The organism is Clostridium sp. Marseille-P3244, assembly GCF_900120155.1.
GTDB lineage: Bacteria > Bacillota > Clostridia > Lachnospirales > Lachnospiraceae > Mediterraneibacter.
Window position 1 is genome coordinate 286,559 of the sequence record NZ_LT635549.1, and the last position, 57,671, is coordinate 344,229.

The 57,671-nt window shown below is 48.5% G+C and carries 52 protein-coding genes, 1 pseudogene and 1 other annotated feature (1 of these 54 cut by a window edge); of the genes and pseudogenes, 9 read left to right on the plus strand and 44 right to left on the minus strand.

The genetic code is table 11. The annotated features are described in order from the left end of the window. The 4 genes from rpoC to rplJ all read right to left on the minus strand — a co-directional run. On the minus strand, positions 1-1,813 hold the start of the coding sequence (gene rpoC / locus BQ7367_RS03155; RefSeq protein WP_072524186.1) for a DNA-directed RNA polymerase subunit beta'. 1,892 nt of this gene lie to the left of the window's left edge; only the first 1,813 of its 3,705 coding nucleotides appear in the window; its start codon is at positions 1,811-1,813; its stop codon lies beyond the left edge, outside the window. Positions 1,814-1,831: 18 nt separating this feature from the next. Next, positions 1,832-5,695 carry a DNA-directed RNA polymerase subunit beta gene (gene rpoB, locus BQ7367_RS03160; RefSeq protein WP_072524187.1) on the minus strand — a complete coding sequence of 1,288 codons (3,864 nt, stop codon included), beginning with the start codon at positions 5,693-5,695 and terminating at the stop codon, positions 1,832-1,834. Positions 5,696-5,958: 263 nt separating this feature from the next. Further along, positions 5,959-6,324 (minus strand): 50S ribosomal protein L7/L12, encoded by a 366-nt coding sequence (gene rplL, locus BQ7367_RS03165; protein WP_200786753.1) that lies wholly within the window; start codon positions 6,322-6,324, stop codon positions 5,959-5,961. 85 nt (positions 6,325-6,409) lie between these two features. Then, the gene (gene rplJ / locus BQ7367_RS03170; protein WP_072524189.1) at positions 6,410-7,036 is read right to left on the minus strand and encodes a 50S ribosomal protein L10; all 627 of its coding nucleotides are present in this window, start codon (positions 7,034-7,036) and stop codon (positions 6,410-6,412) included. Between the two features lie 53 nt (positions 7,037-7,089). Further along, positions 7,090-7,234: a sequence feature (ribosomal protein L10 leader region), on the minus strand. Positions 7,235-7,465: 231 nt separating this feature from the next. Here rplJ and BQ7367_RS03175 point away from each other — a divergent pair. After that, positions 7,466-8,647: a response regulator transcription factor gene (locus BQ7367_RS03175; protein WP_072524190.1), complete on the plus strand. Its 1,182-nt coding sequence runs from the start codon at positions 7,466-7,468 to the stop codon at positions 8,645-8,647. Here the strand turns inward: BQ7367_RS03175 and BQ7367_RS03180 are convergent. The 12 genes from BQ7367_RS03180 to BQ7367_RS03235 form a co-directional block, all read right to left on the minus strand. Further along, the gene (locus BQ7367_RS03180; protein WP_072524191.1) at positions 8,644-10,059 is read right to left on the minus strand and encodes a sensor histidine kinase; all 1,416 of its coding nucleotides are present in this window, start codon (positions 10,057-10,059) and stop codon (positions 8,644-8,646) included. The genes BQ7367_RS03175 and BQ7367_RS03180 overlap by 4 nt on opposite strands. A gap of 17 nt (positions 10,060-10,076) precedes the next feature. Next, on the minus strand, positions 10,077-11,588 hold the full coding sequence (locus tag BQ7367_RS03185; RefSeq protein WP_072524192.1) for a sugar ABC transporter ATP-binding protein: 1,512 nt from the start codon (positions 11,586-11,588) through the stop codon (positions 10,077-10,079). A 13-nt stretch (positions 11,589-11,601) separates the two neighbouring features. Further along, positions 11,602-12,549 (minus strand): ABC transporter permease, encoded by a 948-nt coding sequence (locus BQ7367_RS03190; protein WP_072524193.1) that lies wholly within the window; start codon positions 12,547-12,549, stop codon positions 11,602-11,604. 117 nt (positions 12,550-12,666) lie between these two features. Beyond that, on the minus strand, positions 12,667-13,653 hold the full coding sequence (locus BQ7367_RS03195; RefSeq protein ID WP_072524194.1) for a sugar-binding protein: 987 nt from the start codon (positions 13,651-13,653) through the stop codon (positions 12,667-12,669). Positions 13,654-13,728: 75 nt separating this feature from the next. Next, the gene (locus tag BQ7367_RS03200; RefSeq protein WP_072524195.1) at positions 13,729-15,060 is read right to left on the minus strand and encodes an FAD-dependent oxidoreductase; all 1,332 of its coding nucleotides are present in this window, start codon (positions 15,058-15,060) and stop codon (positions 13,729-13,731) included. Positions 15,061-15,321: 261 nt separating this feature from the next. Then, the gene (gene rplA, locus BQ7367_RS03205; protein WP_072524196.1) at positions 15,322-16,014 is read right to left on the minus strand and encodes a 50S ribosomal protein L1; all 693 of its coding nucleotides are present in this window, start codon (positions 16,012-16,014) and stop codon (positions 15,322-15,324) included. 187 nt (positions 16,015-16,201) lie between these two features. Next, on the minus strand, positions 16,202-16,627 hold the full coding sequence (rplK, locus tag BQ7367_RS03210; RefSeq protein ID WP_072524197.1) for a 50S ribosomal protein L11: 426 nt from the start codon (positions 16,625-16,627) through the stop codon (positions 16,202-16,204). 53 nt (positions 16,628-16,680) lie between these two features. Continuing rightward, a complete protein-coding gene (gene nusG / locus BQ7367_RS03215; protein WP_072524198.1) occupies positions 16,681-17,199 on the minus strand; it encodes a transcription termination/antitermination protein NusG in 519 nt (172 codons plus the stop codon). 22 nt (positions 17,200-17,221) lie between these two features. Further along, the gene (secE, locus tag BQ7367_RS03220) at positions 17,222-17,419 is read right to left on the minus strand and encodes a preprotein translocase subunit SecE (RefSeq protein ID WP_072524199.1); all 198 of its coding nucleotides are present in this window, start codon (positions 17,417-17,419) and stop codon (positions 17,222-17,224) included. 22 nt (positions 17,420-17,441) lie between these two features. Beyond that, the gene (gene rpmG / locus BQ7367_RS03225; RefSeq protein ID WP_072524200.1) at positions 17,442-17,591 is read right to left on the minus strand and encodes a 50S ribosomal protein L33; all 150 of its coding nucleotides are present in this window, start codon (positions 17,589-17,591) and stop codon (positions 17,442-17,444) included. Positions 17,592-17,737: 146 nt separating this feature from the next. Beyond that, entirely contained in the window at positions 17,738-18,190 is a 453-nt protein-coding gene (locus BQ7367_RS03230) for an Hsp20/alpha crystallin family protein (RefSeq protein WP_072524201.1), read from the minus strand. Positions 18,191-18,288: 98 nt separating this feature from the next. Continuing rightward, a complete protein-coding gene (locus BQ7367_RS03235; RefSeq protein ID WP_072524202.1) occupies positions 18,289-18,741 on the minus strand; it encodes an Hsp20/alpha crystallin family protein in 453 nt (150 codons plus the stop codon). A 337-nt stretch (positions 18,742-19,078) separates the two neighbouring features. Between BQ7367_RS03235 and BQ7367_RS03240 the strand changes: the two genes are divergently transcribed. The 4 genes from BQ7367_RS03240 to lon all read left to right on the plus strand — a co-directional run bounded on the left by BQ7367_RS03240 (position 19,079) and on the right by lon (position 23,765). Next, the gene (locus tag BQ7367_RS03240) at positions 19,079-19,786 is read left to right on the plus strand and encodes a response regulator transcription factor (RefSeq protein WP_072524203.1); all 708 of its coding nucleotides are present in this window, start codon (positions 19,079-19,081) and stop codon (positions 19,784-19,786) included. Continuing rightward, positions 19,776-20,837, plus strand: a complete 1,062-nt coding sequence (locus BQ7367_RS03245; protein WP_072524204.1) for a sensor histidine kinase — start codon at positions 19,776-19,778, stop codon at positions 20,835-20,837. Before BQ7367_RS03240 ends, BQ7367_RS03245 begins: the two co-directional genes overlap by 11 nt. 126 nt (positions 20,838-20,963) lie before the next feature. Then, positions 20,964-21,296: a hypothetical protein gene (locus BQ7367_RS03250; RefSeq protein ID WP_072524205.1), complete on the plus strand. Its 333-nt coding sequence runs from the start codon at positions 20,964-20,966 to the stop codon at positions 21,294-21,296. Between the two features lie 174 nt (positions 21,297-21,470). Continuing rightward, entirely contained in the window at positions 21,471-23,765 is a 2,295-nt protein-coding gene (gene lon, locus BQ7367_RS03255; RefSeq protein ID WP_442855340.1) for an endopeptidase La, read from the plus strand. Positions 23,766-23,828: 63 nt separating this feature from the next. Here the strand turns inward: lon and BQ7367_RS03260 are convergent, their stop codons facing one another. The 3 genes from BQ7367_RS03260 to BQ7367_RS14915 all read right to left on the minus strand — a co-directional run bounded on the left by BQ7367_RS03260 (position 23,829) and on the right by BQ7367_RS14915 (position 28,559). Beyond that, on the minus strand, positions 23,829-27,974 hold the full coding sequence (locus BQ7367_RS03260; RefSeq protein ID WP_072524206.1) for a glycoside hydrolase family 97 N-terminal domain-containing protein: 4,146 nt from the start codon (positions 27,972-27,974) through the stop codon (positions 23,829-23,831). Between the two features lie 311 nt (positions 27,975-28,285). After that, positions 28,286-28,420: a hypothetical protein gene (locus BQ7367_RS14910; protein WP_328586514.1), complete on the minus strand. Its 135-nt coding sequence runs from the start codon at positions 28,418-28,420 to the stop codon at positions 28,286-28,288. Further along, positions 28,407-28,559 carry a MerR family DNA-binding transcriptional regulator gene (locus tag BQ7367_RS14915; RefSeq protein ID WP_328586515.1) on the minus strand — a complete coding sequence of 51 codons (153 nt, stop codon included), beginning with the start codon at positions 28,557-28,559 and terminating at the stop codon, positions 28,407-28,409. The genes BQ7367_RS14910 and BQ7367_RS14915 overlap by 14 nt, the downstream gene beginning before the upstream one ends. 223 nt (positions 28,560-28,782) lie before the next feature. On the opposite strand from BQ7367_RS14915, the pseudogene BQ7367_RS03270 reads away from it, so the two are divergent. Then, positions 28,783-29,375: pseudogene (locus BQ7367_RS03270) on the plus strand (alpha/beta hydrolase). A gap of 41 nt (positions 29,376-29,416) precedes the next feature. On the opposite strand, the gene BQ7367_RS03275 reads toward BQ7367_RS03270, so the two are convergent. From BQ7367_RS03275 to BQ7367_RS03300, 8 genes are all read right to left on the minus strand, one after another. After that, a complete protein-coding gene (locus tag BQ7367_RS03275; RefSeq protein WP_072524207.1) occupies positions 29,417-29,950 on the minus strand; it encodes a methylated-DNA--[protein]-cysteine S-methyltransferase in 534 nt (177 codons plus the stop codon). 392 nt (positions 29,951-30,342) lie between these two features. Beyond that, a complete protein-coding gene (locus BQ7367_RS03280) occupies positions 30,343-30,966 on the minus strand; it encodes a CatA-like O-acetyltransferase, family 2 (RefSeq protein WP_072526044.1) in 624 nt (207 codons plus the stop codon). Between the two features lie 284 nt (positions 30,967-31,250). Continuing rightward, positions 31,251-31,862, minus strand: a complete 612-nt coding sequence (locus tag BQ7367_RS03285; RefSeq protein ID WP_200786695.1) for a hypothetical protein — start codon at positions 31,860-31,862, stop codon at positions 31,251-31,253. Beyond that, the gene (locus BQ7367_RS14920; protein ID WP_328586516.1) at positions 31,855-32,157 is read right to left on the minus strand and encodes a P-loop NTPase family protein; all 303 of its coding nucleotides are present in this window, start codon (positions 32,155-32,157) and stop codon (positions 31,855-31,857) included. The genes BQ7367_RS03285 and BQ7367_RS14920 overlap by 8 nt, the downstream gene beginning before the upstream one ends. Further along, entirely contained in the window at positions 32,154-32,324 is a 171-nt protein-coding gene (locus tag BQ7367_RS14925) for an ATP-binding cassette domain-containing protein (RefSeq protein ID WP_328586533.1), read from the minus strand. Before BQ7367_RS14925 ends, BQ7367_RS14920 begins: the two co-directional genes overlap by 4 nt. Further along, the gene (locus BQ7367_RS14930; protein ID WP_328586517.1) at positions 32,255-32,410 is read right to left on the minus strand and encodes a hypothetical protein; all 156 of its coding nucleotides are present in this window, start codon (positions 32,408-32,410) and stop codon (positions 32,255-32,257) included. Before BQ7367_RS14930 ends, BQ7367_RS14925 begins: the two co-directional genes overlap by 70 nt. Before the next feature lie 25 nt (positions 32,411-32,435). Next, positions 32,436-33,530: an HAAS signaling domain-containing protein gene (locus tag BQ7367_RS03295; protein WP_072524208.1), complete on the minus strand. Its 1,095-nt coding sequence runs from the start codon at positions 33,528-33,530 to the stop codon at positions 32,436-32,438. Continuing rightward, complete coding sequence (locus BQ7367_RS03300; protein ID WP_072524209.1) at positions 33,527-33,871, minus strand: PadR family transcriptional regulator; 345 nt, start codon at positions 33,869-33,871, stop codon at positions 33,527-33,529. Before BQ7367_RS03300 ends, BQ7367_RS03295 begins: the two co-directional genes overlap by 4 nt. 506 nt (positions 33,872-34,377) lie before the next feature. On the opposite strand from BQ7367_RS03300, the gene BQ7367_RS14980 reads away from it, so the two are divergent. Further along, on the plus strand, positions 34,378-34,461 hold the full coding sequence (locus tag BQ7367_RS14980) for a helix-turn-helix domain-containing protein (protein WP_072524210.1): 84 nt from the start codon (positions 34,378-34,380) through the stop codon (positions 34,459-34,461). An 826-nt stretch (positions 34,462-35,287) separates the two neighbouring features. Here BQ7367_RS14980 and lysS read toward each other — a convergent pair. The 7 genes from lysS to cls all read right to left on the minus strand — a co-directional run bounded on the left by lysS (position 35,288) and on the right by cls (position 42,368). Then, entirely contained in the window at positions 35,288-37,207 is a 1,920-nt protein-coding gene (lysS, locus tag BQ7367_RS03320) for a lysine--tRNA ligase (RefSeq protein ID WP_072524212.1), read from the minus strand. A 94-nt stretch (positions 37,208-37,301) separates the two neighbouring features. Beyond that, on the minus strand, positions 37,302-37,787 hold the full coding sequence (gene greA, locus BQ7367_RS03325) for a transcription elongation factor GreA (protein ID WP_072524213.1): 486 nt from the start codon (positions 37,785-37,787) through the stop codon (positions 37,302-37,304). 111 nt (positions 37,788-37,898) lie between these two features. Continuing rightward, positions 37,899-38,858 carry a tRNA dihydrouridine synthase DusB gene (dusB, locus tag BQ7367_RS03330; RefSeq protein ID WP_072526045.1) on the minus strand — a complete coding sequence of 320 codons (960 nt, stop codon included), beginning with the start codon at positions 38,856-38,858 and terminating at the stop codon, positions 37,899-37,901. Between the two features lie 20 nt (positions 38,859-38,878). Beyond that, complete coding sequence (locus BQ7367_RS03335; RefSeq protein WP_072524214.1) at positions 38,879-39,748, minus strand: aldose 1-epimerase family protein; 870 nt, start codon at positions 39,746-39,748, stop codon at positions 38,879-38,881. 10 nt (positions 39,749-39,758) lie between these two features. Then, positions 39,759-39,920 carry a hypothetical protein gene (locus tag BQ7367_RS14720; protein ID WP_235837528.1) on the minus strand — a complete coding sequence of 54 codons (162 nt, stop codon included), beginning with the start codon at positions 39,918-39,920 and terminating at the stop codon, positions 39,759-39,761. Then, positions 39,913-40,839 (minus strand): FKBP-type peptidyl-prolyl cis-trans isomerase, encoded by a 927-nt coding sequence (locus BQ7367_RS03340; RefSeq protein ID WP_235837529.1) that lies wholly within the window; start codon positions 40,837-40,839, stop codon positions 39,913-39,915. The genes BQ7367_RS14720 and BQ7367_RS03340 overlap by 8 nt, the downstream gene beginning before the upstream one ends. Before the next feature lie 53 nt (positions 40,840-40,892). Further along, the gene (gene cls / locus BQ7367_RS03345) at positions 40,893-42,368 is read right to left on the minus strand and encodes a cardiolipin synthase (RefSeq protein WP_072524215.1); all 1,476 of its coding nucleotides are present in this window, start codon (positions 42,366-42,368) and stop codon (positions 40,893-40,895) included. Between the two features lie 235 nt (positions 42,369-42,603). Here cls and BQ7367_RS03350 point away from each other — a divergent pair, with 235 nt between their 5' ends. Beyond that, on the plus strand, positions 42,604-43,038 hold the full coding sequence (locus BQ7367_RS03350; protein ID WP_072524216.1) for a hypothetical protein: 435 nt from the start codon (positions 42,604-42,606) through the stop codon (positions 43,036-43,038). A gap of 24 nt (positions 43,039-43,062) precedes the next feature. On the opposite strand, the gene BQ7367_RS03355 is transcribed toward BQ7367_RS03350, so the two are convergent. The 9 genes from BQ7367_RS03355 to BQ7367_RS03395 form a co-directional block, all read right to left on the minus strand. Continuing rightward, on the minus strand, positions 43,063-43,539 hold the full coding sequence (locus tag BQ7367_RS03355; RefSeq protein WP_072524217.1) for a YwiB family protein: 477 nt from the start codon (positions 43,537-43,539) through the stop codon (positions 43,063-43,065). 65 nt (positions 43,540-43,604) lie between these two features. Continuing rightward, positions 43,605-44,432 carry a glutamate racemase gene (gene murI / locus BQ7367_RS03360; RefSeq protein ID WP_072524218.1) on the minus strand — a complete coding sequence of 276 codons (828 nt, stop codon included), beginning with the start codon at positions 44,430-44,432 and terminating at the stop codon, positions 43,605-43,607. 42 nt (positions 44,433-44,474) lie between these two features. Then, positions 44,475-45,503, minus strand: a complete 1,029-nt coding sequence (gene pfkA / locus BQ7367_RS03365) for a 6-phosphofructokinase (RefSeq protein ID WP_072524219.1) — start codon at positions 45,501-45,503, stop codon at positions 44,475-44,477. A 106-nt stretch (positions 45,504-45,609) separates the two neighbouring features. Further along, a complete protein-coding gene (locus BQ7367_RS03370) occupies positions 45,610-49,083 on the minus strand; it encodes a DNA polymerase III subunit alpha (RefSeq protein WP_072524220.1) in 3,474 nt (1,157 codons plus the stop codon). 143 nt (positions 49,084-49,226) lie between these two features. Continuing rightward, the gene (locus tag BQ7367_RS03375; protein ID WP_072524221.1) at positions 49,227-49,466 is read right to left on the minus strand and encodes a polya polymerase; all 240 of its coding nucleotides are present in this window, start codon (positions 49,464-49,466) and stop codon (positions 49,227-49,229) included. Positions 49,467-49,504: 38 nt separating this feature from the next. Continuing rightward, a complete protein-coding gene (locus BQ7367_RS03380) occupies positions 49,505-50,344 on the minus strand; it encodes a CvfB family protein (RefSeq protein ID WP_072524222.1) in 840 nt (279 codons plus the stop codon). A gap of 134 nt (positions 50,345-50,478) precedes the next feature. Then, positions 50,479-53,745, minus strand: a complete 3,267-nt coding sequence (locus BQ7367_RS03385; protein ID WP_328586518.1) for a UvrD-helicase domain-containing protein — start codon at positions 53,743-53,745, stop codon at positions 50,479-50,481. Positions 53,746-53,749: 4 nt separating this feature from the next. Further along, positions 53,750-55,144 (minus strand): MATE family efflux transporter, encoded by a 1,395-nt coding sequence (locus BQ7367_RS03390; protein ID WP_083588859.1) that lies wholly within the window; start codon positions 55,142-55,144, stop codon positions 53,750-53,752. Between the two features lie 33 nt (positions 55,145-55,177). Next, positions 55,178-55,507, minus strand: coding sequence for an aldo/keto reductase (locus BQ7367_RS03395; RefSeq protein ID WP_083588860.1), 330 nt, complete (start codon positions 55,505-55,507; stop codon positions 55,178-55,180). Positions 55,508-55,540: 33 nt separating this feature from the next. On the opposite strand from BQ7367_RS03395, the gene BQ7367_RS03400 reads away from it, so the two are divergent. Further along, positions 55,541-55,915 (plus strand): TnpV protein, encoded by a 375-nt coding sequence (locus BQ7367_RS03400; RefSeq protein WP_001129922.1) that lies wholly within the window; start codon positions 55,541-55,543, stop codon positions 55,913-55,915. A 212-nt stretch (positions 55,916-56,127) separates the two neighbouring features. Here the strand turns inward: BQ7367_RS03400 and BQ7367_RS03405 are convergent, their stop codons facing one another. After that, entirely contained in the window at positions 56,128-57,273 is a 1,146-nt protein-coding gene (locus BQ7367_RS03405) for a transposase (RefSeq protein ID WP_235837530.1), read from the minus strand. Positions 57,274-57,671: the final 398 nt, after the last annotated feature.

Sequence of the window (57,671 nt, forward strand, 5' to 3'; positions counted from 1 at the left end):
ACTGCTTCTTACCCACATGGAAATCGATCTCCAGCAGAAGTTCGTTTCCTTCCACTTCTCTGTCCACAAATCCCAGATCCTGAGGAATGATCTCGTTAAACAGCAGACGTCCCAGTGTGGCGTCAATCACACCGGTCTTCACAGTACCATCCGGCATTTTCTTTGAAACCCGCACCTTGATCTGTGAATGCAGCGTAATATAGCCGTTTTCATAAGCAAGGATCGCTTCGCTGGTGCTTCTGAAGAACATTCCCTCTCCCTTTGCGCCCGGTCTTACCTGGGTCAGATAATAGATACCCAGGACCATATCCTGCGAAGGTACGGCTACCGGACCTCCGTCAGACGGCTTCAGCAGGTTATTCGGGGAGAGCAGAAGGAACCGGCACTCAGCCTGAGCTTCCTGTGACAGCGGCACATGCACCGCCATCTGGTCTCCGTCGAAGTCCGCGTTGTACGCCGTACACACAAGGGGATGCAGCTTGATCGCCTTACCTTCCACAAGGATCGGCTCAAAAGCCTGGATACCCAGTCTGTGGAGCGTGGGGGCACGGTTCAGCATAACCGGATGCTCTTTGATGACCTCCTCCAGCACATCCCATACCTCCGGCTGGAGTCTCTCCACCATTTTCTTCGCGTTCTTTATATTATGAGCGGTACCATTGGCCACAAGTTCTTTCATAACGAAAGGCTTGAACAGCTCGATGGCCATCTCTTTCGGAAGACCGCACTGATAGATCTTCAGCTCCGGTCCTACCACGATAACGGAACGTCCGGAATAGTCCACACGTTTTCCAAGAAGATTCTGACGGAAACGTCCGGATTTTCCCTTCAGCATGTCAGACAGGGACTTCAGGGCACGGTTACCCGGGCCTGTCACCGGACGGCCACGGCGGCCGTTGTCGATCAGAGCATCCACTGCCTCCTGGAGCATCCGCTTCTCGTTGCGCACGATGATATCCGGAGCACCCAGCTCCAGCAGTCTCTTCAGACGGTTGTTCCTGTTGATGATACGCCGATACAGATCGTTCAGATCAGATGTAGCGAAACGTCCGCCGTCCAGCTGCACCATAGGACGCAGATCCGGCGGGATCACCGGTATTGCAGTCAGGATCATCCATTCCGGACGGTTTCCGGACTCTCGGAACGCCTCCACGACTTCCAGACGCTTCACGATCCTGGCGCGTTTCTGCCCTGTGGCATTTTCCAGCGCACCCTGCAGTTCATTATATTCCTTCTCAAGGTCAATGGCCTCAAGAAGCTCTTTGATGGCCTCGGCTCCCATTCCTACACGGAAGGCGCCGCTGCCCCATTTCTCTTTCTGCTCCTGGTATTCGGCCTCGGACAGGATCTGCTTATTCTGCAGGTCTGTCTCACCTTTGTCCAGAACGATATAGGAGGCAAAATACAGCACTCTCTCCAGTGTTCTCGGAGAAATATCCAGGATCAGTCCCATCCGGCTGGGAATTCCCTTAAAATACCAGATATGGGATACCGGAGCCGCCAGGGCGATATGTCCCATACGCTCGCGGCGCACACTGGCTTTCGTGACCTCAACGCCACACCGGTCACACACTACACCTTTATAACGGATTTTTTTGTACTTCCCGCAGTGGCACTCCCAGTCCTTGCTGGGCCCGAAGATCCTCTCGCAGAACAGACCATCCTTCTCCGGCTTTAATGTCCTGTAATTGATCGTCTCCGGCTTTGTGACCTCGCCTCTGGACCACTCCAGAATCTTTTCCGGTGAAGCCAGACCGATTCGGATCGCATCAAATGTTAACGGTTGATATTGTTTTTCGTTGTTATTTGGCATATATATGGCTCCTCCCAATTATTCTTCATCATAGCCGGAATACTCGTCGAATTCAAGGGCGTCCAGATCACTGTCGTCCGGTTCCTCCTCAGGCTCCACATCTTCAAGCTCCTCGCCCACGAACTCCTGCTCGGTGAATCCGTGGTCACCAAAGGATTCGTTCTCGTCGCGGTACTTTCTGTCGCCCTCGATGATATGGCGCAGGTCTGTCTCGCCGTAATCCACGTTCTCCATGATCTCCACCTCTGTGTTGTCGTCGCGCAGCACGCGGACATCCAGAGCCAGGGACTGGAGCTCTTTTAAGAGCACCTTGAAGGACTCGGGAACTCCCGGTTCCGGGATATTTTCTCCCTTGATGATCGCTTCGTAAGTCTTCACACGGCCTACCACATCGTCCGATTTCACAGTCAGGATCTCCTGCAGTGTATAAGACGCGCCGTAAGCCTCCAGAGCCCACACCTCCATCTCTCCGAAGCGCTGTCCGCCGAACTGTGCCTTACCGCCCAGCGGCTGCTGTGTGACGAGAGAGTATGGTCCGGTGGAACGGGCATGGATCTTGTCATCTACCAGATGGTGGAGCTTCAGGTAGTGCATGTGTCCGATGGTGACCGGACTGTCGAAGAACTCTCCGGTCCGTCCGTCACGCAGACGCACTTTACCGTCTCTTGAGATCGGCACACCCTTCCAGAGTTTTCTGTGTTCTCTGTTGTCAGAGAGGTACTGGAGCACTTCCGGAAGCAGTTCCTGTCCGTGCTTCTTCTCAAATTCCTCCCACTCAAGATTCACATAGTCATTGGCCAGATCAAGAGTGTCCATGATATCATTTTCATCCGCTCCGTCAAATACCGGAGTGGAAATATTAAATCCAAGTGCTTTTGCCGCAAGACTTAAATGGATCTCCAGCACCTGTCCGATGTTCATACGGGAGGGCACACCCAGCGGGTTCAACACGATATCCAGCGGACGTCCGTTGGGCAAAAACGGCATATCCTCCACCGGCAGCACGCGGGAAACAACACCCTTGTTTCCGTGACGTCCGGCCATCTTGTCACCCACGGAGATCTTTCTCTTCTGGGCGATATAGATACGGACTGCCTGGTTCACTCCCGGAGACAGTTCGTCGCCGTTCTCTCTGGTAAATACCTTCGCGTCCACGACGATCCCGTACTCTCCATGAGGCACCTTCAGGGAAGTGTCTCTTACTTCCCGGGCCTTCTCGCCGAAGATGGCTCGCAGCAGTCTCTCCTCCGCGGTCAGCTCCGTCTCACCCTTCGGTGTAACCTTGCCGACAAGGATATCGCCTGCGCGTACCTCCGCGCCGATACGGATAATACCTCTCTCATCCAGGTCCTTCAGGGCGTCATCGCCGACACCCGGGATATCTCTGGTGATCTCCTCAGGTCCCAGCTTTGTATCTCTGGCTTCCGCCTCATATTCCTCGATATGAACGGAAGTATAAACGTCATCCTGTACCAGTCTCTCACTTAAGAGGACCGCGTCCTCGTAGTTATATCCCTCCCAGGTCATGAATCCGATGAGCGGGTTCTTTCCGAGAGCCATCTCTCCGCCGGATGTAGACGGTCCGTCCGCGATGACCTGACCTTCTTCTACCACGTCCCCTTTATTTACGATCGGGCGCTGATTGTAGCAGTTGCTCTGATTGCTCCGCTGGAACTTGGTCAGCTTGTATGTCTTCTTTGTTCCGTCCTCATGACGGATCACGATCTCCGTGGAGGTGGAACTCTCAACGGTTCCTCCCTGCTCCGCAATAACACACACACCGGAGTCAACCGCTGCCTTCACTTCCATTCCCGTTCCCACTACCGGAGTCTCCGTCGTAAGAAGCGGCACGGCCTGACGCTGCATGTTGGATCCCATAAGTGCGCGGTTGGCATCGTCGTTCTCAAGGAACGGGATCAGTGCCGTCGCGACCGAGAACACCATCTTCGGAGAAACGTCCATGTAGTCGAACTTGCTTCTCTCGTACTCCTGGGTCTCCTCCCGGTAACGTCCGGACACATTCTTATGGATAAAGTGGCCTTCCTCATCCAGCGGGGTATTCGCCTGAGCCACATGGTAATTATCTTCCTCATCCGCGGTCATGTAGATGACCTCATCTGTGACCACCGGATTCTCCGGATCTGTTTTGTCGATCTTGCGGTACGGCGCCTCAATAAAACCGTACTGATTGATCCTGGCATAACATGCCAGAGAGTTGATCAGACCGATGTTGGGACCTTCAGGGGTCTCGATGGGACACATTCTTCCGTAGTGGGAATAATGCACGTCGCGGACCTCGAATCCGGCCCGGTCTCTCGACAGACCTCCGGGACCCAGAGCAGACAGACGTCTCTTGTGGGTCAACTCTCCCAGCGGGTTGTTCTGATCCATGAACTGAGACAGCTGAGAGGAGCCGAAGAACTCTTTCACTGCCGCTGTCACGGGCTTGATATTGATCAGTGACTGAGGAGAGATCCCCTCCTGATCCTGTGTGGTCATACGCTCACGGACAACTCTCTCCAGTCTGGACAGACCGATCCGGTACTGATTCTGGAGCAGCTCGCCCACCGCACGGATCCGGCGGTTGCCCAGATGGTCGATATCGTCGTCATTTCCAAGTCCATACTCAAGATGGATATTATAGTTAATGGACGCAAGAATGTCATCCCTCGTGATATGTTTCGGGATCAGATCATGGATATCTCTCCGGATCATCCGCTTCATCTCGTCGATATCCCCTGCGGACTCCTCAATGATCCCTGCCAGGACCGGATAGTACACCTGCTCGGTCACACCCACTTCCTTCGGATCGATGTCCACGATCGCCTGAAGATCTACCATCATATTGGAAAGGACTTTGATATTCCTGGTCTCGTCCTCCCCCTCTACCCAAAGAAACGCCGCCGCGGAATTCTGGATCGCGTCCGCGATCTCCCGGGTAAGCTTTGTCCCTTTTTCAGCCACAACTTCTCCGGTCAGCGGACTCACTACATCCTCTGCCAGGATCTGTCCGTTCACCCGGTTCCTGAGCATCAGCTTCTTATTGAATTTATAACGACCCACTTTGGCCAGGTCATACCTTCTCGGATCAAAGAACATACTGTTGATCAGGCTTTCCGCGCTGTCCACCGCCAGCGGCTCTCCGGGACGGATCTTTTTGTACAGCTCTAACAGACCCTCCTGATAATTCTCAGCAGTGTCCTTACCAAAACTTGCGAGGATCTTGGGCTCCTCGCCGAACATCTCTATGATCTCCGCGTTCGTACCCACTCCAAGAGCGCGGATCAGTACTGTGATCGGTACTTTCCTCGTACGGTCAACGCGCACATAAAAAACGTCGTTGGAGTCTGTCTCATACTCAAGCCATGCGCCTCTGTTGGGGATGACCGTCGCAGAATAGAGTTTCTTTCCAAGTTTGTCATGGGCGATGCCATAATAAATCCCTGGGGAACGAACAAGCTGACTGACAATGACACGCTCCGCGCCATTGATAACAAACGTTCCTGTCTTTGTCATCAGAGGAAGATCTCCCATGAAAATCTCATGTTCATTGATCTCATCAGTCTCTTTGTTGTGGAGCCTCACCCTCACCTTCAGGGGTGCCGCATATGTCGCGTCGCGCTCTTTGCACTCATCGATCGTGTACTTCACATCGTCTTCACAGAGCGTGAAATCTACAAACTCCAGACTCAGATGTCCGCTGTAGTCAGCGATCGGGGAAATATCGTCGAATACTTCTTTCAGGCCTTCATCCAGAAACCACTGGTAGGAATCCTTCTGAACCTCAATAAGATTCGGCATCTCCAATACTTCCTTCTGCCTGGAATAGCTCATGCGGAAGCCTTTTCCGGTTTTGATGGGACGGATCCTGTTTTTCTCCATTGACGTTTTCACTCCTCCTGGTATTCTCTATTTATAACGAAAAAGAGCCATGTGACAGTAATTTCTGCCGCTAATATGGCATACCTTTCCATAATAGTGCATTTTTTACTATAACACAAAGCTCTTTTTATTGTCAACAACTATTTTATAGGTTTTTCTTGACATTTTCCCCCATATATGATATCATTACGCCTTCATTCGACAACGCACTGTACAAAAAGCCGCAGAAAAATTTTTCTGCGGCTTTCCTTTTCCCAAGGGGATTATTTCATGTTAACTTCTGCGCCTTCAGCCTCAAGTTTAGCCTTGATCTCCTCAGCCTCAGCCTTGGAAACGCCTTCTTTGACTACCTTCGGAGCGTTGTCAACAAGTTCTTTCGCCTCTTTCAGTCCAAGACCTGTGATCTCACGTACAGCCTTGATAACTTTAACCTTGGAAGCGCCTGCGGAAACAAGCTCTACATCAAACTCATCCTTCTCCTCAGCAGCTGCTGCCTCTCCGCCTGCTGCCGCAACTACAACGCCTGCTGCTGCAGATACGCCGAACTCTTCTTCACAAGCTTTTACAAGCTCATTCAGCTCTAATACTGATAACTCTTTGATCGCTTCGATCATTTCAGCTGTTGTCAATTTAGCCATTTTCATATCCTCCATTTTCTTTATTGATTATTTTCTTACATTTCATCCCCGTCCGGGGTTCCGTATCTTCCGGATCTTATGCGTCTGCTTCCGGAGTCTCAGCCGCTGCTTCCTCTGCCGGAGCTTCTGCCGGCTCAGCTGCTGCCTCTTCTGCCGGGGCCTCAGCAGGCTCAGCCGCCGCTTCTTCCGCCGGAGCTTCTGTCGGCTCTACTGCTGCCGCGCCGCCTTTTTCCGCGAGCTGATTAAGCACACGAGCAAAGTTGGCGATGGGTGACTGCAAGCTTCCAAGCAGTTTGGAGAGAAGTTCTTCTCTTGACGGGATCTTGGAAAGTTCTGTAAGTCCCGCAACATCATAGACCGTTCCCTCTACAACTCCGCCCTTTAACTCCAGTGCCGGAGCGTCCTTCGCAAATTTGCAGATGATTCTTGCCGGTGCTGTCGCGTCATCCTTTGAGACCGCAATCGCGCTGGGTCCTTCCAGGCAGCTTTCAAGACCTTCAAACTCAGTTCCTTCAAAAGCTCTCTTCATCATCGTGTTTTTGTAAACTTTGTAGATGATGCCTGCTTCTCTGAGCTGCTTACGGAGCTCTGTGTCCTGGGCAACTGTAAGTCCACGATAATCAACAAGAACAACCGCCTGAGCATCTTTGATCTCTTCTGCGATCGCCTGCACGATCGGCTGTTTTAATTCAACCTTTGCCACTTTCTGGTACACCTCCTTATTTTATTCGCGTGTACTGCCAAAGTTAAATTGAGGCCGTATAATAAAAACCTCCGCGTCCAAAGACACGAAGGTTTGTAAATTCATACTTATCGTAATAAATCTAACTCTCCTCGGTAGGCGGAACATACTCTTACGCTTTACAGCACCTACTGTCTTCGGCAGTTGCTAATATACATTAGCATATCTGTCTCCCGCTGTCAAGCGTTTTCAAAAGTTATGTTTTCAAAAGTTATTGACAGATGTTTCTTCCGTATCATTTCCCTTTATTTCAAAAAGTCCTCCGTGTTTCTTCTCTAATCTAATTCCTTCTTGCGTGTAAATCACAGTTTTTATATAATCAGATTGAAAATCTATCTGTATCAGGTCCAGAACAGTTCTTATAACATACATAGACAGGAGTGACAGATAATGTATAAAATACTGATTGCCGATGATGAAGAACTGGAAAGAAAATCTCTGCATATATTCTTTTCACGTAATTTTTCAGATGTTATGCTTCTTCCGGATGCCGTTAACGGAGCCGAGGTTGTCGAAACTGCTCTCCATCAGAAACCGGATATCCTTATACTTGATATAGAAATGCCCGGACTTAATGGTCTGGAGGCGCTTAAAATCATCCGCCAGACCAACCATTTCATCCATGTCATAATCAAGACAGCATACAGCAAGTTTGATTATGCTCAGGAGGCATTAAATCTGCACGCAGATTTTTTTCTTCTTAAACCCGTAAAAAAAGACGAGCTGAAATCGTGTATTAAACAGATCATTGCCCAGATCAAGCAGGAGGCCGGAAAGGTAGAATCGACTTTTTCACAGAACAGCTCTATTTCCAAAATTGCCCTTCTATCTTCGATCCTGCACAGTTGGACAAACGACGCAGATATTTGCAGATACGCCGAAAATTTAAATATAAATTTTCAATCCGGATTCATGTTGTTGATGGCTTTCCCTAATCCGGATTCTCTCAGGAAGTCCTCCGTGATTAAGTTTCTGGAACAGAAAATGCCGGTAGTAACTGATTTTGTCCTGGGTGCTTTTGAAAATGAGATCCTTCCCGTCATGTGTTATTCCGATATTCCCTCAGCTTCTAAGGAAAAAGACAAAAGTGAACTTGGCCGGATTCTCTCTTCATGGATTACTGGTGAGTTTCATGTCACACCTGTTATTTATTCTGGAAAAACGGTGTCAAATATCATAGAGCTTCGCGCTTCCTGGCTGGATGCGCTGAAACAACTCGGAAAACAGCCAAGTTTCCACACGCCGGAGCTTCCGGAAAATGACACATTAAAAAAAGTGCTGGACTACATTCACCAGCACTATTACGAAGATATTTCTTTAGAACGGCTCGCAGAGTATGTGAAAATAAACCCTAGTTATCTAAGCCACTTGTTCCGGGCAAAACTGAACAGAAATTATACTGATTATCTTAATGAATATCGTATTGGCCAGGCTGTCCGCCTCATGCAGGAAGGCATAACCGGAACCCAAGAACTTGCTTTACGGGTCGGCTATACATATCCTTCCTATTTCTGCAGGCTTTTCAAAAAATACACAGGCTATACGATCGGAGATTTCAAGAAAGAACTTTAACGGCAGGGGACTGTGATCAAGATCCAGGTCCCCTGCCCTGTCTGAGATTCTACATGAAACAAAAATTCTGTTCCAAAATAGCCTTCCAGTCTCCCAAATACATTACTCAGTCCAATCCCGTTCGAAACCACTCCGGCCATACCTTCTTTTCCCGTATTTCTGATCTGCTCCAGTTTTTCTCTGGCCATTCCTCTTCCGTCATCTCTGACAGAAATCTCCAGTCTGTCCTCATCTTTTTTGATCCTCAGCCAAATATTCCCTCCCTCTGTTCTGCTCCCCATCCCATGAATGACAGAATTTTCTACCAACGGCTGACACACAAGCGCCGGGATATGACACCCGGATACAGAAATATCATAGTCCAGATGAATCCGTATTCTGTCTCCAAAACGCATCTTGATAATCTTGATATAATCCCGGATATTTTTCACTTCATCGCCCACTGTTACAAGATGGCTGCAGTCTTTCAGATTATACCGGAAATAATCGGAAACTGCTGTGAGCATATTTTCTGTCTGTTCTGCATTTTCCAGATATGCCATCTGGGCGCAGCTGTTCAGCGTGTTAAACATAAAGTGCGGATTGATCCGTGCCTGCATAGCCTTGATCTCACTTTCTTTCAACAGTTTCTCCAGTCTGTTTTTCTCTTCAAGCTGTGCCATCTGCATTTCGATACGGGACACCATATGATCAAAGGATTTGAAAAGTCTTTCGACTTCATCCTCTTCTTCCCGTATATTGCTGTTTTCTTCTTCCGCCCGGAAAACAGCCGCCCTGTACGCGATAGCCGAAATCGGTCTCAAAACTCTCCAGTGAAACCAGTAGATCATCAGTATAATGATGCCTGCTGCCAGCAGACACACGACCAGAATCCTCGTGTATGCAATCGCTTCCTGATTCTGTATCTCCGCCTGCTTCGCTTCATTGTATTCCTGCATGGCATAATGAATCTGCTCATAATATCCATCGATCAGATCACTGGTGTAGAGAATATCTGCATAATATTGGTAATCCTCTTCCCCACTCTCCAGAAGGGACATCCCTGTCTCGACCTTTTCTTCCAGCGTATCCAGCATATTAAAGTAATCTTCTGCCTGTCTGATATAATAGCTGTCCAGAACTGCCGTCCTGAGTCCTTCCTTTTCCTGGCGGAAATGTTCCAGACACTTTTCTATACTGTCTCTGTTTTCTTCTGAGGCTGAAAGATAATAATTATAGTAGGCTGTAACTACGTCCTTTGCCATGCTGTTCACATCATAAACGCTTCTGTTAACATTCAGCAGGGCATTCAGCTCATTTTTCTGCCATGTCAGTGTCCAGAAAAGAGTGATACTGATAAAAAGAAAACACAGCCCGATCAAAAAAATACAGATATGAAATCTGCTCTTTACTGTTATTTTCTTTGTTTTCATCAGATATCACCCCGTTGTTATGATTTTGTAGCAAGCTGCATAATATATTCCTGGGTCGCGTCTGCTTTCTCCACTTCTCCGGCCACATGCCCCTGTGCCAGTACCAGGATACGGTCTGACATCGCGAGCAGTTCCGGAAGCTCTGAGGATATCATAATGATGGCCATACCCCGGGCGGCAAGCTGTACCATGATCTTGTAGATCTCATATTTGGTTCCCACATCGATCCCCCTTGTAGGCTCATCCAGAATAAGAATGTCCGGCTCTTTCATAAGCCATTTGCTCAGCACAACTTTCTGCTGATTCCCGCCGGAAAGAGTATTGAGTTTTACATGTATATTATTCGCCTTAATCTTCAGTTCATCAAAAAATCTGGAGCTTTTTTCTTCCTCGATCTTTCTGCTCAGTATACCATGGCGCCCGATCTCTTTCAACGAGGCCAGCGTCATATTTTCAGCAATCCCCATTTCAGAAATATAGCCGTTTTGTTTTCTTTCCTCTGTGACAAGCGCTATTTTGCTGCGGATAGCGTCCGCAGGATTTTTGATTTTCAGCACCTTTCCGTTCATCTCAATTGTCCCGGATATCCTTGGAAGATTCCCAAAGACCGCGTTTACCAGTTCACTTCGCCCTGCGCCAACCAGCCCGCCGATCCCCAGGATCTCACCTTTCCGGACTTCAAAAGACACATGTTCTACAATATTGAGCTTTCTGTTCTGAGGATGAGGAACTGTTATATCACTGACCCGAAGAACAGCTTCGCCGATACTCCCGGTCTTTGCCGGATACAGAGTACCGATCTTTCTGCCTACCATCTCCGCGATAATCTCCTCCTGACTGAACATTCCTCTCTCATGCGCATTGATTACTTTCCCGTCTCTCATAACTACGATCCGGTCTGAATGTTCAAACACTTCATCCAGCTTATGAGAAATCAGGATACAGGTATATCCCTCTTCTTTAAGGCGGTTCATCAGACGGAACAACGTCTCGGATTCCGCGTCAGTCAAAGATGCTGTAGGCTCATCCAGAACAAGGATTCTTGGATGCCTTGCCAGTGCTCTGGCTATAGAGATAAGCTGCTGCCTGCTGGTAGTAACATTGCGCAGGATTTCCTGGGGCCTGACGTCCGCTCCCACCATTTCTATATACCGTTCCGCCTCCTTCTCCATTTTCCTCCAGTCCAGGATTTTTCCGAACTTTTTCCAGTTCCCCAGAAAAAGGTTCTCCGCAACAGAAAAATCCAGATGCATGTTCAGCTCCTGATAGATCATGGCGATCCCTGCCTTCTCCGACTGTCCGGTATTGACAAATTTCATTCTCTCGCCGTCGATCAGGATCTCCCCGGAATAACTGTCATAGCTGTATGATCCGCTTAAGACCTTCATCAACGTACTTTTCCCGGCTCCGTTTTCTCCGCATATTGACAGGATCTCGCCTCTGCGCGCCGTAAGCGTCACATCATCCAGTGCTTTTACCCCGGGAAATTCCTTCGTTATATGGTTCATCTGTAGAATAACATCGTTCATGCCTTTCCTCCCGTCATTTTCCGGACAGTTTTCTCAAACGAATAGTGTCCATCGCCACAGCAGCAATCATGATGGCTCCAATAGCAATCTTCTGCCAGTACACGGAAACATGAAGCAAAACCATCGCATTAGACAGCACCTCCATCAGAGCGCACCCCAGTACTGTCCCCCATACAGATCCGTACCCGCCGTACATGCTTGTCCCGCCAATAATGACAGCAGCAACCGCCGTCATTTCCCAGCCGTCTCCGGTATTCGGCTGTGCCGAATTCAACCGGGCCGCCATCAGAATCCCTACAAATCCTGCCAGCATCGATACAAAAATATGAGCAGAAAACATCACTTTATTTACCGGAATCCCGGACAGGCGGGACGTTTCTCTGTTGCCGCCCACAGCCATCAGGCTTCTCCCATATGCGGTCTTTTTTATGACAAACTGAGCAATCAATACTATAACAACAGCTATGTATACAGAATAGGGAATCCCCAGCAGAGTCCCCTGTCCTATTTTATTAAACGCATCCGGAAGTGGATAGTACGGTTCGCCTTTTGTCATAACATTTACAATTCCCCGGGCAATATACATCGTTCCCAAGGTCGCGATCAGCGCCGGGATCCTGACATTCACAATCAAGACTGCGTTTACCAGTCCTATCAGGGCCGCTCCCGCCAGCCCTGTAAGGATGGCAATAACAACGGGAATTCCGTTCACCATGGCTGCTCCCGCCAGCGCTCCTCCGAAGGCCATAACAGAACCGATAGACATATCCAGGCTGGCCCCGAACAGTACATATGTTACTCCCACGCTTACGATCAGAAGAAACGAAATCGACCGTGCCAGGTCAATCATATTGGATACTGAAAAAAATACCGGATTCAGTATCCCGGTTATAATGCAGAGAAGAACAAATGGGAGCACTTTGGCTATATCCTGCTTATTTATCCTGAGTTTTGTATTCATTGTTCACACTCTCTCCTTAATTTCTATTCAGATGCCCTGCCGGAAACGACAGGGCATCTGTTCATCCTGTCCGCTAAACTGTGTCCTTATCCACAGAATGGATTCTTCCCGTTCCCCTCACTGAGTAACATAGGTATCTACATTGTCTGCTGTCACGAGAGTTACACCGGAATCGATCAATGTTTCTTCCAGTTCTTCCCCATCGTTGAGCTGATTCAGCATGTCTACCGCCATCTTGCCCATATAATTGGGTTTCTGAGCTATCGTTCCATATACGACACCCTGTCGGATATAGTCCAGACATTCGTCCGTATCATCAAATCCAATCACTGTGATCTCGCCTTCTCTGCCCTGTTCAACCAAAATCTTTCCTGCTGCTACAGCTCCCGTTCCCTCACTTCCAAAGATCGCCGTAATCTCAGGATATGCCCTGAGCATATCCTGGACTTTCTGGGTGGCTGTGAGCATGTCAGAATCACACGCCTGGATGTCAATAATCTCCATATCCGCTTCCTCGGCGATCGCGTCTTCAAATCCCTGAATCCTGTCAGTGTCTGTCTCCTGAGATTCTGAGCCACGGATTATACCGATCTTTGCGTTTCCGCCGGTAGCCTCGATCATCGCTTCTCCCGCTTCCTTCCCTGCATCATAGTTTGACGTTCCCACATAAGCTTCTCTTTTACTGTCGGGTGCGTCAGTATCAATAAGTATGACAGGAATTCCAGCATCTTCCGCCCGGTCAATGGCCGGCCCGAGAGCAGATGGTGAAAGCGCCATTGTAATGATTCCATCCACCTTGGATGCTATGGCTGAATCAATATATTTTGTCATTGCGTCCACGTCTACTTTTGTCTCGCCAATCGTGTTCACACTTACTCCTGTAGCTTCGGCTTCCGCCTGGATGCCTTCATCAACAGTCATCCAATACTCATGATTGATAAGCGGAGACACAAATGTATAATTATACTTTGCCTTACTGCTATCTTCTGTCCCTGCCTGCTCTGTGTCAGTCCCGTTACTTTCCGTAGCTGTTTTCTGGCATCCCGCCAGCATACCGGCAGTAATAAGTCCTGCCAGCAGCACGGACATAATTCTTTTTTTCATAAATCATCCTCCGTCTGTTCTGTACTTTCTGGTTAATATTATTATCTTCTACACTCTTTCTTTCCTGCACTCTCTTTAAATCGTCGAAATATGTATATATCGTGGTTCCGGTACAGCCGGCTCTTCGTCTCCCAGATATGCTCCCTGTTCCAGAAGCCTCTTCTGTAGCTTATTAATGTCAACTTTCCGCAGGGCGACATCGTCCCGGACACTAAGCGCAGCCGCTGCTCCCGCCGCCTCTCCCGTGGCAAAGCATGTTGCCTGTACAGATATGCCTTCATGGGCAATGCTTCGGCCTGCAGCTATAATATTTTCCACCTGAAGCGGTAGCAGACTGCGATATGGAATACTGTACGCATGCCCCGGAATCAACCAGTAAAGTTCACATCCTGCCCCATCCGGATTATGGATATCCACACCATAGGCATTCATAGCAATCCTATCCTCAAACAAGCGGTAATGAAGGATATCATCCACAGTTACTTTATATTCTGCCTTGATCCTTCTTGATACCATCATTCCCATCATCCCCGCAATCTTTGTAAGTCTCGCATGTTCTGCTCCTTTATAATTCTTATGAAGCCAGTCGAGGACTTCTACAATCTGCTTTCTGCACGCGATCTCTCCCCGGGTAATATCCTCAGCGGAACATGGATCGATACCTGTCACTCTTGTCATTTCTGCACGGAATTCATCATCCCTCAGCAAAGGGAAAAGATTGACAGCTCCATAAGCCAGCTTTTTATCGACTGTCCAGGTGACCACATTGGGATCCAGGCCATCCATACAAAACATCGTGGATACCGGACTATTCACCTTCTCAAACGGAGCTCCTGCAAACGCCATAATATCCGCGTCTCCTGTACAGTCAACGATCCGTTTCGCATATACTGCCTGACGCCCGGACTTATTCTCGATGATAACTCCTTTCGCTGTGCTGCCTTCCATGATCACATCAGCTATAAATGTATGATACAGCACTTTGACACCGTACTTTTCCATCATTTCATCTGCCGCCAGTTTGTAGATCTCGGGATCAAAAGGGCAGATATCCGTATCCGGTTCATGTCTGTTCGCTGAGAAATAGGGTTTTTCTTCCTTCAGGTGCAAAGGCTTGATACATCCATGCTTTTCCTCCAGCAGGTTTGTGAATTCTTCCCATACTCCTTTAATTACTTGGCGTTTCCCTGTATACGCAGACATTGACATAAAGGATGTTACCAATCCATTGGTCCCCTGCCCCCCTAAACAGTTAAACCTCTCCAGTATAAGTACATCCATTCCTCCTTTGGCTGCGCTGACCGCAGCCGCGATCCCGGCCGGTCCGCCGCCGCACACAAGAATATCCGTCTCAAAGGCCACGGGAATATCCTTCTGTGGTTCTGTAAAAAACTTTTTCTCTACCATTATTATTGCTCCTTATTAATTTAAGAACAGCGCCGATCTTTATACATTTATTGTAACGAGCGTCATTTTTCAGGGCAATAGCAGCATTTTTTGTTTTAATGTGATTCTTTTGATTGAGGGATATAAGTTTTTTAGATTGTTATATAATTTTTAGATTAGATAAAGATTTTTGTTACAGATTGCAAAAATTAAAAAATAGTAATAAAAATCCCTGACAGGAATCGCATACCTGACAGGGATTTCATTTCTTTTCTATTAATTTTACGCGAGTTTCATCGGGTTGACCTTTACGCTCGGGCCCATTGTAGATGTAAGAGTCACGCTCTTCAGGTACTGGCCTTTCACCGCTGCCGGTCTCGCCTTGTTGATCGCATCGATCAGCGTCTGGAAGTTGTCCGCTAACTGCTCCTCGGTAAAGGAAGCCTTACCGATCGGCACGTGGATAATGTTTGTCTTGTCGAGTCTGTACTCGATCTTACCGGCTTTGATATCGTTGATCGCCTTTGTTACATCCATTGTAACTGTTCCCGCCTTCGGGTTCGGCATAAGACCTTTCGGTCCCAGTACACGTCCGAGACGTCCGACAACGCCCATCATATCCGGTGTCGCTACAACAACATCAAAGTCCAGCCATCCTTCATTCTGAATCTTCGGGATCAGCTCATCTCCGCCTACATAATCCGCGCCTGCTGCCTGCGCTTCCTCAGCCTTCGCGTCCTTCGCGAACACAAGGATACGGACTTTCTTTCCGGTTCCGTGCGGAAGCACCACCGCGCCACGGATCTGCTGGTCTGCATGACGTCCGTCGCAGCCTGTTCTGATATGCGCCTCGATGGTCTCATCAAACTTTGCTGTTGCTACTTTCTTTACTAAAGCGACCGCCTCTTCCTTATCGTAGAGATTGCCTTTCTCGATCAGTTTTGCGGCCTCGATATATTTCTTTCCTCGTTTCATTTTACAATAACCTCCTTGTGGTATTGGCGGGATCTGTCCCTCCCACTTGTTTCCTTGCTTCTAAGGTAGTTGTTCAGTTCGTTCACACCAGGCTCGAATGAGGATACTCCTCACCCTGTTCGGAGTATCTGCCTTCACACTAAGCTCGAAAACGCCTCGCTAAGTGTTCAGCGCATCGCCAGGTGCTCTATTCCTCTACAACGACTCCCATGGAACGGCATGTTCCTGCCACCATGCTCATTGCCGCTTCAACAGTTGCAGCGTTCAGGTCCGGCATCTTCATCTCAGCGATCTCCTGAAGCTGAGCCTTTGTGATCGTCGCCACCTTATTCTTGTTCGGCACACCGGAACCGGACTGGATCTTGCATGCTTTCTTGATCAGGACTGCTGCCGGCGGTGTCTTTGTGATAAAGCTGAAGCTTCTGTCATTGTACACCGTGATGACAACCGGGATGATCAGGTCTCCCTGGTCTGCTGTCCTCGCATTGAACTGCTTTGTAAATTCAACGATGTTTACACCGTGCTGTCCAAGCGCGGGTCCCACCGGCGGTGCCGGAGTTGCCTTTCCTGCAGGAATCTGTAATTTGATATAACCTTCTACTTTTTTTGCCATTTTCAATTACCTCCTTGTGGTACCTGCGGGGCCCAGGCCCCTCCCACTCATCTTTAATCCATTTTCTTCACTTCTGCGAAGCCAAGTTCAACCGGTGTCTCCCGGCCAAACAGCTCGACATTGATCGACAGGCTCTTCTTCTGTTCGTTCATGCTGTGCACGACTCCCACTGTGCCTTCCCAGGCCCCGCTCGTCACAACCACCGTGTCGCCGACACCAAAGTTGACAACGATATTGTCGCGCCTGATGCCAAAGTGATCCATCTCGCTTTCTTCCAGCGGGACCGGTTTGGAACCTGGCCCGACGAATCCGGTAACCCCACGGGTATTTCTCACCACATACCATGTATCATCATTCATGATCATATGGATCATGACATAGCCCGGGAACAGCTTTCGCTGCACGACCTTCTGGACGCCTCCCCTCAGTTCCGTTACTTCCTCCATGGGAACACGGACCTCAAGGATCTGGTCTTCCAGATGACGGTTCTCGATCGTCTTGTCAATGTTCGCTTTCACTTTGTTTTCATATCCGGAATAAGTATGAACTACATACCATTTTGCCTCTGACATAAAATCACCTTTCTGCGGTCAATTACTTCACCAAAAAGTCAATCCCGTATCTCAGGATCGCATCGATCACAGCGATCACAGCTCCAAGAACAACGGAAACGGAAACAACTGCCGTGGTCTGCCTTATCAGTGTTTTCCTGTCTGGCCAGATGACTTTCTTGAACTCTGCCTGAAGCCCTTTGAACCAGCTTGTTTTCTGAGTTTTGGCTTTCTCACTCATATCATCCACTTCCTTCCCACGACTACTTTGTCTCTTTGTGCAGCGTGTGTGACCTGCAGAATCTGCAGTACTTCTTGGTCTCCATACGGTCCGGATGAGCCTTCTTGTCTTTCGTCATGTTGTAGTTACGGTTCTTGCACTCCGTACACTCCAGCGTAATTCTTGTGCGCACAACTTCCACCTCGCTTTTTACTTATTCACCTGCGTGTTGCTGATGGCTGCGGGCCATCGATTTTTAGGCATAAAAAAAAGACCTAACTTCCATTCGCCGTAGTATTGTACCACGGCGAGCGGAAGTAAGTCAAGTAGTTTTGCCTATTATCCTTCGATAGCAATGGTCTTTTTTGTCTCCACCGCTTTCGCATCCTTCTTCGGGATGGAAAGCTTAAGGATTCCGTGTTCATATTTCGCTTTGATATCTTCCTGAGTCAGCGCGTCGCCGACATAAAAGCTTCTCTGCACTGCTCCCGCATAACGCTCCCTGCGGATATATCTGCCCTTCTTTTTCTCTTCATCCTTATCCATACCTTTCGCCGCCGAGATCGTCAGATACCCGTCTTCCAGATCCACATTGATCTCATCTTTTTTAAAGCCCGGCAGATCGATATCTACTTCATAGCCTCCATCATGCTCCCGGATATCTGTCTTCATCAAGTTTTTCGCGCGTTTTCCGTACAAAGGATTTTTCTTTCCCCAGAAATCTCTGTCAAATGGAAAATCCATCCAGTCATCATCAAATAAACTCTCTCCAAAAATGCTGGGCATCAACATATGTCATATCTCCTTTCAATAAACAGGTCCGGCGCCTTTCTGGTGCCGGACCCTTTCACTGTCTGCCCCGCGGCAGAACCAGAATGTTCCTCTTGCTGTCATCCTTCGATCGCGATGGTCTTTTTTGTCTCCACTGCCTTTGCGTCCTTCTTCGGGATGCTGATACTCAGGATTCCATTCTCATACCTTGCCCTGATATCCTCCTGGGTAAGGGCGTCTCCTACATAGAAGCTTCTCTGCATCGCTCCCGCGAACCGCTCCTGGCGGATATATTTTCCTTTCTTGTCCTGTTCATCCTTGTCCAGGCCTTTCGCCGCGGAAACGGTCAGGTATCCGTTCTCAAGATCTACATTGATCTCATCTTTCTTGAATCCCGGCAGATCAATGTCAACTTCATATCCATTGTCATGTTCACGGATATCTGTCTTCATCATATTCTTCGCGTTCTTGCCATACAGCGGATTCTTCTTTCCCCAGAAATCTCTGTCAAACGGAAAATCCATCCAGTCATCATCAAATAAACTCTCTCCAAAAATACTGGGCATCAACATATGTCATATCTCCTTTCAATAAACAACCTTATTGTTATCTTATCTATAGTATGAAGCACTTCCGGGAAACTATCCGGAGTGTTGAGTTTTGGAACTCCGGAGGGAACTTCTTTTAATGGATCCCATCTCCTTTGTTCTAGTTGTACTATAGCACCAGTTATTAGCACTGTCAAGAGGTGAGTGCTAATTTTTTTAAATTTTTGGATTTTCTAATATTTTTATCTTTTCATCAGGACTTGTCTGCATATAATATTAAGGAAATTTCCGCATATTCTGTTACTCCTGTTCTATATTCATGTTATACTTGATAAAACACTTCAGATAAAGGAGCAGGTCTATGACAGACGGAAAAAGTAAAATCTTGATCGCGGACGATGAAAAAGAGATCCGGGATATTCTCACTCTTATCCTCACTGCCGAGGGGTATGATGTCGTCTCCGCTGATAACGGGCAGAAAGCACTGGCTCTTGCGTCTGAGGATATCGATCTGTATATCCTCGATGTAAACATGCCTGTCATGTCCGGTTTTGCCGCAAGCGCGGAGATCCGAAAACATTATTTTGCCCCCATCATCTTTCTGACCGCATACTCCGGCGAATCGGACAAGCTGATGGGTTTTTCTGCCGGAGCCGATGACTATCTTGTCAAACCCTTTTCCAACACAGAGCTTCTCCTCCGGGTCAGGGCACATCTGCGAAGAGCCCAGGTATATGCTCCCGCCGGCCAAAAGCAGGAGCCCCCCTCTTCCGACAGACGGACGGCATACAAGGATCTTCTCCTGGATCCTGACAGCCAGTCGGTAGAAAAAGATGGGCAGGTCATTGTCCTGACCTATACCGAATACCGGATCCTGGAACTGTTTGTTACGCACCGGAAAAAGATCTATTCTCTCGACAATATTTATCAAAGCGTCTGGGAAGAGGATGCCGTGGGTGACAGCACCATTATGGTACATATTAAAAACCTCCGCAAAAAGCTGGGGGATAATTCCAGAAATCCAAAGTACATAAAAACTGCATGGGGGAAAGGATACTATGTGGACTAAAAGAAAAAACGCCGGTTCCCCGGATCGCTCAAGAAAGCTTTCAGCCGTAATACTTGGATACCTGCTCCTGTCCGCTCTGGTGTCTGTATTTGTTTTTATTTTTCTTTATACGATGCTCCACTCTATCGCCGACACCTATTTCTCCCGCCGGGGGATCATACTGACGGAAATGCAGGAGATTACTTTCCAGATATGGTCAAGAAGCCTCTGTGCCATTGCGGTCATCGTAATATTCATCGCTCTTTTCCTTCTAATGCTGGGGCAGAGACTTTCTTATCTCCTCACCATTATCCGCGGGATTGAAAAGCTGCGGCAGGATGACTCTGATTTCGACATCCCTCTGGAGGGGAATGATGAGCTGACCCGGCTTGCGGGAAGCATCAATTTCCTCAGTGCTTATTACCGGGAACTAAACCACAGAGAGCAGGCTCTCCGGGAAGACCGGGAAACATGGGTGCGTTCTCTGGCCCATGATATCCGCACACCTCTGACTTCCATGCTTTCCTATTCTGAATTTATGTTGGGCAAGGAAACGCTGTCCGAGGACGAAATAAAAACCTATATCCAGCTTGTACATGCCAAATCTGAACAGATCCGCCAGCTGTCTTCCCACCTTATGGAGAAGGAAACGAGAAATCTTGAAAATATAGATGATATCCATCTTCTGTTTGAGCAGCTGACAGAGGAATGGTTGACCGTCCTTGAAGAACGTTTTACCTGCATAACCGATCTGTCCGGCTGCAGATCCATTCCGGGGAAATTAGATGTCCGGGCCCTACGCAGGATCATGGATAATCTTGCTTCCAATATCGAAAAGTACGCCGACCCTTCCGATCCGGTATACCTTACTGTCAAAACCACCGGGTATCAGATTTTCCTGCTGCAGAGAAACAGGATACACAGGGATACTGTCCCTGTCTCTGAGAGCAGTCTGATCGGGCTTAAAAACATCCGGCAGATCGCCGCCATGTACAGTGGAACGGTGGAGGCCATAGAAAATGAGGGAATCTTCCAGATCAACATCAGCCTGAGCAGCGGCACTGATCTTTGAATATCTGACTTTTATGTTCTTGATCCCTGATTCTCATCTTTAGAATTCTTCAGAATCATGTATGAAATTTCTTTATAACATCCTGCTAGACTGGCAGCATAAAAGAAATCACAGGAGGAGAGAAAAATGGCATTAGGTATTTTATCAATTTTATTTGTAGGTATGAGTGTAATAAGTATTATCGGGCTGCTTGCGATGTATCTGCTGAAGGGTGAGAGAGCAAAGGCCGTCGCGTTTTACATTATGTCGGTCTGGGGAATGGCCGTATCTGCTCTGGCTGCAGTAAGCCTTCCCACTAACTATACCGGACAGAGGCTGTTCGTGTGGGGACTCGGTTTCCTGAGCGTGATCGCTCTGATCCTTCATATACGCACCAGATCAAAATCTGTAAGGCTTATCTCTTACATTCTGGTAACCTTTTCCATTATCGCCGGAATATTAAAACTATTCCTGATCTGAATTCATTATTACCGTATTACCGTCGGTCTGTATGACCGGCGGTAATTCTTTTTCAAAGTAAAAAGGCATTGTTGCTTCTTCTATTGACATTCTATCTTTTTTATGCTAATTTTCTATCATAGCAATTAGCACTCATCATATTCGAGTGCTAATAATAAAAGGAGGAGTTTCATTATGACTATGTTTATCCAACCCGTTTATAATATATTACTTTTACCTGATGTCACCTATTATTTTAAGAAGGATTTCTTTGCCGGAAAAATCGACCGTTTAAAAGAAGGTGAAGATATCCTCTTTATGATGCTGAGAAATGAGACCGACGGAAACCATTTTCAGGCAAGTGACTTTTATCCGATCGGGCTGTCCGCTCGGATTGAAAATATCAGTGAGGAGGATGTGGTACAGATCCGCACTATTGACCGGGTGGAGATCATAGATCCGGTCATCTTTGGCGGTGAAATCCAAGCTTCCTTTACCGTGCGCCCTTCTATCGAGGACTTGCCGGAAAAAGCACAGCAGGAAGAGTTCACACGGCTCCGTTCTTCTCTTTTGAAGTTTGTTCAGGGATACCAGTGGGGGCTGTGGGCAAGAGGTTACATCCTCCAGCGGAAGAATATTTATGATCTTGCCTCTGCATTGTCGGAATATCTGAATCTGACAGCCGAAGAAAAATACGAGATCCTGGCCGCGGATTCTGTTCAGGCAAAATATGAACTGATCATAAAAGCAGTCAATGAATTTATGGAGGTGGCCAAAGTCTCCGCCGAGGCTCAGGAGGCTCAGAAAGACGGACAGGAGCAGCTGTACCGGGAAGCCGCTCTGAAGAAGCAGATCGATTATCTGCAGAAAGAGCTGGATGACATGCATCCGGAAAACGTTTCAGATGTCAGAAAATTTGAAAAGAAGATCCGGCAGTCCGGTATGAACAAAGAGGCCAGGAAAGAGGCGGAAAAAATCCTCAACCGCATGCGTCAGGAAGGAAAAGAAAGTCATGAATACGGACTTCTTTATGACTATCTTGACTTTGTCACCAGCCTGTCCTGGAAGCCTCCGAAATTTACGCCTATTGATTTAAACCGGGCCGAGCAGATCCTGAACGAAGACCATTATGGGCTTAAGAAGGTAAAAGAACGTATCATACAGCAGCTTGCCGTCATGGCGCTGAACCGGAAACAGTACGGTTCCATCCTTCTCTTTGTCGGCGCCCCCGGCACCGGCAAAACCAGCATCGGGCAGAGTATCGCCCGCGCGCTGGACCGGGAGTATGTCCGCATCAGTCTGGGAGGCATCCGCGATGAGGCGGAGATCCGGGGTCACAGAAGAACCTATATCGGCGCCATGCCGGGCAGGATCATGGAGGGGATGAAACGCAGCGGCGTGTCCAATCCGGTCATGGTCCTGGATGAAGTAGACAAACTTGCAAAAGACTACGGCGGAGATCCGGCAAGCGCTCTGCTGGAAGTGCTGGATCCGGAACAAAACAGCACCTTTACCGACCACTATATGAACGTGCCTTATGATCTGTCTAATGTATTGTTCGTATGTACGGCCAACACGGTGGATACGATCCCTGAACCGCTCTTAAACCGTATGGAAGTTATCACCTTCCCCGGATATACTGCGGTGGAAAAATATCAAATTGCCAAAAAGCATCTGATCCCCAAAGCTCTTGATACCATGGGCATCCGCAAAGGGCTTCTCAGGATCACTGACGGAGCGCTGCGCCAGATCATTGATGAATATACAATGGAAGCCGGTGTGCGTGATCTGAAGAAAAATATTGAAACACTGTGCCGTACGGCAGCGGTCGAACTGGTGAAAGCCGGATCCGCGGACAAATCCAAAGCCAGCGGCAGCCCCATCTCCGTGAGCAAAAGTAATCTGGCCCACTATCTGGGGAGGAAGCAGCTTCACAGTGAACAGAAACTGACATCTTGCGTCCCCGGAGTTGTAACCGGTCTTGCCTGGACCCGGGCAGGTGGAGCGATCCTCTTTATGGAGTCAAAACTGACCGGGGGAACCGGAAGACTTCTTATTACAGGACAGCTGGGAGACGTAATGAAGGAATCGGTCCAGATCGCTTTGAGTCTTGTAAAATCACTCTATCCCAAAGAGAGCAAGATCCTGGAAGATCATGATCTACACATCCATGTCCCCGCCGGAGCGGTACCCAAAGACGGTCCCTCTGCCGGCATCACGCTGACTACAGCTCTCGCCTCTCTGATCACGGGCAAGGCGGTGGACACAGATGTAGCCATGACCGGTGAGGTCTCCTTGAGAGGCACTGTAATGCCTATTGGGGGCCTTCCGGAAAAACTGATGGCCGCTCAGCGGGCCGGAATAAAGAAAGTGTTTATTCCGGCAGATAATGTGGAAGATCTGGAGGATGTGGCGGCCGAAGTGAAAGAAAAACTGGAGATCATTCCCGTCAGAAAAGTCACAGATGTACTGAAAAAGCTTTTAAAATAAATAAACGGAGACCGGAAATTCCGGTCTCCGTTTATTTATTCTGTTCACCAAAACATTTCGTTCTTATACATGTTTTCTCCGTCTTATGATCACGGTGATCATGCAGGCCAGCGCTGCCGCCAGGATTCCCGCCGGAATCCAGATGTTGGTCTCATCCCCCGTATCGACAGCCGTTTCCTTACTGTCGGAAGGATTTTGTCCTGCCGGGTCTTTGTCCCCGGAATCTCCCGGATCTTTATTCCCGTCAGGATCCTCCGGATCAACGGGCGTTGTGGGAACTTTCTCCAGATCGCTGATCGCCTGCTCGATAGCGGCTGCTGCATCCGCCACAGCTGTCTCATCTGCTTCCGGATCAGCCAGAACCTCTTTGCCCTTCTGGACCTGGATCATCAGCTTCTGCCAGCTGTCTGCCGTATAGTCTGATTGATCCAGCCCTTCTGCCTTTGCGATCGCCTGTTCCAATGATGTCTTATCAACTTCCGGCTCTGTCGGGATTTTATTTTCAACCGCTATCGGTATGTTCACCCCATTATACGTAAAGTCACTGATCCGGATATCGATCGGTGTATTTCCTCCGCCGGAACCCGCGTAGAATCCCACACAGAGATTTTCACTGGCTGCCAGCTGATCATTTGTAACTGTCTGAGCTGTTCCCTTATTGGTGATCTCAGTCCATGTCTCTTTGTCATAACTGTAGGAGCAGAGGAACGTATTTCCTGTTTTTTCAACCTTTACCCAAACATCACTGTTGAAATCTGCATCTTCACAGTAGAACTCGGATGTGCTTCCGTTCTGTGTGGACATGACGCCAAAGGACTGCGGATGGCTGCCCATCAGATATCCGTGATGCCGGCGTCCCACTGCAAGTGACGGGCTGTCCGGATCCTCCTTATCGAATACCGTAATAAAACCGCCCTGATAGTCCGCGTTAAGACCTCCGGAGATCTTTGCCGTAATAGTAAAATCTTCATCTCCGTCCGGCACATCCATTGAGAACATATTCTCCCAGTTCCTGCTGCCGAGCACCCCATTCTCTGTTGTGATCGTCACTGTATTTTCATCTTCGATGATCACATTGTCTGTAGGATTAAGGATGGTCCACACATCTTCATTGAGTACATATTTCGGCGGCTGCACGGTCACTTTGACCTCAGCCTTTACATTTTCATCAAACGCGGAAGCTACCGTTACGGTCGTCTCTCCCGCCGCAACGCCCCGGATCACTCCGTTCTGATCTACCGTGGCAATTGTCTCATCCGCTGAACTCCATACAATATCTTTAAATTCTACATCTTCCGGACTTAAAGTCGCTTTTATCGGATCCGCATAGCGCCCGGCCTCTACAGTAACTGTCTTCGGTTCTACGGTAATGGATCGAATACTGTCCACTTCATCTTCCGGAATTGCCCGAAGGGCATAGCCCCCTCCCTGGAGCACATCCACACTCAATACATCCTGCGACGTAATATTCGTCAGAATCTCCATCACCACGTCTTCTCTTCCGTTTTCTTTATAGAGAAGCACTGTGTATTCTGTATCCGGATCCAGGTAACCCAGTGAAACATCCATCGTTCTCGGATCCTGGCTGACACCGGAAACATACCAGTTTGTCCCGGCTCTTCTCGCGATACTTACATATTTCGCGATCTCACCGCCGGCAAACTCTGTCTGATCCCATCCGTCCGGATAATCGGTATAATAGGACAGTCCCTCCGGATTGCTTCTGTAAACTTCCGGCGCGGAGCCAAGACTGTGGATCCCATCTTCCACCAGTGCTGTCAGAGCGAACTGGAATCCCATCGTCGTCTTGCTGTAATCTTTGGAGCGGATCTCCTCTGTCACTTCAGCGGGTCCCACTGCCGCGCGGGCAAACGGGATAATGGTGTACTGCCATGCGTCGATCCCGCCTTCTTCCTGCCCGGATATTGCCTCACGCCCGTATACATTCGGCCATGTACGGATCTCACCGGTGGGTTTGTTTGCTCCGTGGCAGTTTACCATCAAATGATATCTTGCCGCGTCTCTGTACAGGTCATCATAGAGCTGCATATGCGCCTGATCCTCTCCGTCAAAGAAATCCGGCTTGATCCCCACGATGCCTTCGTCTGACCATTCTTTGAAATGCCTGTCCCTCTCTTCCTGGGTATCAATGTCGGACACATGGACCCATACCCAGAGTTTCACGCCCTTTTCTTCTGCATAGTCGCGTACTTCCGGCCACCAGTCATACATGCCGCTGACATTTCCACGGCCGCCTACGTTCCAGCCCTCATCGAGGATATAGTATTTCCATCCCATTTCAGCTGCAAGATCGATCCAGTTCAGATGGGTTTCCTTCTTGGACTGGTCGCTGGCGCCGCCGCCCCAGTTTGCCACCCATGACCAGGAGGACATCCCGGGCTCTACCCACGACTCAAAATCATAGGTATCATAGTCCGCAGGCGTGCTCAGATTTTCCATCATCGTATTCTTTACGATGTCTTCCGGGCTTCCTGTGACTGCCGCTCTCCACGGAGATTTAAAAGGAGTGGTCGTAACGACAGGTGTTGATCCCTGTGTCTTACAGAACGAAACGTCCAGCAGTCCGTTCTCTTTTACGGTCAGCATGGATCCGGTATACGTCCCGTTTAAATCCGCCTCTGAGAAAAGAGTCCACACTCCGTCTTTCCCATACAGGAACGGCAGACAGGGGGTCGAGCCCGCTGCCAGACTTTCTGTTGTGGCCGCCATATAATCGCTCTGATAGCTGAAATTGGCCGACTCATAATTCATCCAGTATATCTCTGCGTTCCCCGGGAGCTGTAACCCGGAAGTCTCATCTGTGATCTGTATTTCCTGACCTTCCTGCTGTGTACGGATGGCATACCGGTAAGCCGTACCGTCATCATAAGCTCTCATGACCAGGTCAAACTCCACTGTATCGTCATTTTTCAATGTAAATGTAAGCGTCTGTTCATTACAGTGATCCGTATACTCATCGCTCTTTCCGGAGAGCACCTGGTATGTCTCATTGATCTCTTTCACATCAGAAGCGCTCTTAAAGACAAGCCCCTTTGAGAAATCGCCTGCACTGGTCACCATCCCGAGAGGCGATGTGCCGATGTTGGTGACACCGTCCTGTTTTGCGGTATACTGCAGGGTGCCTCCGGTCATCAGATCTACTGTCATCTCTGTGTTTCCGTCAGGAGATTTCAGCGTCCAGGATTCCTCCGCCACGATGTCTCCCACCTGGATCTGCACAGAAGCCGTCTTTGTGACACCGCCAAGGGTGGCTTCCGCAGTGATCGTCACTGTCCCGTTTGCCAGACCGCTGACAACACCGCTTTCATCCACAGTTGCCACTTCTTCATCGCTGCTTGTATATGTAACAGAATCAAACTTCGTAATCTCGCCGCCATTGTAGTCAAGGCCTTTTAACGTAAGCTGCTGAGTTTCGCCCACTTCCATTTCCGCGTTGCCGGAAAGTGAAACTGAGCTCAGAGATACCGGATTCGTGGCGAACGCCACCGGCTGCCCATTCACTCTCAGATCAGAAAACGTAATGTCTGTTGCCTCTTCCGTACCGCCGCTGGACGCCGCGACCGCTACATAAAGATTCGCCGGATCGATCAGGGCATTGCCCTTGTCCACCTCGCCGATATTATTTTTCGTCGTATCTACAATCTGATTCCATGCCGCCGGGTCATCGCTGTACTCTTTCGCATAGAATCCCGTGATTCTTCCGTTCTGCTTCTGAATCTTTAAATAGAATTCACCGCCGTTCTCGTCGATGCCCTCAGCCGCCTCATAGTATTCATTGGGATTCCCTCCCCGTACCATCACACCCATCAGGCTGCTGGATCCGTAATTCCCCGCGAGATACCCATGGTGCCGGAACATGACACCTACCGCGTTCTCAAGGTTCTTCCCGCTGGCGATGATCAGCTGTCCCGCCTGATAGTTCTGATCCATGATCCCACTCACCTTTACCGTGAGATACATATCATTCGTATTGGGGACCTGATAGTAGAGCACGTTATTCATCGAGTTGGTCACATCACCGCCCTCTGTCGTGATGGTAACACTTCCATCCTGGTTAACCACAAGGTTGCCGTCTGTGGGATTCTCTACCTCCCACGCGCTGGCCAGCACCATGCCGGTATCTCCGCCTGCCGCCGGAGCATTATCCGGTTCTTCCGCCAGAGCGGATACCTGACTTCCCAGTATCATCTGTCCGGCCAGTACAAGGGCGAGAGCGGCCCTGCAGCCTTTGATCAGCCAATGATTTTTTGGTTTTTACCAGTTTTCTCTCTCATTTTGACTTTTTCTCCCTTCTGATATTTGGTATAACAGCTCATTATATTACCATATTTTTCCAAATATATATACATTTTGCACATATTTTTTTTATATTTTTATATATATATTTCCCCCTATATACTCCTTTATCCAATCCATAATTTTTTGTGTGTTTTATATATTCCCATCGCTTTTACTTTTACAAAAATTCATAAAAAGATTTCCCGATTAAATCCGGTCTTCTAAATCTCCTCAATGTGAATTTTCATAGGCCGCCTGATCTCTTCCGGCATCTCTTCCGGTTCCATGGAAGCGATACGTTCCTCACTTCCATCCCGGATCGCCTGTTCATAATACCAGCATTTATATCTGATCATGTCCAGGACACGGTTCATCCGCGCGATCTCCGCTTCCACCTGTTCCTTCTGTCTCAGAAACCAGTCCTTCCCTGTCGTAATAGCGAAAAGTTGAGATCGGTATGCCAAACATTTCAGATACCTGTCCGATCGTATACATAACTTTACCTTTCGTGAAAAATTAAAACTATCTTGACCTGAAGTCAGGTTTAGGCTTTGCAATTACTCTGGCAGAGACAGAAATCAAAGTCAACAACCTAAGCTGCTCTCTGACAAAATCTGTTTTTAAAAAATAGGAGGATCGAAATATGGAAGAAAAATTGCAGTTGACCGAAGAATAGGATAAGACGTTTCCCAGAAGTAATAAAGTACATCACAGAAAGATTACATTTTACAACAGATACGGCATCACCCTGGCCGCTGATCTATGCTAGCCGGAAAATACAGCTCCCGGCACAAAACTCCCTGTCATCGCGGTCTGCGGCCCGTTCAGCGCAGTTAAAGAGCAGTCTTCCGGTCTGTACGCCCAGACCATGGCGGAAAGAGGGTTTTTGACGATTGCCTTTGACCCTTCTTTCACGGGGGAAAGCGATGGGAATCCGCGGTATGTTGCCTCTCCGGATATCAATACAGAAGATTTCCAGGTAGCGGTAGATTTTCTGTCCGTCCAAGAGTTTGTAGATTCTGAACGGATCGGGGATATCACAGACGGTCTGTGAATTCAAACGACGGCTGGAACGTAACTTCCACTCTGTCTTTTCTGAATATGCCTCTGTTACAGTACAGCAGCGAGATCCGCAGCGCAGTGCTGTTAATCCACGGAGAAAAGGCACACTCCTGTTACTTCAGCAGGGACACTTTTACTAAACTGACCGGAGATAATAAAGAACTGATGATCATTCCCGGCGCTGTCCATACCGATCTGTATGACAGAACAGATATCATTCCTTTTGATAAGATCGCTGACTTTTTTTAAAAGAATCTCTCATAAAGGACATCATGGCAGAAAAGGACCGCTCATAAGGCGGTCCCTTTCTTAGGTATAAACAATTTTTCCATATCCACTTTTTCGAGAGTGAGAAGCTCTGTCTTCCGTTCCAGTCCTCCGGCATATCCGGTCAGGCTTCCATCTGATCCCACGACACGGTGGCAGGGGATGAGGATGCTGATCCGGTTCTGTCCCACCGCGCTTCCCACAGCCTGGGCAGACATATGGGACCTTCCTTCCCGCTCCGCGATCTTCTTCGCGATATCTCCGTAAGTGACCGTCTTTCCATAAGGGATCTCCCGCAGCACCATCCATACCCGCACCTGAAAATCCGTTCCTGTCATATGGATCGACGGCATAAAATCCGGTTCTTTTCCCGAGAAATAAAGATCCAGCCAGTTCTTCGCCTGATCAAACACCGGCAGCGGCATTTCTCTGGATTCCGGAGCCAGACCCCGGGCAAAATATTTCTGTCCTTCAAACCATAGTCCGGTCAGCCCGTCCTCATCAGCCGCCAGAAGGATCCTGCCAAGCGGAGACTCATAGTAATCAGTATACGGCATAATATCTCTCCAATCCTTCAATTTTTTATTTTATTATATCATGATCCATATCAGAAGCAAAAAATTCCGGACAAGACGTACTGTCTAGCCGCGGATATACTCCAGATAGTCTTCTTCGCTTGCGAATAACATATATCTCCCATCTACATATCCCATATAGCCATCACTCACCAGATAACCTTTCATAATGTAAGCCCTCCTTATGATACAATGTTGTCCCGGAATTGTCCCATCCGGTCTTTACAACATGATCATACACAAATAGCTGTCCAATAAACAGGACTTACATTACTTCGGTCGTGAAAAACAACTATTCCCTGCATATTGCTCTATTATAATTTCCGCGTAATCTCTTTCAATTCCTCTATGAGCGTACTCCTTTCTTCCTGCCGTTATTTCAGCAGATTGATCTCATTCTGCAAGTTTTTCAAAAATGCGCCTGCGTGAGCGCCGTCCATCTGCGTGTGATGGAACTGGAAAGAGATCGGCAGATAATACCGAAACCATTTCTTTTTGTACCTGCCCCAAATAATAAAGGGATTATTGAAAATGCCGCTGTTCATACCAACAGCTCCGTCGATTTCCGTATCTATGATGGCAGATGTACCGATGACCATACTGTTTTCGGATAAGTCCCTGTCCTGACAGCTTGCGGCGACCTGCACCGTATACTTCAGATACTCCTCGTTGAATTGATTTAACCCGGCGTTATAGGAAAGGTCGCAGGAGCTGACTTCGCCCTCTTTGTTTTTTACAATGGTATTGACTGCTATGGTGTCATACTGTATGAGTTTATCACCGACCGGAAGGATGTAAAACTCTTTTACCTTTACGGCGGCGCTGCCGATACAGTAATCGAGCAGCATATTAAACTTCAGGCTTCTTTTCCTGCTGACCTTGATCAGATTGGTCACATCAAATGTCTTGAAAAAAGTTACCATTGGATTGGGGGCTTTCATCCAAAGCGCATACGCCGCAGCTCTTGTAGTATCTTTGGGATCAACTTCTTTTGGCATACTGTCCTCCATTTACTCCGCTTTCCGGATCGGATGGCGCACGACTGTTTTCAGCCGGCTCACATCGCATTTTCTCGGATCGCTCAGATATATTTTGTGATGGTATCTTGTGTCCGTAATATCCAGCTTACTTCCTATCTGGATCAGACCTTTCCGGAATCGGTTACCTCAATGGCGGGATGATCCTTGGTGAGATCGGTGACATTCTATGATAAAAAGATGGCGGAAAGCCGGACTCATTACAATATCCCGGGACACTGTGTCGGCAAACTTGTCAATACCCTTTACGGCTGGTTCCACACATATTTGGACAGCTTGTTTTCATTGTAGCCAAAGCCCCTTTTCTCATAATCCCACAGGGTAACAGCGGCCGCAAACAGTTTCATACCCACTATGCAAAGGGGAAGGAGCAGGCAAAACCATAGCGGTACGCCTCTGCCCATACCGAACAGAATCGTAAAGGGCAAAAATCCCAGGGCGGCCTTCAGTATGGAGTAGAAATAGTTTACCAGCGTATATTCCCGCGCGTCCATCCGCATAAGGATCATCACATAATATTTATCCTTGGTCGGATTGAAAAGGTGGGTGTTCGCAAAGCTGCCGATTACCGTAAGAAACAGCAGGATATGCAGGAACACCCCATTCTCCGGCAGCGTTTTATACAGAATACCGATGCCGCATACCATTGTGACGAAATAAAGGAACTTGCCGAGAAATGCAGATACGATTTCCCACAGTACAGACAATATGTTCGCAAAGATTTTAAGTCCCTTTATTTTATACAGCGTTGCCGGAAGCAGCCGCTTTAAGAGCGGTATCTGCTTTAAGAAAAACAGGATACCGTTGACACGATATGTATTTTTCAGGGAAAAGGATATTTTGAGCGTCTTATTCATTTCCTTCCTCCCTGAGTGCCGCAATGATCTTATCCTTAAATTCCCGGCTATTAAGATCGGTTTTCTCCACGACCTCCAGTTCGCCGTGATTGAGCAGCACGATCTCATCGCAGAGGTCGAGCGCCAAATCCATAATGTGGGTGGAGAAAATGGTAATGCGGTCTTGTTTCAGTGAACGGAGGAGCTGCTTCATTTCTTCCGCCACCACCACATCAAGGGATGTCAAAGGCTCGTCCAGCAGCAGAATATTCGGCTGAGCGATGATATTGATGAGCATTTGCATTTTGTTTTTCATACCGTGGGAGTAGACAGTACATATCCGATATCCTCTGCGGCCACCTCACGGCGGACGCCGTTTTCATCTTCTATATAGAAATTCCCGCTGTCTGCCTTCAAGTCTCTGTTAAGACAGTTAAACAGCGTTGTTTTGCCTGCGCCGTTTCTTCCGAGCAGCCCATAAATTTCCCCTTCATCAAATGTAAAATCAATATCTCTGAGAACTTCCTTTTTTCAAAACTCTTTGACAAATGCTCAATCGCAAATTTCATACGATCCTCCGTCACATCATTTCCTCTAAACGGTTTTTACGGAAGCGCCATAACGGTGCGTCTTGTAAATTGTCACACCGATCTCAAACAAAGTGATAACGACAATAAAAACAAGCAGCCCGTTGGATACCATATCAGCGTTCCAGTAAGTGAGAAATTTAGCTCCTGAATCTGCATTATAGCCTAACGCCTGTTCAATCTCAAGTAAAAAATTCGGATTCCAGACAGGTAAAACTTTCAGCACAATGACGCTTAACACAATCTGAATTGTCCCACACAAAATGTTGCTGATCATTATCACCTTACAATAAACGCCGATGATCAGACGCAAAATTTCATCTATAAGACCGATCAGCAGGCTGATCACAAAGACAGGCAGAACAATTCCCCATTGTTCCAAATTGAAAACGGGTACGGTTGTTATGGTTTCATTTTCTGTAAAAATCGCAGCAAAGAAATGAGGGGCAAAAATCAGCAATACAGTGAAAACAACAATAAATATAATACCTACAACGCTGTCGCCACGGCTTATAATTGCTTTTTTGTCCGGTACAGGCTCCAAAATCTTTGGCGTCCACCTGGTGGATGGTGTTTTTCGTTCTTCAGACAATCTTTCCACTGACCATTTCTCTGCTTTCTTCATTTCGATCTGGATCTTTTTCCGCTCCATAATAGCAAAAATCAGGGTCACTGCACCGAAAGCCGATATACAGGACAGCATAGCGTTAGTAATTCCTTCGATCAAACCGTCCACAATAGCCCGGATAATAACAGAGGCGGCATTCTGCGATGTAAATGCCGGCATTTCTCCTAACGTATTTATCAGAGAAACAATCAAAATTGGTACGGCAGCACATATTAAAACAACTTTTACAAACCACAAATAAGTATCGAAATATTCAGGTCCGATCAAATATTTTTTCCCGTTTTGATACTGCTTTGCAAATTCAGCAGGATCGCCAAGTTCAGTCAATACTTTTTCCATCGAATCTCTGTCAGTATACATATCACTGATAAGTTCTTCCAGTTCCATACGGACTTCCTCTCGTTGTGCTTTTGGAAGCCGCCGGATTACCTGATAAATGTAACGATTCATATAATCTTTTTCATTCGGTGTCATACTTCTTCCTCCCGCAATAATCTTTCTATTCCGGCAGATAAATTCCGCCAATATATTTTCATCTGCTCATAGATCTGTGTCCCATACTCAGTTCGTTGATAATACTTTCTTGGCTTTGCGCCACTGGTTTCCCACTTACTTTCCAAAAGCCCTTGACTCTCCAGACGGCGAAGCAGCGGATAGAGAGTGTTAGGATCAATGGCAACGCCTTTTTCTTCTAAGCTCTGCACAAGAGCATATCCATATTTGGGCTTATCCATTTGACTGAGTACGCTAATTGTCAGTGTCCCTCTGCGAAGTTCCAGAAGTAACGTGGATAATAAATCTTTTTCTTCTCCCATCAGCTTCTCCTCCTGATTCCATTATACTGTATAACATACTGTATTATCAATATTAAAATAAAGTTTATTTAAAAGTATATGCTTATTCCCGGCAACCCAATTTTATATTCATACTGCATTTCTACACCGCCATTCATTCTGGTTATTCCGAAAATAGGCAATCCCGATTGGGACTGCCTATACTCAGCACTAAAACTATTCTTAAATTTTACCCGTTAAATATTCCTCTATCTTCTCGAATATGCTCTATTATTCGCGCCCCGGCACTCTCCTGCCTTCAGAAGAATTCTCGCTGATTTTATATCACTCTTTGCAACTTCAATACAATACAACGCCAGATCGAGGTGTGTTCCCTTTTCGTTATGCGGCGTCAAATAGCTTTACCCACCCCCTCCCTTTCAATATTTGAATAAAACGGATATATACCCACCCACTTATTAAAATGCTCCTTATTATTGGCTATCGGCTTAATGTCCAGATCATAGTCCATATTAAAATCATAGGTCATGCTTAATAATTTGTGTAAAGTCTTTAACTGTACTATTTCTGACATTTTGGAATATGTGCCTGATAAAGAAGATAAGTCTTGAAAGCCGGTTCCGGATATGCTATATTGATACTAGAAAAAAGGGAAAGCCAGAAACACACGGCCTACCCCCAAATAATTACGATAACTGTTTTACACAGCCGTTCACTATTGGCAGTAGTGGGCGGCTACTTCTTTCTCTTGAAGATCTCATAACAAAGACCAACAAGAGCGACAATGAATATCATCAACTGGATTAAATCCGAGTATGTAATGTTCATCGGCATCTCCCTCCTTTCTTTCGTCTGGAGGGTTTGCCCCTCCGATAAGTGGAGGGCAGGCCGCCTTTATGCGCTCTGACTTTCCGTGCAGATAGTATAGCACATCTAGCTAAGTCAGGCAATTTATTTTATGTCTGAAGATGCTTGTGACTTTGTTCTCTCACACAAATCGAGTATCGAACGATACTATTTTCAATTATTTTCAATCTCACCGGCTGGAATGATCCGCTCCACAAGAACAGCAAACTCTGCCACGCATATATTTTTAAAGGTAGGAGCAGAAACTGCGCTTGATAGCTGTTTGCCCGTCCGTTGGCAACAGTATAAGCAAAGCAAAAATCAACATATCCGGCAATCATGTTTTGATAATCAACGCCCATAAGAGCTTTCTTTTTCAGTCAGTTCGGAAGTGTCCCAAAATTTTAATTTTATCAAATTACTGAATCATATATGATGAACTTCACGCGAAGAAATAAAGTAAAAATCCCCCTCGCCCGACACTCCGCCGGAAAAGGGGGATAATATTTTGCTCAAATGTGTTAAAACCGTGTTATAAAGATAGAAAACAGCCTATTTAAAAGGCAATTTAACTCAATATGGCCGGAACGATTAGTACAGCTTCGCTCCCGCCGGGATCTCATCATCCACCATCAGCAGGTTCAGTCCTTCATAGCCGTCATACTCATACACCGCGCTGATCAGCATCCCTTCGGAATCAATGCCCATCATCTTCCGCGGAGGCAGATTTGTGATGGCGATACAGGTCTTGCCAACCAGCTCTTCCGGTTCATAATAATCATGAATCCCGCTTAAAATTGTACGTTTCCGGTCTGTTCCGTCGTTCAGAGTGAACTTCAGAAGTTTCTTGCTCTTCGGAACTGCCTCGCACGCTTCCACTTTTACAACCCGGAAATCAGACTTGCTGAAGGTATCAAAATCAACGAAATCTTCAAACAGCGGCTCCACTTTCACCTTGGAAAGATCAATCTTCACAGACGGCGCGGACTCTTCTTTTTTATCCGCTTTTTTGCTGTCAGAGCCGCCGATGCTTTTCATTGTCGGGAACAGCAGTACATCACGGATGGCAGCGGAATCGGTAAGAAGCATGCACATCCGGTCGATGCCGAATCCGATCCCCCCTGTAGGCGGCATGCCGATCTCCAGAGCATTCAGGAAGTCTTCATCCGTTGTATTGGCCTCCTCGTCACCCTGGGCAAGCAGTTCTTCCTGCGCCTTAAAACGGGCTCTCTGATCGATGGGGTCATTAAGCTCGGAGTAAGCGTTGGCCATCTCCCAGCCGTTCATGAAGAATTCAAATCTTTCTACATAATCCGGATTTTCCGGTTTCTTTTTGGTAAGTGGAGAGATCTCGATCGGATGATCCATAACAAAGGTGGGCTGGATCAGATGCTCTTCCGCGAACTCCTCAAAGAACAGTGAGAGAATATCACCTTTTTTGTGACGCTCTTCAAACTCTACATTGTGCTCTTTTGCCAGCGCCCTTGCCTGCTCCAGCGTCTCTACCTCATTCCAGTCTACACCGGCGTACTTTTTCACAGCGTCTATCATTGTAATGCGCTCGAACGGCTTTCCAAGATCCATCTCTACGCCATTGTAAACGATCTTCGTTGTCCCCAGGACTTCCTGCGCCACGTGCCGGTACAGATTCTCTGTCAGATCCATCATTCCGTTATAATCGGTGTATGCCTGATACAGCTCCATCAACGTAAACTCCGGGTTATGTCTTGTGTCAAGCCCTTCATTCCGGAAGACACGGCCGATCTCATACACTCTTTCCAAGCCGCCCACGATCAGACGCTTCAGATACAGTTCAAGAGAAATACGCAGTTTAAAGTCCTCGTCCAGAGCGTTGAAATGGGTCTCGAAGGGACGGGCCGCGGCACCTCCCGCGTTGCTCACCAGGATCGGTGTCTCTACTTCCATGAATCCTTCACTGTCCAGATATCTGCGGATGGCGCTTATGATCTTTGATCGTTTGATAAATGTATCCTTCACATCCGGATTCATGATCAGGTCCACATATCTCTGACGGTACCGGATATCTGTATTGGTCAGTCCGTGGAATTTCTCCGGAAGAATCTGAAGACTCTTGGAGAGCAGCGTCACATGGGACGCGTGGATGGAAATCTCACCGGTCTTTGTGCGGAACACTTCACCTTCGATCCCGATCACATCCCCGACATCCAGTTTTTTGAACTCTTTATAGTTCTCCTCGCCTACGCTGTCTCTCGCCACGTAAGACTGGATATTTCCCTTCAGGTCCTGAACGTTGCAGAAGGAAGCTTTTCCCATCACACGTTTGGACATCATACGCCCGGCTACGGAAACACGCTGCCCTTCCAGTTTTTCATAGTGGTCTTTGATCTCCTGGCTGTGATGGGTCTGATCATATTTTGTGATAACAAACGGGTCCTTGCCGCTCTGCTGAAGCTCTGCCAGTTTTTCGCGGCGTACCTTTCTCAGCTGGTTCAGATCCGGTTCCTGTACATTTTTCTGCTCCTGTGACACTTGCTTTTCTCCTTTCTTTTCGTGTACCGCGCTGTTACCCTAATGCGAACGCAGACCTCTTAAAAAATTAAGAGGTCTGTATCATGTACTGTGTTTACTTTGAACGGCTGATCTCAAGAACTTTATACTGAATGTCGCCTGCCTGGGTCTCCACATTGACTGTCTCGCCCACGCTTTTTCCTATCAGTGCCAGTCCCACCGGGGATTCATTGGAAATTTTCCCCTCCAGGCTGTTCGCCTCTGTAGAACCGACGATCTTGAATTCCATCTCTTCATCGTACGTGATGTCGAAAACCTTAACCGTACATCCCACGTTGATTTTGTCGAAATCAACTTCATCTTCCACGACTACCTCAGCGTTCTTCAGGATTCCTTCCAGCTCTTCGATCCGTGCCTCGATATCTCTCTGCTCGTCCTTTGCCGCGTCATACTCCGCGTTTTCAGAAAGATCTCCCTGTTCTCTGGCCTCCTTGATCTTGGCCGCGACTTCCTTTCTCTTGACCACTTTAAGATTCTCAAGTTCATCCTCAAGTGCCTTTAATCCGGCATAAGTAAGTAATCGTTTCTTTGCCTCTGCCATTGGTAACGCTCCTTTTCTTTCTCACTTTCTGTCTATTTTTTACAGGGGAAGCATTGTCCCTGTATACTGTCATTTAAGTCTATTTCACAATTTCAATATTATAACCAAACTCTATAATGATGTCAAGAGATTTTCCAGCTCTTGAAAGGTCACCGCGGCATTGATCTTTCCCCTCAGTTTCGCCGCTTTTGGCAGTCCTTTCGTGTACCAGGCGGCATGCTTTCTCATTTCCCGGACAGCCGGATATTCTCCCCGGTACCAGATCTGAAGCCGGGCGTGTTCCAGGATCATCTGTCGAATCTGATCCGGATCCGGACGCGGGGGAAGCGTTCCTGACTCCTCCCAGCAGGTCATCTCCGAAAATATCCACGGATTCCCCTGCGCTCCCCGGGCAATCATAACCCCGTCACAACCGGTTTGCCTTACCATCTCATCTGCTTTCTGCGGACTTGTCACATCTCCGTTCCCGATGACCGGAATCGAGACGGCCTCTTTCACCTGCCGGATGATATCCCAGTCCGCTTTTCCGCTGTAATACTGCTCCCGTGTCCTGCCATGAACTGCCACGGCGGCAGCTCCGGCTTCCTCAGCGATCCTGGCGATCTCTACCGCGTTCACATGGGCATCGTCGAAGCCTTTCCGTATCTTAACCGTGACCGGCTTTTTTATGGCTTTCACTACAGAGCTGACAATGTCATACACCAGCTTCGGTTCTTTCATGAGCGCGGAGCCTTCTCCGTTTTTAACAACCTTCGGCACCGGGCACCCCATATTGATATCAAGAATGGAAAATGGCCGTTCTTCAATGTACTTCGCCATTTCGCTTAATATCTTCGGGTCAGAGCCGAACAGCTGTAAAGAGACCGGAGTCTCCTCCGGATGGATCTCCAGCAGGCTTTCCGTATTTTTATTATGGTACATGATCGCTTTCGCGCTCACCATCTCCATGCAGAGCAGGCCGGCGCCCTGCCGACGGCACAGCAGACGAAATGGCAGGTCGGTAACACCTGCCATGGGTCCTAAAATGTACCTGTTCTCCAGTTCCACATTTCCTATCTTTAACCGTTTCATATTTTTTATTCTTTCTATGATCATCCCGCGATGATCACATAGCTCTGTTCGAATCTGTCTCCCGGCTCTGCTTTATTGACATTCGGTTTTTCAGAGAGTTCCCTGTCAAATCCCACGTCATCGCATCTTCCCATCCATGGTTCCAGACATACGAAAGGCGCGTCTTTCACGGACCAGATGCCAAAATTGGGAAAGTCTTTACAACGGATACCCACATAAGGAGTTCTGTCTTTCCGGCAGAGCCACACTTCCTCGAACTGGCCGCCGTCAAAGATCAGCGCGTCCCGGGCAAACATTTCCTCATTCACCGGGCAGTATCCCTGATCCAGCTCCAGCTCATACACGACTGACGGATCAGCCGCCGCTTCCCCCGGAGCGATCAGGATATAATCCAGTGTCTTCCTGCCCGGGAAATACAGAAGATAGTCTTCCTTTGTTTCTTTTTCCCCGGCAAAGCAAAACGCGGGATGGCCCCCGATGGTAAAGTACATGGTCTCTTCTCCTGTATTGCGGACCTCCCAGGTTACCTTCAGAGTATTGTTGTCCAGTACATACGTGATGATCAGCTCAAAATCGAAGGGATATACTTTCCTGGTCTCCTCGTTTGAGACAAACAGAAACGAAGCCTGGTCCGCTTTTTCGCTGATGCATCTGAACGTATTATCCCTGGCGAACCCGTGCTGGGAAGTCGGATACTGTTCTCCCCGGATCCGCACCGTATTGTGGTATGTTTTTCCCACATTGGGAAAAAGGACCGGGGAATGTCTCTTCCAGTAAGCCGGATCCCCTTCCCACAAAAGTTCATTCCCTTTCTTTTTGTCATAGATACGTGTCACTTCCGCGCCCAGTTCCGCGATCTCCACATAAAGTCTCTCGTTTTCCAGTTTCATAGTGCTTCCTCTATTCTGAATCCTCGGTCTGTTCCACCTGGATACATTCATCTACCAGATAGTCCAGCACTGCTTGACGCAGGATCGCGTCCTTTAAGACATCCTCGCCTACCTGCTCCTTATATGCCTCCACATCATCTCCCATGCCGGCCTGGGCCGCATACTCAGCCACCTTTTTTCTCAAACTCTTCCTCAGACGGCTCCAGCTTCTGCTTTTCAGCGACCAGTTTTATCGCCTCATCAAGAGCGATGGACTGTTTCACCGCTTCATCCACCTGTTCTTCAAACTGCTCCTCTGTCATATTCATACTGGACATCAGGTATTCTTCCAGTTCCAGTCCATTATACTCCGCCATCTGCTCATAGTAAGACCGCATTTCCGCTTTCTGTTCTTCCAGTTGGTCCTCAGGATACTTTTTCACTTCTGTCTTATCCAGGAGCGCGCTCTGGACAGAAGCGGACAGTTGAGAGTGAAGTGTTTCCTCTGCTTCCTCTTCCAGCTGCCGGCGGATCTCCTCCCGGTACTCTTCTGCCGTCTGTGCCGTCTCGCTGTTCTCCTTCACCCATTCATCTGTCAGTTCCGGTGACACTTTCTCAAAAATATCATTCAGAACAATGTGGAACTGCGCCACCTTGCCGGCCATTTCCGGCGTATAGCTCTCAGGAAACTGCACGGTGATATCAAACTCATCTCCTGTATTATGTCCCTCGATCTGCTCCTCGAACCCCGCGTAATCCTCTGTGGCTCCGATATAGCCGCCGGCCCCAAGCTGAAGTTCCGCTCCCTCGGCCGAGCCTCCGTCAAAAGTCTCTCCATCCAGGTAACCGGTGTAATCGATATTCACCCAGTCTCCGCTTTGAGCGGCGCGTCCTGTGATCGTCTCATTCTGCGCGTCCGCGTCCAGATTGCTCTGGACCGCGTTCTGGACCTCTTCCTCTGTCACTTCATCCGGCTGGTCCGGCTGAGGTACTTCCAGCCCTTTGTACTGTGTTACTGTTACATAATCATTGGAAAGCTGTCCGCTGCAGCCCGCCAGAAGTCCTGCCGCAAGTACGGCTGCTGCCGCCGCGGCGATCATTTTCTTTTTCATAAATGTTCTCCTTTATATTTTTTATCATCATAAAATCTGTATTCCCACTGACCTTACAGAAGCGGTGACAGGAGTCTGGAAAACTGTTCTTTCCCCTTAATAATCAGACTTCTCTCATCATAGACTTTTCTTGTCACATGAGTGCTCTGCGTCATGTCATTCTCAAACGCGCGTTCCAGTTTCTGGACCGTACGCTCACTGTAGATAACCGCATTAACCTCAAAATTCAGTCCGAAACTTCGGATATCCATGTTGGCTGTCCCCACGCACGCCACCATTCCGTCCACACACAATGTCTTGGCATGCAGAAATCCGTTGTTGTACACGTAACATTTTGCCCCGGCCGCGACCATATCTCCTATGTAGGAATAGGTGGCCCAGTAAACAAATGGATGATCCGGCTTGCACGGCACCATGATACGGACATCGATCCCGGACCTGCTGGCGATCTTCAGCGCGTCAAGTATGGATTCATCCGGTATAAAGTAAGGGGTCTGGATATAGACATGATCTTTGGCGCTGTGGATCAGTCTCAGATAATTGTCGTGGATCGTTTTGATCTGTGAGTCCGGTCCGCTGGATATGATCTGGATCGGATCACGGCCTTTCCTCGTGTACTGAGGGATCTCAAACAGATTGTCTTCAAGAAACAGATTCTCTTTAGCCGCATAGTTCCAGTCCAGCACAAAGCGCACAGCCAGAGACGTTACCGCCGCTCCCTCAATACACAGATGGGTGTCCCTCCAGTAGCCGAACTTCTTATCCCTGCCAAGATATTCCCGGCCCACATTAAAACCGCCCACGAATCCGACCCGGCCGTCAATGACCACGATCTTCCTGTGGTTCCGGTAATTCACCCTGAGCTGGAGCTGTCCCAGAAGCGCGGGGAAAAATTCGGCCACCAGAATGCCCTCCCGCTCCAGGCGTTCCCAGTCTTTGTTCTTCATCTTATGGCAGCCCATGCTGTCAAAGAGTACACGGACCTGCACGCCTTCGTGGACCTTCTGGATGAGAACCTTTTCGATCTCATGCCACAGCTCATCATTACGGATAATATAATACTGCAAGTGTATATATCTCTCCGCCTTCTTCATCTCCTCAATGAGGGCACGAAACTTCGCCTTTCCGTCTGTATAGATCCGGACATCGTTGTTGTCCGTCAGCACCGCCTCCCCGGCTTCCAGGTTATATAGGATCAGATCCTTGAATCTCGCCATCTCCGGATTCGCCAGCCGCAGCCGCTTATGATAGATCGTCTCCTCCTGCCGGCGCACGGCGTATTTCAGTTCGCCTTCGATCTCTTTTGCCTTGAACATCCGGTTCTTGTGGAAATCCTGCCCGATAACCAGATACATGATGAATCCCAGGATCGGTATAAAATACAGCAGAAGCAGCCAAGTCCATACCGTCTGCGGAGATCTCCTCTGAAAGAACACAATGATCAGTGCGAAGAGGATATTGATAATAACGATGTTATCCATGATAAACTGGTAAACCGTTATCACTCCGTTCCAAATCATTTCTGCCATAGTAAAACTCCTTTATTTCTGTAAATAGCACGCACATCACGCGGACGGTTCCGCGCGGACACACTACTATAACAGTATACTCGTTTCCCCCTTCAAAAGTAAACCCTAAAATACAGTTGCTCTTGCACTTGCCGCCAAACAATGATACAATACTACATGCGCAAAATTCGCCTTCAGCATCCCGGTGCTGCGGGTTTGCAGGACCAATAAATTTTAAAATCAGGAGGATTTTACAGTGAGTACTGGCACTATTGTATTTATCGTGGTTGTCGTGATATTGATCGGTCTGTGTATCGGACTCTATATCTTTGGAAAAAGAGCCCAGAAAAAGCAGGCCGAACAGCAGGAACAGCTGGATGCTGCCGCACAGACAATGAGTATGCTTATTATTGATAAAAAGAAAATGCGTTTAAAAGAGTCCGGGCTCCCGGCCATTGTTCTGGAAAACACTCCAAAACTTCTGAGACGGACCAAAGTTCCTGTTGTAAAGGCAAAGGTAGGCCCAAGGATCATGACACTCATGTGCGAAGACAAGGTATTTGAAGTAATTCCCGTAAAAAAAGAGATCAAAGCCGTAGTCAGCGGCCTCTACATAACAGGGATCTTAAGCGTCAGAGGCGGATCCATCGAGGCGCCGCAGAAAAAGAAAGGATTCTTCCGCAGAAAATAATCCCGAAAAATAAATTCTCCGCTCTCAACTGAGGACGGAGAATTTTTTATTCTCTTTTGACATGATGTTCATTTTAATCTTACAGTCCGCCAGCGGCTCATGATTTACGTCCAGCTCATAATCCACCAGCACATCGATCTTGTCTTCCTCCACGCTGATCTCCATCTTCCGGGTATTGATGCCGACCAGCATCTGTCCGTACGGCGTACGGTAATAAGTGAGATTCTTTTTATTTTTCTCAAAGATCATATGGGAACTGGAGAGCCCGCTCTTCATGATCTCCACACTGTCCTCTCCGGTGATCTTGATCTTGTTTTTTATGGTCCCTGCCATGCCTTCCAGCACCTCATCATAGATGATATAATGCTTTCCGTTGCGGCAGTAATAATTTGCCGGGGTCACCACTTCAATGGCGTCATCCCCGCTCTCACGGCCTTCCAGGGGTTCATTCATAATATCAATATGTTTTCCTGAAATGCTGACAAGCACATCCTTTGTCATCTGCGCGAAATCTCCTTGATCAAAATTCTCCTGCCGCCGGTCTGCCGCTCAGTACTCTCCCCCGGTCAGTATGCCTCAATATTCACCACATTTGTCGTAGGGACATCAAAAGGCATAACTGTATTCGCAAACCTGCGGAACTTTTCCGCGGCATCGCTTACATAGAAAGAATACCGGCTGTGTTCCGTGGTCCCGCCGTCATTCTCTATTCCCTTCTCCTTCAACAGTTCCTTAAGATCCATGGCGGTCTCATAGGCGGGATTGACGATCTGGATCCGCTCTCCCATATAATCCCGGATCCTGGAACGCAGAAGGGGATAATGCGTACATCCCAGTATCATGGCGTCAATGTCCGTGTTCCGCATCGATTCCAGATAATACTCGATCACTTCCTGTGTGACAATATGATCTTTGAACCCTTCCTCCACAAGCGGCACAAAAAGAGGGCATGCCTTCTCGATCACCGTGATATCCGGCGCCATCCCATGGATGATCTTCGTATACATGCCGCTCTGGACTGTGGCGTCCGTTCCCACCACTCCGATCTTCCGGTTCCTGGTGGCTTCCACCGCCGCCCGCGCACCGGGAATGACCACTCCGATGACCGGAATGTCGAATTCATCTTTTACCGCGTCCAGCGCCAGAGCGCTGGCCGTATTGCAGGCGATCACGATCGCCTTCACCTGCTTTGTCTTCAGGAAGCGGATGATCTGTTCCGAAAACCGTATAATGGTATTCTGCGACTTGCTGCCATACGGAACACGGGCAGTGTCCCCGAAATATATAATATTCTCATCCGGGAGCTGACGGGAAATCTCTCTTGCCACCGTCAGCCCGCCCACGCCGGAGTCAAATACACCGACCGGCGCAGCCTTCCTGTTTTCCTTACTCACGTTTTCGCACTCCCCTGGACTTTTCTGCCCCTGCTCTGTGATTTACAGCGCCAGAGTCTTTGCTACATTATACTCGTACTGAGAAATTGACTTCTTCATCGCCAGCGCTTCTTCGATATCGTAATCAACAAACTTACCGTTTCTGTAACCTACAACCCGGTTGGACTTTCCTTCATAAAGAAGGTCAACAGCCATCGCGCCCATTACAGACGCATAAACTCTGTCCTTGCACGTGGGGCTTCCGCCGCGCTGCATGTGCCCGAGAACAGTGGCTCTCGTCTCAATACCTGTTGCTTCCTCGATCCTCTTCGCCATATTAATAGAATCTCCGATTCCCTCGGCATTGATAATGATATAGTTCTTCTTACCGCGCTTTTTATTCTCCATGATATCATTGATAATGTCCTGCTCATTGAAATCATGCTCTTCCGGCATCAGGATACGCTCCGCGCCATTAGCGATGCCGCACCACAGAGCCAGATATCCCGCGTCACGGCCCATAACCTCGATAATACTGCAGCGCTCATGGGATGTGGATGTGTCACGCACTTTGTCTATAGCCTCCATGGCTGTATTCACCGCGGTGTCAAATCCGATGGTGTAGTCTGTACAGGCAATGTCCAGATCGATTGTTCCCGGGATGCCTACCGTGTTGACTCCCAAGTTCGCCAGCTTCTGAGCTCCGGCGAAAGAACCGTCTCCGCCGATGACCACAAGTCCGTCAATCCCGTATTTCTTACAGATCGCCGCCGCCTTCTGCTGTCCTTCTACTGTGCGCATCGTCTTGCAGCGGGCTGTCTGGAGGATGGTTCCTCCCCTCTGGATCGTATCGGATACATCCCTGGCTGTCAGGTCGATGATCTCCTCCCTGAGAAGTCCGTGATATCCTCTGCGGATCCCCCGCACCTTCAGCCCCTTGGAGAGAGCTCTTCTTACCACGGCACGGATCGCCGCGTTCATGCCCGGAGCGTCTCCACCGCTGGTAAGCACTCCGATCGTACGCACTCTGTCCTCAATCTCTTCCAGATATTTTTCCTTGTCTACTACTTCTGTAACCTTTTTCTCTGCCATGTCTTCTTCACCTTTCCTTTAAATCAGATAACAAACTGTCCAGCCCCTGAATCATAGATTTCATCTTATAGAAATTTTTAACATTTTTGAAATTATTCTACCCCATTTAGAAGTGGTTTTCAATAGCTTTTTCCACCACTTTTACACGGCTTTCCCCGAAATGATTCATCAGTCTGCCCAAAATCTGCTGATTGATCTGGATATTCCGGTTTTTGGGCAGCCGTTTTACCGCGCGTTCCTTCGCACAGTAGATGACAACCTCGTCCTCTCCTTCCGAATCCGCCAGGTATCCGTATACGATCGGCTCTTCGTCCAGCCAGGTCGCTTTGTCGGGGAACTGGATCCACAGTTCCTTCTTTGTCCGCTCAAACGGGATCACTTTCTCACAGATCAGTTTGCTGGCCTTTTCGTCCTCCTCAGATACCCGGCCCCGGATGAACACTTTATTATCCACTTCCAGATATTCCCGGTTACTCTCATAGTCCCTGGGAAATACAACGACTTCTACCGTTCCCATCAGATCTTCCACTGTGACAAAAGCCATCATCTGGTTGGTCTTTGTATGCTTGACCGTCTTATCCGTGATCATCCCTCCTATGATCTCCTTTGCCCCGTCGTGGACTTTCGTGCGTCCGGTCTCTTCGTCAGGCTGGAAATCAAGGGTCGTGGCCGAGATCACGCTGCGCCATTTCTCCTCGTATTCCTCCAGAGGATGGCCGCTGATATAGATGCCCAGCACCTCTTTCTCGAAAGCCAGAAGATTCTCTCTGGAGTATTCTCCCACGTCAGGCATCCGGATCTGGAATTCCTGTTTCTGTTCCTCAGGCACCATATCAAACAGGGTCATCTGGCCGGCCATGGAATATTTCTTTTCCTGGTTCACATGCTCCACGATCTGGATATAAATGCTCATAAACTGTTTTCTTGTCCCGCCCAGAGTATCCAGAGCTCCTGCCTTGATAAGATTTTCTATAGTCCTTTTATTGAATGCCTCCTTCTCAGAAAGCCGGGTGATGAAATCTTCCAGATTTTTAAAAGGCCCGTAAGCCTCTCTTTCTTCCAGCATGGCCTGCACGATCGGACGTCCGATACTCTTGATCGCGGCCAGCCCGTAACGGATATTGTTCCCGTCGACAGAGAAGTCTGCCTCTCCTTTATTAATATCCGGAGGAAGGATCTGGATATTCATCTGACGGCAGGTATAGATATATTCTGCCACCTTTGACGGATTTTCAATCACGGAAGTCATCAGGGCCGCCATGAATTCTACCGGATAGTAATATTTCAGCCAGGCAGTCTGGTAAGCCACTACCGCATAGGCGGCCGCGTGGGATTTATTAAAGGCGTACTTGGCAAAATCGATCATCTCGTCATAGATCTTATTGGCTGTCTTTTCGTCGATCCCGTTTTTGATACAGCCTGGCACATTTGTCTCTTCATCGCCGTAGACAAAGATCTGCCGTTCCTTCTGCATGACATCCGCCTTTTTCTTGGACATGGCCCGGCGCAGAAGATCGCTTCTCCCCAGAGTATAGCCGGCCAGATCCCTCACGATCTGCATAACCTGCTCCTGATACACGATACACCCGTAGGTGGGTTCCAGGATCGGCTCCAGCTGCGGGCAGTCGTAAGTGATGGATGACGCGTCATTCTTCCCTCTGATATACTGAGGGATAAAGTCCATGGGGCCCGGACGGTACAGGGAAATCCCAGCGATCACGTCCTCCAGGCTGTGGGGTTTGAGCTCCTTCATGAAGCTCTTCATCCCCGCGCTCTCCAGCTGGAAGATCCCGTCTGTCTTCCCGGTCCCTATATAGTCAAATACTTTCGTGTCATTGTAGTCCAGCTTTTCTATATCTACCGAAGGATCTTTCCTGCAGGCCATCTGCACGGCGTTCTGGATCACGGTAAGTGTCCTCAGACCAAGGAAATCCATCTTAAGCAGTCCCAGTTCCTCCAGCGTGGTCATAGTAAACTGCGTGGTGATCGTCCCGTCCGCCGCCCGCGAGAGAGGGACATACTCATCCACAGATTTCTGGCTGATGACCACCCCGGCGGCATGCATGGAACTGTGCCTGGGAAGGCCTTCCAGACGTTTTGCCATGTCGATCAGATTTTTCACCTGTCCGTCATTCTCATAGGTCCTTCGAAGTTCAGGATTCTCTTTCAAAGCCCTGTCGATCGTGATATTCAGTTCCTGTGGAACCATTTTGGCGATGGAATCCACAAACGCATAGGGAAGATCCATAACTCTTCCCACATCACGGATCACGCCTCTTGCCGCCAGCGTTCCGAAAGTAACGATCTGCACGACTCTGTCTTTCCCGTATTTGCGCACGACATAATCGATCACTTCCTGGCGCCGCTCAAAGCAGAAATCCACATCAATATCAGGCATGGATACACGCTCCGGGTTCAGGAACCGCTCGAACAGCAGCTGATAGCGGATCGGATCGATGGTCGTGATCCCCAGACAGTAGGAGACAATGCTCCCGGCCGCCGATCCCCGGCCCGGTCCTACCGCAATGCCGTGGTCCTTCGCATATTTAATAAAATCCCACACGATCAGAAAATAGTCCACATACCCCATATTTCTGATAGTATCCAGCTCGTAGGCAAGACGGTCCTTCAGCTTTTGCTCAGGCTTTCCATACCTCGCTTCCAGCCCCTCATAGCAAAGCTTCTGGAGATATTCCCAGGAAGTAAACCCGTCGGGCACATCATATTTGGGCAGCTTGGTCACGCCGAATTCAATCTCCACCGAACAGCGGTCCGCGATCTTCTGGGTATTGGACAGCGCTTCCGGCGCGTACGGGAACAGACTTTCCATCTCCTCCGGAGATTTCACATAGTACTGGCCTCCCTCATAGCGCATCCTGTTTTCGTCATCCAGCTTTTTACCGGTCTGGATGCACAGAAGGATATCGTGCGCTTTGGCGTCCTGAGCATACGTATAATGAACATCGTTGGTAGCTACAAGACCGATGCCGGTCTCCCGGGACATTTTTATCAGCTGCTGGTTCACAAGGGTCTGATCCGGCAATCCGTGATCCTGAAGCTCAAGAAAATAATTGTCCTGCCCGAAAATCTCCCGGTACTCCAGTGCCGTCTTTTTCGCTTCATCATACAGGCCCTTGACGACATATCTCTGTACCTCTCCGGCCAGGCAGGCGCTCAGAGCGATGATCCCGGTATGATATTCACGCAGCAGCTCCTTGTCCACACGGGGCCTGTAATAATACCCGTCCACAAATCCCCTGGACACGATCTTCGTCAGATTGGCATAGCCTTCATTGTTCTCGGCCAGAAGCACGAGATGATAGTACCTGTCTTCCCCGCCTGTCACCTCACGGTCAAACCGGGAGTGAGGGGCCACATAGACCTCACAGCCCAGGATCGGATTGATGCCCTGCCGCCTTGCCTCTCTGTAAAAATCGATCACGCCGTACATGACGCCGTGATCCGTGATCGCCGCGCTGTTCATTCCCAGCTCTTTCACCCGGGACACATATTCTTTTATTTTATTGGACCCGTCCAGCAGACTGTACTCTGTATGGACATGTAAATGTGCAAAACTCATCTCTCACCTCTGCCGCGCAGGCAGGAAATCTCTTTTCTGCCTGATGACCGCTGTCTGTATTGATCACTGTATCGAAAGATATCCGCATGATAAGAAAAGGGGCGGCTCCCTTCCGGGAACTGCCCTCTTAAGTCCTGTGTATCTTATTGAGCGCCGTCCATCATGAACCGGATCAGCCTGTCAGTGTCTTCTTTCTCATAAGCGATGATCTCCAGTTCCGGGATCTCTCCATTGGAAAAAATATTTGCCATAGATACATACTGGGAAAGCTTTGATTTCAGATTCAATCTGTCTCCTTCACCTGTCACCAGCTCGACTCTGCCTTTACAATCATCGATCACTTTGAAAAAAGCATCAATATCTGTTATATTCTGTACTTTCATAAATTAATCTTCCTTTCTTTAATATCTCTTATCTGCTATTATACCTTATCTGGTGAGGATTTCAAGATTTTTCCTCTGTCGCTGTCGATTTTAATGCTGCCCTGTTTCAAAAGCCTTCCCACAGCCCTCTTAAAAGCCGCCTTACTCATGTCCAGTTCAGCTCTGATCCGCTCAGGGTCCGCCTTGTCCGTAAATGGAAGTTCTCCTTCTTCTTCCAGCCGTTCCATGATCTTCAGGGCATCGACCCCCATCTGTTCCGGGATCCTCCCCCGCACGCTCAGATCCAGCTTCCCGTCTTCTTTCACTCCGGTCACCCGGGCCTCGATTTCCTGTCCCATGCACATCCTGCCGTATACTTCCTGCTTCGGGATCCGTGCGGAATATTGATTGTCCACTGCCACGAACACACCGAACGCATCGCTGATCTCATAGACTGTGCCCTTTACCATATCGCCCTTTTTATAGGGAGAATCTGTCTGAAGAAACGGTGTGATCTTCATCGTGGCACACAGCCTGCCGCTTTTGTCCACGTAAAGACCGACCAGATATTGTTGTGCTTTCTCCACTTTCACGGTCTGCTCTCTGAAAGGAAGCAGTAGATCCTTTTCCAGCCCCCAGTCCAGAAAGGCCCCCACACGGCCTGTATCCACGACTTCCAGAACCGCCAGTCTTCCGAGAGTAAGCTTTGGCTCCCGGGTTGTGGCGATCATCCGGTCAGATGAATCTTTATACAGAAAGACCTCCACAGGATCCCCCACTTCGATCCCTTCAGGCACCTGTTTCTTTGGCAACAGAACCCGTTCCTCATCATTTCCCAGGTAGACACCGAACTCTACTTTTTTCACAACGGTCAGTATCTGCTTTTCTCCCAGTCTCATACTTTTTCTCCTCTGCAGGCCATGATGACACAGGCCCGCCCCATGTGTTTCTCTTATTATCTCACTTTAATCTAAAGTATGACGAAAAAATTGTCAATGCCATTTCCTGTATATGGATCAGAACGATCCCCTCCTTACAGGTCAAACAGACTCATCTGATGAAATCCGTTTCCTTTTTTCCCGCCTTCCGGTTTCTCCCATCTCACCTCCTGACTGTCCCGAAGCACCTTGAGAAACTCTGAAACTTCATCGGAACAGGTCAGAACCAGCTCTTCTTTCGCCCGGGTCATCCCTACATACAGAAGGCGTCTCTCCTGTTCCTTATCCGTGGGATGTCTGTCGCTCTCCAGAGGGATCTTTCCCTGCTCCGCCCCGCAGATAATGGTGACAGGAAATTCCAGTCCCTTGGAACCATGGAGTGTCATCAGAGTCACTGCTTCCGAAGTATATTTCCTGCCACCGCACCGTTTCAGGTCACTTTCCACTCCAAGCTCCAACGCGGCCAGAAATTCATTCATGTTCCTGTAAAATACCGTCATTGCCGCCAGCTGCCGCATGGCCGGGATCTCAGTAAGCCTCATCTCCTCTGTCCATTGTTCCATAAACTTCTGGGGTTTTTCTTTATTGTACGCCTCTCGCAGCCTGTCCGCCGTGTTTCTTACAAGTTCTTCTGTCATCGGGTTCCATTCCAGTTTCCACAGCAATGCCCCGCTTTCTTTCATCGCCGACAGATCATCTTCGTCCCGCAGACAGCGGAAGAAACAGATACTGCCCTGTACCGTCTCATCCTGTAGGAAGCCCTCCCGGCCTGCCACGATATAAGGGATGCCTTCTTTCCTCAGACATTTCTCCAGGATCCGCGCCTGATGATGCGTCCGGTATAGTACCGCAATATCCCCGAACCCTCTGATTTTCCGTTCTCCATCGGCCCATGCCGCCTGCTGGGCCTCCAGCATGCCTATGCCGCCGGTCTGTCGGCCGATCTCTTTTGCTATAAAGATCGCCTCTTCCATCGGGCTGCCGGCCTGCACCACGCGAACCGGAACATTATCCGGGCAGTGAGCCTTAAGCACCTTGCCGGGACGAAGCATGACTGCCGCGGCTGATGACAGTATCTGCGGCGAAGAGCGGTAGTTTTCTTCCAGCCTGACTGTATAAACATCCTGGAAATCTTTTTTCAGACGCTCAAAACAGAAGGCATCCGCTCCACGGAATCCGTAAATCGACTGATCCGCGTCCCCGATCACGAACAGTTCCCTCCCCTGTCTGTGCCACAGACAGAGCAGCCGGTACTGTACAGGATTGATGTCCTGGAACTCATCGGTCAGGAGATAGCGAAACCTCTTTTCCCATCCCGGCTGTGCTTTGCCGCTCTCGATCAGTTCCACAGTCTTTAAAAGAAGATCATCAAAATCGTACAGATCCCTGTCTCTTTTTTTCGCCTCATAATTCTCACCGGCCTGCTGCCAGACGCTCTCCTCCGCCTTCCGGCGCCCGGTGCCGTTTCCTTCTCTCTCTTCTTCCGGCTCCTTCATTCCCGACTTACGGCGGGATATCCTTTCCAGAAATATTTCCACGCTCACATCAAGACCGGATTCTTCCAGCGCCGCCGCTGCCAGTTCTTTCTGTTCGGCCTCGCCCGCCAGAATGATTTTCTTTCCCTGCGTTCTTAAAAATTCCAGGCATATGGCGTGGAATGTGCCGATCTGGATCCGGTTTCCGATCTGCCTCTTTCCGGTCTCCCTGCCGATCCGTTCCCTCATCTCCGACGCGGCCTGATTGGTAAATGTCACTGCCGTGATCTCCGAAGGACGTACTCTTCTGTTTTCCAGAAGATATTTCAGTCTTGACACAAGAGTCTTTGTCTTTCCGGTTCCCGGCCCTGCCTGCACGGCAATGCGGGGACAGAGCGACGTGACTGCCTGTTCCTGCTCCGGATTAAGTTCATTGGCCGGAAGTTTTTCGGAGTCTGATCCTTTTGGGCGCCGGTTTTTCTCTGCCTGCCGCGCCGCGGTTTCTTTCTCCTCCGCTGCCGCCCCGGGTTCTGCCGATCCTGTTGTTTTTGCAGACCGGGCATCGCCTGTTCCCAGCAGGTCAAAGAAACTCATCTGCCCTTCTGTATTCTCCAGTTCCTCCGCGCTGAACAGCCGGATGATCCCGTATTCCCCGTCGAATCCCGGTATCCTCTCCACCTGTCCCTTCCTCAGACGCCTGATCCCCTCCGCGATCCTTGTGCCGGATACACGGCGGATCTCCTCTGTCGGAAGGCTGCGCAGAATACTGAATTCATCCCCCAGCTCAGAGAGCATCCGCATATACTCTTTTTCCACTTTTTTACTCGCGGAAGAACACCCGAAAGAAGCCCCGATCACTTCTGAAAGCGGCACCAGGCTTTCAAACGCCTTTGCCCCTTCTCTGACATACCCTTCCGGCCGGTCTGCCAGCTCTTCCACCCGGTGTGACACTCCAACGGTAATCTTCCGTCCGCAGACCGGGCATTTCCCATCGTATTTCATAGTCTCCGAAGGGGTCAGGCAAAGGCTGCATTTCCGATGGCCGTCCATATGATATTTCCCTTCCTCAGGGAAAAATTCGATTGTTCCGTATAACCCTTCGCCGGACTGTATCGCTTTCGCAAGCCCTTCGTAGGACATGGGAATGTCCAGCAGGTTCGCCTCCCGTCCCAGCTTGGCCGGAGAGTGGGCGTCCGAATTGGAGATCAGCTGATATCGATCCAGAGCGGATACCCGCCAGTTCATAGGAGGATCAGAAGAAAGTCCGGTCTCCATGGCATGGATATAGGACGTCAGATCCCCGAAGCATTCTTCCACTGAATCAAAGCCTGAAAAGGCTCCGAACAGAGAAAAGTGAGGGGTCCAGATATGGGCCGGCACATACACTGCCGCAGGGCACTGTTCCAGCACGATCTCCAGCAGGTCGTGACAGTCCAGCCCCAGGATCGGCCGCCCGTCCGAATGAATATTCCCAATCTGCTCCAGCTTGTTCGAGATGCGCTGCGCGTCCTCAAGTCCGGGCAGCAGGATCAGACTGTGGACTTTCCGTACGCGTCCGTTTTTCTTATAAATGGAACTGATCTCTCCTGTGATCACAAACCGGGGCGTCATTTCCCCCATAACGCTTCCATCCCGGATCCGGTATTCGTCTTTCAGAACATAGAGTCCTTCCTCTGCCGGCTCCAGCTTCGCCTCCAGCTCCTGCCTCCATGCCGGATGGGTAAAATCCCCGGTCCCGACGATATGGATTCCTTTCCGCCTTGCCCACAGATCAAGAGCTTCGGGGCGGCAGTCTTTGCTTGTCGCTCTGGAATAACTGGAATGAATGTGCAGATCCGCAATGTACATTCTCTCGCCTTCTTTCGTAATATTGATGACTGGTTCCATGTCATTAACTGGGAACAGGCCGAACACCGCTTCTGCGCATCAGCACCGCGCCTGTAATATCCGCCAGAAGCCATCCGACGGGGATAGCCCACCAGATCGCTCCCACGCCGAACACCGGCGCAAAGGCATACGCCAGCGCTACTCTCATTCCAAGTGAGATAATGGTCAGCAGCAGAGAGATCTTCGGCCGCTCCACTGCCCGGAAATACCCGTACAGCAGGAACAGGATCCCGATTCCCACGTAACATGCCCCTTCGATCCGCAGGTATCCCGCTCCAATATTGATAATCTCCCTCTCCCCGAGGTCTACAAAAATCCCCATAAGCCGGGGCGCCAGAAGAAACACCGCCGCAGACGCAATGACACAGAACCCCAGTACCACGCAGACCGCGCTCTTTGTACCTGAACGGATCCTGTCCGATCTGCCTGCCCCGTGATTCTGAGAAATGAAGATCGAATACGCATTCCCGAATTCCTGGGCCGGCATATAAGCCAGAGTATCGATCTTCACACCCGCCGCGAAGGCAGCCATGACCGCCGTACCAAAACTGTTCACCAGTCCCTGTACCATCAGGATGCCAAAATTCATCACCGACTGCTGCACTCCCGTGGCCGCCGAATATGAAAAAATCTCCTTCATAACAGATGCCCGTAAGGGAGTGCGTTCATTTCCTTCCTCAGGTCCTCTTCTGCCGCGCAGCAGCGCCGGTTCCTTCAAAAAACTGTAAATCCCGATTCCCACTCCTGAGACGGCCTGTGAAATGACCGTGGCCTCTGCCGCGCCTTCCACGCCCCGGTGGAAAACTGCCACAAACACATAGTCCAGAAATATATTGAGTACGGTGCTGATCCCCAGGAAAATCAGCGGCGCGACTGAATTTCCGGTTGAGCGGAGAAGAAACGCAAAATAATTATACAGAAAAATAAAAACAAGCCCGTACAGGATCAGCTTTGTATAGTCGTGCATCATCCCGTAGATTTCCGCCGGCGTCTGCATCAGACGCAGCACCGGATCCAGCAGCAAAAAAGATACAGCGCTCAGTACAACCGTCATTCCCAGGATGAGCACGAAGGAGGACAGGATATATTCCCTCATCTTCCGGAAATCTTTTCTTCCGTAACTGATCGAAAAAAGAGCTCCGCTCCCCATGCACATTCCTATGATAAGAGAATTTAAAAATGTCATCAGTGTATATGCGCTTCCCACTGCCGCAAGAGCGCCCGGGCCGACAAACCTGCCCACGATCCATGTGTCCGCCAGGTTATAGCACTGCTGCAGGATGTTCCCCAGTATCATGGGAACGGCAAAGCAGAGCATTGTTGCCGTTACATTTCCCTTTGTAAGATCTCTGTTTTTTGTCGCGCGCGTTTTCATGATCTGTTCCGTCTGCCTTTCCATGCTGCCTTTACCCGCCCTTTTGTCCAACAGAGGTCACATGCTGACAGCATCGATCTTTCTGAGTTCTTCTTCTGTAAACTGTATATTTTTTATTGCCCTGATATTTGCCAGGATCTGTTCCGGTTTTGATGCCCCCACAAGGACACTTGTCACTTCGCCGTCCTTTAACACCCAGCTAAGAGCCATCTCTGCCAGCGACTGGCCCCGCCCTGCCGCGATCCCGTTCAGCGTTCGGATCTGAAGCAGTTTCTCTTCTGACAGCGTTTCTGCCTTCAGAAATCTTCCGTCTGTCCGGATCCTGCTGTCTTCCGGAATTCCATTCAGATACCGGTCCGTCAGATGTAGGACGGATTTTGCGGACATTCAAAATAAAAAAGAATGTGGAGGTAACAGACAATGGCAAAATCATTATTTGAGGAACTGGGCGGCAAATACGAAAGGCAAGGGGATTATTTGATACCGTGCTTAACTGTACCCGCCGAAGAAGAACAGGCAATAGGCATCTGGGGGCAACGGCATTTAGATTATCTAAAACAGTACCGTAAAGTTACATACACCAATCTTCTTACAAGCGGCAGGCTAAACGCCTACCTTGCCGACATCAACAGACAGGCACAGGAACGCTTTGAAAGGCTCATAGAGGGTATGAAACAGGCACAGGGCATAACGGAACAGCTAAAGGCAGAAAACGCCTTAGAATGGACAGGATGCCTCAATAACATAAGGGCTTGTGCGAGGGAGATTGTGGAAAAGGAAATTATTTTTGCATAAACAGATGATTAGTGGCAGGGGGAAATCCTGCCGCTTTTTCTGCTTTAGTTTGTCCTTGAGTTTCCGCAGATTGTACTAAAAAGATGAGTATGTCTTTCTAAAGTACCAATCTGCCCATTTTTTGAGAGATTTAGAATGGCAGCACCGAGAGTAGAGGCACTTTTATAAGCCCCGCCGGAACCGGGCTTTGGGAGACATATACTTTTATCTATTCAGGCGGTCAGCTTAAGGCAGAGTTGACGGTATGTCGGACGCTTTGTCCTGTACCAGAGCCGGATGCCCTCTTTGGCATGTGACAGTATGCCGGAGATGCCTTTTGCCAGCCGGTAATAGCAGAAACTGACTTTTTCCTTGATCGGGTCTGCTTCCTGTATGATTGAAACTTTCAGGGCGTTTGTCTCAGGACTTAATTCTTCCTGAGCTAAAAATGCCATGGCTAAAGTAATATAAAAGTTAAGCGCATTAATGGCTTCCAGTTTTCTTACACGGAAATTTTCAAACTGATAGGTCTGCTTTTTACAACGGAAATATTCCTCGATCCGCCATCTGGAAAAATAAGTTCTGGCAATGCGGATCACATCATCCTTTGAACGGATCTCTTTGTTTGTAGCCAGCATCATGGGATGTTCCGTGATCCCATAGACCAGGACCAGATAAATATTTTTCCGGGAGGCAGTGATCTGAACTTTTACGTGGGAAAGATATGCGGTATGCTCTTTTCCCTTATAGAAAACATCCGCTTTTACTTTCCCTTTCCTCCGATTCTGCAGTTCCGTTGCCTTTGTCCATTTGTTGTGATAAAGAAGTTTCCGGTTGGATTTCAGGCGGATCACGTAATCCTGCTTCAGATGGTCGAGGATGAGAAAGATCTTATTGTCATCATAACCGCGGTCCATAACAAAGGTGGCCTTTCCGAAAAGAGCAGATGCCTGTTTGATCGCATCAAATGTGATGGTATTTACAGATTTATAGTCCTTCTCAACAGAAGAATGGATCATGGAAAAAACACTGACAGGATGCTTGTTGGCAGTCAGGACACAGGCCTCTGTTACATGGTATCCTTTTTTATAAACACTTTTCGTCTGTGTGCTTTCAGAACCATCGCGAACGATACCAAGAGCTTCAAACTGTTTTCCATCTGGTTTTACGATATCACTTTCATCAATGAGGACCACTGGTTCAGAGGGAACGAGTCTCTTTACGGTGTGGAGATAAGAAGCGGCAGCAGAAGCCGGCGTTCCTTCCGAAAGATGATTTGAAAGCCGTTTTACAGTATTCACCTTATGTACCGTTTCATGAAGCTGGTCGGAAATATCAGTGAGCAGACAGCTTCTGGATGCCAGAATGCCATAAACCATATCTGCTGTGAACTTCCGATCTGGTTTCGAAAGTCTGCGGGAGATTTTATTAGTAAAAGTCAAAATTTTTCTTTTCAAACGGTAGGTAATTGATGTAGAATTAGCCATAAGGAATCCCCTTTCTTTTTGTTTAGTAAGGTTTTTGTTTTGCAGCTTAATTTTACATCAAAAAGGGACAGGATTCCTTATATTTTGGCCATTTTTTGAAAGTTGTGGATAACAAAACGCAGCAGATTTGTCTGAGGGAATAATTCTGCGGAAACTCAAGTAGTTTGTCAGCTTGACAAATAAAGGGTTAAGGAATATAATCCCATCTTTGACAGTTGAAAGAGTAAAAAGAGGCTACAAACCCAGTAAATATGGGCGTTGTAGCCTCTTTCGGTCTTGCATCGATATGT

What these genes read in the sequence shown, in the direction of transcription:
- rpoB (WP_072524187.1), bottom strand. Translation starts at nt 5,695, where the DNA reads ATGGAGAAAAACAGGATCCGTCCCATCAAAACCGGAAAAGGCTTCCGC.
- BQ7367_RS03175 (WP_072524190.1), top strand. Translation starts at nt 7,466, where the DNA reads ATGTATAAAATACTGATTGCCGATGATGAAGAACTGGAAAGAAAATCT.
- BQ7367_RS03180 (WP_072524191.1), bottom strand. Translation starts at nt 10,059, where the DNA reads ATGAAAACAAAGAAAATAACAGTAAAGAGCAGATTTCATATCTGTATT.
- BQ7367_RS03185 (WP_072524192.1), bottom strand. Translation starts at nt 11,588, where the DNA reads ATGAACGATGTTATTCTACAGATGAACCATATAACGAAGGAATTTCCC.
- BQ7367_RS03190 (WP_072524193.1), bottom strand. Translation starts at nt 12,549, where the DNA reads ATGAATACAAAACTCAGGATAAATAAGCAGGATATAGCCAAAGTGCTC.
- BQ7367_RS03195 (WP_072524194.1), bottom strand. Translation starts at nt 13,653, where the DNA reads ATGAAAAAAAGAATTATGTCCGTGCTGCTGGCAGGACTTATTACTGCC.
- BQ7367_RS03200 (WP_072524195.1), bottom strand. Translation starts at nt 15,060, where the DNA reads ATGGTAGAGAAAAAGTTTTTTACAGAACCACAGAAGGATATTCCCGTG.
- rplA (WP_072524196.1), bottom strand. Translation starts at nt 16,014, where the DNA reads ATGAAACGAGGAAAGAAATATATCGAGGCCGCAAAACTGATCGAGAAA.
- rplK (WP_072524197.1), bottom strand. Translation starts at nt 16,627, where the DNA reads ATGGCAAAAAAAGTAGAAGGTTATATCAAATTACAGATTCCTGCAGGA.
- nusG (WP_072524198.1), bottom strand. Translation starts at nt 17,199, where the DNA reads ATGTCAGAGGCAAAATGGTATGTAGTTCATACTTATTCCGGATATGAA.
- secE (WP_072524199.1), bottom strand. Translation starts at nt 17,419, where the DNA reads ATGAGTGAGAAAGCCAAAACTCAGAAAACAAGCTGGTTCAAAGGGCTT.
- BQ7367_RS03230 (WP_072524201.1), bottom strand. Translation starts at nt 18,190, where the DNA reads ATGTTGATGCCCAGCATTTTTGGAGAGAGTTTATTTGATGATGACTGG.
- BQ7367_RS03235 (WP_072524202.1), bottom strand. Translation starts at nt 18,741, where the DNA reads ATGTTGATGCCCAGTATTTTTGGAGAGAGTTTATTTGATGATGACTGG.
- BQ7367_RS03240 (WP_072524203.1), top strand. Translation starts at nt 19,079, where the DNA reads ATGACAGACGGAAAAAGTAAAATCTTGATCGCGGACGATGAAAAAGAG.
- BQ7367_RS03245 (WP_072524204.1), top strand. Translation starts at nt 19,776, where the DNA reads ATGTGGACTAAAAGAAAAAACGCCGGTTCCCCGGATCGCTCAAGAAAG.
- BQ7367_RS03250 (WP_072524205.1), top strand. Translation starts at nt 20,964, where the DNA reads ATGGCATTAGGTATTTTATCAATTTTATTTGTAGGTATGAGTGTAATA.
- lon (WP_442855340.1), top strand. Translation starts at nt 21,471, where the DNA reads ATGACTATGTTTATCCAACCCGTTTATAATATATTACTTTTACCTGAT.
- BQ7367_RS03260 (WP_072524206.1), bottom strand. Translation starts at nt 27,974, where the DNA reads ATGATACTGGGAAGTCAGGTATCCGCTCTGGCGGAAGAACCGGATAAT.
- BQ7367_RS14910 (WP_328586514.1), bottom strand. Translation starts at nt 28,420, where the DNA reads ATGATCAGATATAAATGCTGGTATTATGAACAGGCGATCCGGGATGGA.
- BQ7367_RS14915 (WP_328586515.1), bottom strand. Translation starts at nt 28,559, where the DNA reads ATGTATACGATCGGACAGGTATCTGAAATGTTTGGCATACCGATCTCA.
- BQ7367_RS03275 (WP_072524207.1), bottom strand. Translation starts at nt 29,950, where the DNA reads ATGCCGTATACTGATTACTATGAGTCTCCGCTTGGCAGGATCCTTCTG.
- BQ7367_RS03280 (WP_072526044.1), bottom strand. Translation starts at nt 30,966, where the DNA reads ATGCCAAAAGAAGTTGATCCCAAAGATACTACAAGAGCTGCGGCGTAT.
- BQ7367_RS03285 (WP_200786695.1), bottom strand. Translation starts at nt 31,862, where the DNA reads ATGAATAAGACGCTCAAAATATCCTTTTCCCTGAAAAATACATATCGT.
- BQ7367_RS14920 (WP_328586516.1), bottom strand. Translation starts at nt 32,157, where the DNA reads ATGAAAAACAAAATGCAAATGCTCATCAATATCATCGCTCAGCCGAAT.
- BQ7367_RS14930 (WP_328586517.1), bottom strand. Translation starts at nt 32,410, where the DNA reads ATGAAATTTGCGATTGAGCATTTGTCAAAGAGTTTTGAAAAAAGGAAG.
- BQ7367_RS03295 (WP_072524208.1), bottom strand. Translation starts at nt 33,530, where the DNA reads ATGACACCGAATGAAAAAGATTATATGAATCGTTACATTTATCAGGTA.
- BQ7367_RS03300 (WP_072524209.1), bottom strand. Translation starts at nt 33,871, where the DNA reads ATGGGAGAAGAAAAAGATTTATTATCCACGTTACTTCTGGAACTTCGC.
- BQ7367_RS14980 (WP_072524210.1), top strand. Translation starts at nt 34,378, where the DNA reads ATGCTTAATAATTTGTGTAAAGTCTTTAACTGTACTATTTCTGACATT.
- greA (WP_072524213.1), bottom strand. Translation starts at nt 37,787, where the DNA reads ATGGCAGAGGCAAAGAAACGATTACTTACTTATGCCGGATTAAAGGCA.
- dusB (WP_072526045.1), bottom strand. Translation starts at nt 38,858, where the DNA reads ATGAAACGGTTAAAGATAGGAAATGTGGAACTGGAGAACAGGTACATT.
- BQ7367_RS03335 (WP_072524214.1), bottom strand. Translation starts at nt 39,748, where the DNA reads ATGAAACTGGAAAACGAGAGACTTTATGTGGAGATCGCGGAACTGGGC.
- BQ7367_RS03340 (WP_235837529.1), bottom strand. Translation starts at nt 40,839, where the DNA reads ATGAAAAAGAAAATGATCGCCGCGGCGGCAGCAGCCGTACTTGCGGCA.
- cls (WP_072524215.1), bottom strand. Translation starts at nt 42,368, where the DNA reads ATGGCAGAAATGATTTGGAACGGAGTGATAACGGTTTACCAGTTTATC.
- BQ7367_RS03355 (WP_072524217.1), bottom strand. Translation starts at nt 43,539, where the DNA reads ATGACAAAGGATGTGCTTGTCAGCATTTCAGGAAAACATATTGATATT.
- pfkA (WP_072524219.1), bottom strand. Translation starts at nt 45,503, where the DNA reads ATGGCAGAGAAAAAGGTTACAGAAGTAGTAGACAAGGAAAAATATCTG.
- BQ7367_RS03370 (WP_072524220.1), bottom strand. Translation starts at nt 49,083, where the DNA reads ATGAGTTTTGCACATTTACATGTCCATACAGAGTACAGTCTGCTGGAC.
- BQ7367_RS03375 (WP_072524221.1), bottom strand. Translation starts at nt 49,466, where the DNA reads ATGAAAGTACAGAATATAACAGATATTGATGCTTTTTTCAAAGTGATC.
- BQ7367_RS03380 (WP_072524222.1), bottom strand. Translation starts at nt 50,344, where the DNA reads ATGAGACTGGGAGAAAAGCAGATACTGACCGTTGTGAAAAAAGTAGAG.
- BQ7367_RS03385 (WP_328586518.1), bottom strand. Translation starts at nt 53,745, where the DNA reads ATGGAACCAGTCATCAATATTACGAAAGAAGGCGAGAGAATGTACATT.
- BQ7367_RS03390 (WP_083588859.1), bottom strand. Translation starts at nt 55,144, where the DNA reads ATGGAAAGGCAGACGGAACAGATCATGAAAACGCGCGCGACAAAAAAC.
- BQ7367_RS03395 (WP_083588860.1), bottom strand. Translation starts at nt 55,507, where the DNA reads ATGTCCGCAAAATCCGTCCTACATCTGACGGACCGGTATCTGAATGGA.
- BQ7367_RS03400 (WP_001129922.1), top strand. Translation starts at nt 55,541, where the DNA reads ATGGCAAAATCATTATTTGAGGAACTGGGCGGCAAATACGAAAGGCAA.
- BQ7367_RS03405 (WP_235837530.1), bottom strand. Translation starts at nt 57,273, where the DNA reads ATGGTTTATGGCATTCTGGCATCCAGAAGCTGTCTGCTCACTGATATT.